This window comes from Xanthomonas sp. NCPPB 1068, assembly GCF_041479385.2.
Lineage (GTDB): Bacteria > Pseudomonadota > Gammaproteobacteria > Xanthomonadales > Xanthomonadaceae > Xanthomonas > Xanthomonas cannabis.
Window position 1 is genome coordinate 2000031 of sequence record NZ_CM192986.1, and the last position, 57671, is coordinate 2057701.

General features: G+C 65.2%; 43 protein-coding genes, 3 tRNA genes and 1 pseudogene (2 of these 47 cut by a window edge). 28 read left to right on the plus strand and 19 right to left on the minus strand.

The annotated features are described in order from the left end of the window. On the plus strand, positions 1-511 hold the 3' end of the coding sequence (locus tag ACCQ12_RS08655) for a methyl-accepting chemotaxis protein (RefSeq protein WP_260178116.1). It extends 1433 nt beyond the left edge of the window; 511 of the gene's 1944 nt are visible here — the last part of the coding sequence; its start codon lies off the left edge, out of view; it ends in the stop codon at positions 509-511. Positions 512-697: 186 nt separating this feature from the next. Here the strand turns inward: ACCQ12_RS08655 and ACCQ12_RS08660 are convergent, their stop codons facing one another. After that, a complete protein-coding gene (locus ACCQ12_RS08660; protein ID WP_039563828.1) occupies positions 698-1399 on the minus strand; it encodes a pirin family protein in 702 nt (233 codons plus the stop codon). A 136-nt stretch (positions 1400-1535) separates the two neighbouring features. Here ACCQ12_RS08660 and ACCQ12_RS08665 point away from each other — a divergent pair, with 136 nt between their 5' ends. Together ACCQ12_RS08665 and ACCQ12_RS08670 are read left to right on the plus strand one after the other, a co-directional pair. Continuing rightward, positions 1536-2480, plus strand: coding sequence for a LysR substrate-binding domain-containing protein (locus ACCQ12_RS08665; protein WP_372383388.1), 945 nt, complete (start codon positions 1536-1538; stop codon positions 2478-2480). A gap of 44 nt (positions 2481-2524) precedes the next feature. Beyond that, positions 2525-3517 carry a DedA family protein/thiosulfate sulfurtransferase GlpE gene (locus ACCQ12_RS08670; protein WP_047694125.1) on the plus strand — a complete coding sequence of 331 codons (993 nt, stop codon included), beginning with the start codon at positions 2525-2527 and terminating at the stop codon, positions 3515-3517. A gap of 245 nt (positions 3518-3762) precedes the next feature. Here ACCQ12_RS08670 and ACCQ12_RS08675 read toward each other — a convergent pair. The 9 genes from ACCQ12_RS08675 to ACCQ12_RS08715 all read right to left on the minus strand — a co-directional run bounded on the left by ACCQ12_RS08675 (position 3763) and on the right by ACCQ12_RS08715 (position 9313). Then, positions 3763-3839, minus strand: a tRNA-Arg gene (locus ACCQ12_RS08675). Between the two features lie 93 nt (positions 3840-3932). After that, a tRNA-Arg gene (locus tag ACCQ12_RS08680) sits at positions 3933-4009 on the minus strand. Positions 4010-4049: 40 nt separating this feature from the next. Then, on the minus strand, positions 4050-4949 hold the full coding sequence (locus ACCQ12_RS08685) for an alpha/beta hydrolase family protein (RefSeq protein ID WP_372383389.1): 900 nt from the start codon (positions 4947-4949) through the stop codon (positions 4050-4052). Then, entirely contained in the window at positions 4946-5755 is an 810-nt protein-coding gene (thiD, locus tag ACCQ12_RS08690) for a bifunctional hydroxymethylpyrimidine kinase/phosphomethylpyrimidine kinase (RefSeq protein ID WP_372383390.1), read from the minus strand. Before thiD ends, ACCQ12_RS08685 begins: the two co-directional genes overlap by 4 nt. Before the next feature lie 83 nt (positions 5756-5838). After that, the gene (locus ACCQ12_RS08695; protein WP_372383391.1) at positions 5839-6324 is read right to left on the minus strand and encodes a hypothetical protein; all 486 of its coding nucleotides are present in this window, start codon (positions 6322-6324) and stop codon (positions 5839-5841) included. Beyond that, positions 6324-7721 carry a PhoH family protein gene (locus ACCQ12_RS08700; protein WP_104580138.1) on the minus strand — a complete coding sequence of 466 codons (1398 nt, stop codon included), beginning with the start codon at positions 7719-7721 and terminating at the stop codon, positions 6324-6326. Before ACCQ12_RS08700 ends, ACCQ12_RS08695 begins: the two co-directional genes overlap by 1 nt. Before the next feature lie 82 nt (positions 7722-7803). Next, a complete protein-coding gene (locus ACCQ12_RS08705; RefSeq protein ID WP_179455181.1) occupies positions 7804-8286 on the minus strand; it encodes a peroxiredoxin in 483 nt (160 codons plus the stop codon). Positions 8287-8323: 37 nt separating this feature from the next. After that, entirely contained in the window at positions 8324-8674 is a 351-nt protein-coding gene (locus tag ACCQ12_RS08710) for a ribonuclease E inhibitor RraB (RefSeq protein WP_104580140.1), read from the minus strand. Positions 8675-8686: 12 nt separating this feature from the next. Next, entirely contained in the window at positions 8687-9313 is a 627-nt protein-coding gene (locus tag ACCQ12_RS08715) for a glycine cleavage system transcriptional repressor (protein ID WP_081419256.1), read from the minus strand. A gap of 92 nt (positions 9314-9405) precedes the next feature. On the opposite strand from ACCQ12_RS08715, the gene dapA reads away from it, so the two are divergent. Both dapA and ACCQ12_RS08725 read left to right on the plus strand, forming a co-directional pair. Further along, positions 9406-10314, plus strand: a complete 909-nt coding sequence (dapA, locus tag ACCQ12_RS08720; RefSeq protein WP_166752786.1) for a 4-hydroxy-tetrahydrodipicolinate synthase — start codon at positions 9406-9408, stop codon at positions 10312-10314. Positions 10315-10330: 16 nt separating this feature from the next. Further along, a complete protein-coding gene (locus tag ACCQ12_RS08725; RefSeq protein ID WP_047694141.1) occupies positions 10331-10849 on the plus strand; it encodes a hypothetical protein in 519 nt (172 codons plus the stop codon). 113 nt (positions 10850-10962) lie between these two features. On the opposite strand, the gene fdxA is transcribed toward ACCQ12_RS08725, so the two are convergent. From fdxA to ACCQ12_RS08750, 5 genes are all read right to left on the minus strand, one after another. Next, the gene (gene fdxA / locus ACCQ12_RS08730) at positions 10963-11286 is read right to left on the minus strand and encodes a ferredoxin FdxA (protein WP_039404267.1); all 324 of its coding nucleotides are present in this window, start codon (positions 11284-11286) and stop codon (positions 10963-10965) included. A gap of 397 nt (positions 11287-11683) precedes the next feature. Further along, positions 11684-12562, minus strand: a complete 879-nt coding sequence (locus tag ACCQ12_RS08735) for a 2-dehydro-3-deoxygalactonokinase (RefSeq protein ID WP_372383392.1) — start codon at positions 12560-12562, stop codon at positions 11684-11686. Next, entirely contained in the window at positions 12559-13470 is a 912-nt protein-coding gene (locus tag ACCQ12_RS08740; RefSeq protein WP_372383393.1) for an SMP-30/gluconolactonase/LRE family protein, read from the minus strand. The genes ACCQ12_RS08735 and ACCQ12_RS08740 overlap by 4 nt, the downstream gene beginning before the upstream one ends. Next, positions 13464-14612 carry a galactonate dehydratase gene (gene dgoD, locus ACCQ12_RS08745; protein WP_039404273.1) on the minus strand — a complete coding sequence of 383 codons (1149 nt, stop codon included), beginning with the start codon at positions 14610-14612 and terminating at the stop codon, positions 13464-13466. Before dgoD ends, ACCQ12_RS08740 begins: the two co-directional genes overlap by 7 nt. Continuing rightward, entirely contained in the window at positions 14609-15241 is a 633-nt protein-coding gene (locus ACCQ12_RS08750; RefSeq protein ID WP_179455185.1) for a 2-dehydro-3-deoxy-6-phosphogalactonate aldolase, read from the minus strand. The genes dgoD and ACCQ12_RS08750 overlap by 4 nt, the downstream gene beginning before the upstream one ends. Before the next feature lie 415 nt (positions 15242-15656). Here ACCQ12_RS08750 and ACCQ12_RS08755 point away from each other — a divergent pair, with 415 nt between their 5' ends. From ACCQ12_RS08755 to ACCQ12_RS08810, 12 genes are all read left to right on the plus strand, one after another. After that, complete coding sequence (locus ACCQ12_RS08755; RefSeq protein ID WP_104611326.1) at positions 15657-16628, plus strand: LysR family transcriptional regulator; 972 nt, start codon at positions 15657-15659, stop codon at positions 16626-16628. 256 nt (positions 16629-16884) lie between these two features. Beyond that, positions 16885-19818: a TonB-dependent receptor gene (locus ACCQ12_RS08760; RefSeq protein ID WP_372383394.1), complete on the plus strand. Its 2934-nt coding sequence runs from the start codon at positions 16885-16887 to the stop codon at positions 19816-19818. A 333-nt stretch (positions 19819-20151) separates the two neighbouring features. Further along, positions 20152-22875, plus strand: coding sequence for a TonB-dependent receptor (locus tag ACCQ12_RS08765; RefSeq protein ID WP_372383395.1), 2724 nt, complete (start codon positions 20152-20154; stop codon positions 22873-22875). 111 nt (positions 22876-22986) lie between these two features. Then, positions 22987-25245: a sialidase family protein gene (locus ACCQ12_RS08770; RefSeq protein ID WP_372383396.1), complete on the plus strand. Its 2259-nt coding sequence runs from the start codon at positions 22987-22989 to the stop codon at positions 25243-25245. A gap of 106 nt (positions 25246-25351) precedes the next feature. Further along, a complete protein-coding gene (locus ACCQ12_RS08775) occupies positions 25352-27268 on the plus strand; it encodes a sialate O-acetylesterase (RefSeq protein ID WP_372383397.1) in 1917 nt (638 codons plus the stop codon). Positions 27269-27279: 11 nt separating this feature from the next. Continuing rightward, positions 27280-29022, plus strand: coding sequence for a GH35 family beta-galactosidase GalD (galD, locus tag ACCQ12_RS08780; RefSeq protein WP_372383398.1), 1743 nt, complete (start codon positions 27280-27282; stop codon positions 29020-29022). 191 nt (positions 29023-29213) lie between these two features. Then, a complete protein-coding gene (locus ACCQ12_RS08785) occupies positions 29214-32117 on the plus strand; it encodes a TIM-barrel domain-containing protein (RefSeq protein ID WP_104580152.1) in 2904 nt (967 codons plus the stop codon). Positions 32118-32208: 91 nt separating this feature from the next. Then, complete coding sequence (locus ACCQ12_RS08790; protein WP_372383582.1) at positions 32209-34581, plus strand: glycoside hydrolase family 95 protein; 2373 nt, start codon at positions 32209-32211, stop codon at positions 34579-34581. Continuing rightward, on the plus strand, positions 34578-36071 hold the full coding sequence (gene xylB / locus ACCQ12_RS08795) for a xylulokinase (RefSeq protein WP_166743055.1): 1494 nt from the start codon (positions 34578-34580) through the stop codon (positions 36069-36071). The genes ACCQ12_RS08790 and xylB overlap by 4 nt, the downstream gene beginning before the upstream one ends. A 50-nt stretch (positions 36072-36121) precedes the next feature. Beyond that, positions 36122-37459 (plus strand): xylose isomerase, encoded by a 1338-nt coding sequence (gene xylA / locus ACCQ12_RS08800; RefSeq protein WP_372383399.1) that lies wholly within the window; start codon positions 36122-36124, stop codon positions 37457-37459. An 87-nt stretch (positions 37460-37546) separates the two neighbouring features. Beyond that, positions 37547-38974: a sugar porter family MFS transporter gene (locus ACCQ12_RS08805; protein ID WP_372383400.1), complete on the plus strand. Its 1428-nt coding sequence runs from the start codon at positions 37547-37549 to the stop codon at positions 38972-38974. A gap of 400 nt (positions 38975-39374) precedes the next feature. Next, complete coding sequence (locus ACCQ12_RS08810; RefSeq protein WP_372383401.1) at positions 39375-40922, plus strand: MASE1 domain-containing protein; 1548 nt, start codon at positions 39375-39377, stop codon at positions 40920-40922. Here ACCQ12_RS08810 and ACCQ12_RS08815 read toward each other — a convergent pair. Further along, on the minus strand, positions 40867-41337 hold the full coding sequence (locus ACCQ12_RS08815; protein ID WP_372383402.1) for a hypothetical protein: 471 nt from the start codon (positions 41335-41337) through the stop codon (positions 40867-40869). The genes ACCQ12_RS08810 and ACCQ12_RS08815 overlap by 56 nt on opposite strands. A 219-nt stretch (positions 41338-41556) precedes the next feature. After that, a pseudogene (locus ACCQ12_RS08820) lies at positions 41557-41780 on the minus strand (hypothetical protein). 225 nt (positions 41781-42005) lie between these two features. Here ACCQ12_RS08820 and ACCQ12_RS08825 point away from each other — a divergent pair. Both ACCQ12_RS08825 and folE2 read left to right on the plus strand, forming a co-directional pair. Continuing rightward, positions 42006-43163, plus strand: coding sequence for an N-acetylmuramoyl-L-alanine amidase (locus ACCQ12_RS08825; RefSeq protein WP_372383403.1), 1158 nt, complete (start codon positions 42006-42008; stop codon positions 43161-43163). Positions 43164-43200: 37 nt separating this feature from the next. Continuing rightward, positions 43201-44106, plus strand: a complete 906-nt coding sequence (gene folE2 / locus ACCQ12_RS08830; protein WP_372383583.1) for a GTP cyclohydrolase FolE2 — start codon at positions 43201-43203, stop codon at positions 44104-44106. A 513-nt stretch (positions 44107-44619) separates the two neighbouring features. Here folE2 and ACCQ12_RS08835 read toward each other — a convergent pair. Further along, a tRNA-Glu gene (locus tag ACCQ12_RS08835) sits at positions 44620-44694 on the minus strand. 49 nt (positions 44695-44743) lie between these two features. Between ACCQ12_RS08835 and pcnB the strand changes: the two genes are divergently transcribed. The 8 genes from pcnB (at position 44744) to ACCQ12_RS08875 (ending at position 51627) form a co-directional block, all read left to right on the plus strand. Beyond that, complete coding sequence (gene pcnB, locus ACCQ12_RS08840; protein WP_166750507.1) at positions 44744-46111, plus strand: polynucleotide adenylyltransferase PcnB; 1368 nt, start codon at positions 44744-44746, stop codon at positions 46109-46111. A 3-nt stretch (positions 46112-46114) separates the two neighbouring features. Next, the gene (folK, locus tag ACCQ12_RS08845) at positions 46115-46600 is read left to right on the plus strand and encodes a 2-amino-4-hydroxy-6-hydroxymethyldihydropteridine diphosphokinase (RefSeq protein WP_372383404.1); all 486 of its coding nucleotides are present in this window, start codon (positions 46115-46117) and stop codon (positions 46598-46600) included. 35 nt (positions 46601-46635) lie between these two features. Beyond that, a complete protein-coding gene (gene panB / locus ACCQ12_RS08850; RefSeq protein ID WP_047696111.1) occupies positions 46636-47451 on the plus strand; it encodes a 3-methyl-2-oxobutanoate hydroxymethyltransferase in 816 nt (271 codons plus the stop codon). Next, the gene (panC, locus tag ACCQ12_RS08855; RefSeq protein WP_166743050.1) at positions 47448-48290 is read left to right on the plus strand and encodes a pantoate--beta-alanine ligase; all 843 of its coding nucleotides are present in this window, start codon (positions 47448-47450) and stop codon (positions 48288-48290) included. Before panB ends, panC begins: the two co-directional genes overlap by 4 nt. Before the next feature lie 176 nt (positions 48291-48466). Further along, a complete protein-coding gene (gene panD, locus ACCQ12_RS08860; protein WP_003481969.1) occupies positions 48467-48847 on the plus strand; it encodes an aspartate 1-decarboxylase in 381 nt (126 codons plus the stop codon). After that, positions 48844-50358 carry a glucose-6-phosphate isomerase gene (pgi, locus tag ACCQ12_RS08865; protein ID WP_184442410.1) on the plus strand — a complete coding sequence of 505 codons (1515 nt, stop codon included), beginning with the start codon at positions 48844-48846 and terminating at the stop codon, positions 50356-50358. Before panD ends, pgi begins: the two co-directional genes overlap by 4 nt. Before the next feature lie 294 nt (positions 50359-50652). After that, on the plus strand, positions 50653-50997 hold the full coding sequence (locus tag ACCQ12_RS08870; protein ID WP_047696105.1) for a type II toxin-antitoxin system prevent-host-death family antitoxin: 345 nt from the start codon (positions 50653-50655) through the stop codon (positions 50995-50997). 3 nt (positions 50998-51000) lie between these two features. Further along, positions 51001-51627 (plus strand): ATPase, encoded by a 627-nt coding sequence (locus tag ACCQ12_RS08875; RefSeq protein WP_372383405.1) that lies wholly within the window; start codon positions 51001-51003, stop codon positions 51625-51627. A gap of 1076 nt (positions 51628-52703) precedes the next feature. Here the strand turns inward: ACCQ12_RS08875 and ACCQ12_RS08880 are convergent. Further along, entirely contained in the window at positions 52704-54659 is a 1956-nt protein-coding gene (locus tag ACCQ12_RS08880) for a PhoX family protein (RefSeq protein ID WP_372383406.1), read from the minus strand. A 433-nt stretch (positions 54660-55092) separates the two neighbouring features. Between ACCQ12_RS08880 and ACCQ12_RS08885 the strand changes: the two genes are divergently transcribed. Further along, a protein-coding gene (locus ACCQ12_RS08885; protein ID WP_047696100.1) for a glycoside hydrolase family 3 protein crosses the window boundary here: on the plus strand, positions 55093-57671 show its 5' portion. 37 nt of this gene lie beyond the right edge of the window; 2579 of the gene's 2616 nt are visible here — the first part of the coding sequence; its start codon is at positions 55093-55095; the stop codon falls past the right edge of the window.

The window sequence follows — 57671 nt, forward strand, 5'->3', positions numbered from 1 at the left end:
GGTCATCGACGGCATCGCCTTCCAGACCAATATCCTGGCGCTCAATGCCGCTGTGGAAGCGGCGCGGGCGGGCGAGCAGGGCCGTGGCTTTGCCGTGGTGGCGACCGAAGTGCGCAGTCTGGCGCAGCGCTGCAGCGTTTCGGCCAAGGAAATCCGCTCGCTGATCGACAACGCGACCGACCAGGTCGGTGATGGCTCGCGCCTGGCCGAACAGGCTGGTGTCGTGATGCAGGATGTGGTGACCTCGGTGCTGCGCGTCACCGCGACCGTGGAGCAGATCGCGTCGGCCAGCCAGGAGCAGGCGCAGGACATTTCGACTGCCAACACGGCGCTGCAATCGATCGGCGTGCAGGCGCGCGACCAGGCACAGATGGTCGATGATCTGGCGCGATCGGCGCGCGTGCTGGAAGCCGATGCCGACGCGTTGTTCGCGCTGGTCAATGGTGACGACCCCGGCGCTGCAGCAGCCGGCGCACCGGCCGCTGCGGACATGAAGCCGCAGGCGGCCTAGGCACAAGGCGGTACATGGAGGCATCAGCGCGGCATGATGTCTGCCAGGGGCGTCAGACGTGGATGACAGGGCGAGCACACCCGCATACGACACAAAGCCCGCAGAAGCGGGCTTTGTGTTTTGACGTGTGCCCCCGTCCGCTGCAGGCCGCGCAAGCCTGCGCGTGCCGCAGTGGCGTATCGGCACTTACTTGGGTAGATCGAAGACCAGCACTTCTGCATCGCGGGCATCGGCCAGCACGATCTCCGGCTCACCGATGATCTGCACCGCATCGCCGGCCGACAACGCCTGCCCATTGATGCTCAGGCTGCCGCGCGCCACCTGCACGTAGCCGATGCGTCCTTCGGCCAGCGGTTGTTGCAGGCGTGCGTCGCCGTCCAGGATCGAGGCATACAGGCGTGCATCCTGGTGCAAACGGAGCGAACCGTCTTCGCCGCCGGGCGAGGCAATCAGGCGCAGCTGGTTACGCTTGCTGTCGGCATCGAAGTGCTTTTCTTCGTAGCTCGGTTCGATGCCGTTGCGCTCGGGCATCACCCAGATCTGCAGGAAGTGCACCGGCTCGCTGGACGAGTGATTGAACTCGCTATGGGTCACGCCGCTGCCTGCGCTCATGCGCTGCACGTCGCCGTAGTGCAGCACCGAACCGGTGCCCATGCTGTCCTTGTGCTCCAGCGCGCCGCCCAGGACGTAGGAAATGATCTCCATGTCGCGGTGGGCGTGGGTGCCGAAGCCTTCGCCCGGGACCACCTTGTCTTCGTTGATCACCCGCAGCGGGCCGATGCCCATATGGCGCGGATCGTGGTAGCTGGCAAAGGAGAAGGTATGGCGCGAGGACAGCCAGCCGTGTTCGGCGCGGCCACGGGTTTCGCTCTTACGGACATTCAACATGATGCTGCTCCTTGAAAGATTCGAATTGGCGTTGGGGGCTGAATCGCTGTCCCAGCGGCTTGATGCGTAGTCTCTGCCTGTACGTGCGGGAGAAAAAGCGAGTAGATTTGGTCGCTATCATCGAAAAAATCGAACAATGAAAATCAGCCTCGAGGCCTTGCAGATCCTGGATGCGATCGACCGCCGTGGTTCCTTTGCCGCAGCGGCCAAGGTGTTGTTCAAGGTGCCCTCGACCATCTCCTACACGGTGTCCAAGCTGGAAGAGGACCTGGGAGTGCAGCTGTTCGAGCGGGTCGGCCCCAAGGCGACGCCGACGCAGGCCGGACGCGAGCTATTGCGCGAAGGGCGGCACCTGTTGCGCGCCGCGCAGGAGCTGGAGGTGCGGGTGCGGCGGGTAGCCTCGGGTTGGGAGTCGGATTTCGCGATCGGGCTGGATGCGGTCCTGCCGGCGGCGTTGTTGCAACCGCAGATCCTGGACTTCTACACGGTGGCCGACAGCACCCGGCTGCGCGTGCTCAGCGAGTCGCTGTCCGGCAGTTGGGAGGCCTTGCTGGACCGGCGTGTGGACCTGATCGTGGCGGCCGGCGAGGGGCCGAGCGGGGGCGGCTATGTCGCCGAGCCGATCGGCACCTTGCGCTTCGTGTTCGCGGTGGCGGCCACGCATCCTCTGGCGGGCGCGCAACGACTGGACGTGGCCGAGCTGGCCGAGCATCGGGCGATTGCCGTGGCGGACTCGGCGCGGCGTCTGCTGCCGCGCACCGTCGGCCTGTTGTCTGGGCGCGATGTGCTGACCGTGCCGGACATGCACACCAAGCTGCTGCTGCAGCTTGGCGGCGCCGGCTACGGTTTCCTGCCCGAGCCGTACGCACGTGGCGCGCTGCACGACGGCCTGCTGGTCGAGGTGCCCGTGGAAACCCCCAAAGCCGACGAGACGTTCTACCTGGCGTGGCGGCCGGGCGAGGAAGGCGAAGCGCTGGGGTGGTGGCGGCGTGCCCTGCGTCGGGACCACTTGTTCGCGCACTGGTTGCAGGCGCTCGCCGAAACGTATCGTTTCGTTGTTGCCAGGCAGCCGGTGGCATGACCAAGAGCGGATAATGGCCGCTCGCCGTCGCGCAGGGTCCCCGCATGCAAGGCTTGATCGAACAGTACGGATTGGCGCTGGTGTTCGCCAACGTACTGGCATTGTCGCTCGGGCTGCCGGTACCGGCGTTACCGACACTGGTGCTGGTTGGGGCCGGTTACGCGCTGCGCGGTGGTAGCGATGCGTGGCTGGCCGGTCTGGCGGCGTGGGGCGTGTCGGTGCTGGCCAGCCTGCTGGGCGATCTGGCCTGGTATTTGGCCGGCCGTCGTTTCGGTAACCGCACCTTGCAGTCGCTGTGCCGGTTGTCGCTGTCACGCGATACCTGCATGAAGCAGACCGAGCGGTTTTTCTCGCGCTGGGGTGTACGGGTGCTGGCGGTGGCCAAGTTCGTGCCGGGCCTGTCGATGGTGTCGGTGCCCATGGCCGGCGCGATGCGGGTACGGCCCGGCGCCTTCCTGCGCTACGACGCGTTCGGTGCCTCGCTGTGGGCCCTGGTCGGGCTGGGCCTGGGGGCCGTGTTCGCCGATCAGGTGCAGGATGTGCTCGGCTTCCTGTCGGAGCTGGGCTCCGGAGCCGTGGCGGTGCTCGTAGCGCTGTTGGCGGGCTACGTCGGCTGGCGCTGGTGGCGCCGCCACAGCCTGCTGCGGTCGCTGGACCATGCGCGCATCGCGGTGGACGAGCTGGTGCCGTTGCTGGATGGCGATGAAAGCCTGCGGCCCACCGTGCTGGATATCCGGGCACCGGGGTATCGCGACCTGCAGCCCTACACGATCCCTGGCGCGGTATTTGCCGACGAGCGTCAGCTTGCGCAGATCCTGGCCAGCGTGCCGCGCGAGCGCAGCGTGGTGATTTATTGCGCATGCCCGGACGAAGTGTCTGCGGCCTGGTTGGCGGGGCGGATGCGTGAGCGTGGCTATCGCGATGTGCGCCCGCTGCGCGGCGGACTGGATGCATGGCGCGACGCCGGCCATCCGGTGACCTCGTTGTTGCCGGTCGTGGTGGTGGGCGACGCGGAAGCGGTGCGCGCCACGGCTTGATCGTCGTGTGCAGGCGTTCGACGTGCGCGGTGAAAGCCGCTCGCGTCGGCAGCGCGAACGTTCGCACTGCACGGCGATGCGCGCGGCCATCCATGTCCCGGGTGTTGAACGCAACGGCGATCTTGTCCTGGTTTCCAGCGTCATGCCGCGGCTCGCCCTTGCGTGGTTGCAATACCGGACGTGCAGGGCAGGGAGCAAACGACAGGCAAAAAAAAGACCAGCAAGCTGGTCGTTTTCTTCAAGATTGGTGCGCCCGGAGAGATTCGAACTCCCGACCGCCTGGTTCGTAGCCAGGTACTCTATCCAACTGAGCTACGGGCGCATATCTTGTTTTGACTTGCCATCCGCTGCAACACAGCTGGACGTTCAACTGAAAAGACAGCGGTTCAATGCTGTCTTTTGTGGTTCCTGAAGATGGTGCGCCCGGAGAGATTCGAACTCCCGACCGCCTGGTTCGTAGCCAGGTACTCTATCCAACTGAGCTACGGGCGCCTCGTCAGGAGCGGAATTATGCGGATGCCTGACGTACTCGTCAATCCCTTTGTGAACTTCGATTGCCGTTGACCTCGACACCAAGGCTGCCAACGAGCGCGGCAGCCACTGCAGCGGGCGCCTTCATCCATGCGAAGTGATCGCTGCGCACGCCCAGCTGCGCATCCTGCAGGTGCTGCAGCCGGGCATGTGCCTGCGGCATCTTGCCCAGCAGTGCGTGCAACGCCGCCGGCGGACCGAAGTTGTCGCGTGCGAAGGTTAGTGCAGTGATCGGAGTGGTCAATGCACCCAGTGCATGTTCCAGATCCCAGGTCGCGCCGGCGGCGCGATAGCGGTTGCTGCGGCCCACCTGTGCCCAGTCGGCGATCAGGCCGCGCGCTTCGGTCCCGCCGAAGCCAAGCCTGCGCCCATGCAGCACGCCTTGCAGCTTTGCCAGCCACGGCAGGGCGCGAAACGCCAACGGCAGGCCATAGCGCATGGGACGCGGGAAGTAGCGCCAGTAGGGCGAGCCGCTGGCCACCAACCACAGCTGTGCGAGCGGTGAGGCATGCGTCGCCGGCGTGAGCCGCAGCGCGGCGTGGCAGCAGGCCAGTTGGCCGCCCAGGCTATGGCCGCCCAGGATGCGTGGAAGTTGCGGGTCGTGCCGATCCAGCAAGGCGTGGCTGGCCGGAAGATCCTCGGCCAGCAGCGTGCGGTAACCCCAATCGTGCTCGCGCGACGGGCGCAGGCTGCTGCTGCCATTGCCACGCCATTCGTGCAGATACACCGCGATGCCGGCCGATGCGAGCACCTGCGCGAACGGTTGATAATGCCGCGCCGCCACGCCCAAGGCCGGCAGCCATAGCAGCGCGGCCAGTGGCTGTGCCGGCGCGTAGCGCATTACCTGCCAGCGGTGCCCGTCGGCGGCGCTCGCGCTCATGGTGGTGCTGTGTACGCTCATGCGCCGTGCGCAGCGCCGAAGTGGTCGAGCACCAGCACATCGCTGTGCCCGGGGCGTTGGCCGAGGTGGATTGCGCGTGCCACGTAGTCGATGGCCGCTTCGCAGGCATTGAGGAGCGACAGGCCCTGGCACAGTTGCGCGGCGATCGCGGCCGACAGACTGCAGCCGGTGCCATGTGCGTCGACCTGCACACGTGGATGCACGAAGGCATCCTGGGTGACGCCGTCATCGAAGCGATCGAACACACGTGCGCCTTCGTGCAGATGGCCGCCCTTGAGCAGCACCGCGTTGGCGCCCAGGTCGAGCAGTGCGGCGGTGGCGTGTTCGGCGGCATCGGCGTCGTCGATGCGGCGGCCGGTCAATAGCTCCGCTTCGGGCGTGTTGGGGGTGACCAGCGTGGCCAGCGGCAGCAGACGGGTGCGCAAGGCGTCCAGCGCGGCGTCTTCAAGCAGGCGCGCACCGCTGGTGGACACCATCACCGGATCGAGCACCACGAATGGTGGGCGATGCCGTTCGAGCAGGTCGGCCACGCAATGGATGACGTCGGCATTGGCCAGCATGCCGAGCTTGACGGCCTGGATCTGGAAATCGGCAAAGCAGGCATCCGCCTGCGCCTGCAGAAACGGCAGCGGCGGGATGTGCACGGCGGTGACGGCGCGGGTATGTTGCGCAGTCAAGGCGGCGATCGCCGATAACCCGTGCACGCGATGCGCCGCGAAGGTCTTGAGATCGGCCTGGATGCCGGCACCACCGCCGGAATCGGAGCCGGCGATGGTCAATGCGGACAGCGTGCTGGGCGTGGTCATGCGCCGATTCTGCACGGTCCGATTGCAGCTGTGCAGAACCGGTGTCTGAACGCTGCCTGCGCCTGCCAGCGCTTACCGCAGGATCACGGCGGTGCCCCGTTCACCGCGATCTGCGAGAACGCGCCGATCTGCGGGTCGTACAACGCGCCCCAGAACATGTTGCCGCCATCGCAGCCCTGGATCGCCTCGGTAGCCGGTTTCATCTGCGGCGTGTTCGGCAGCTTGAAGGCGTTGATGTAGATCAGCTGCTGGCCCCCGATCACCACACCCACGTACTGGCGGTCGAACTCGCGCGGCTCGGCGATGGTGGGCGTCAACGCGTCCTGCCGGGATTCGAGCTGTTCGATCTGCTGATGGTTCGGTGCCCAGTAGCCGGTGATCTGGCCCGGATGACGCGCCGGGCTGTCGCGCGAGCAGGTCTGCAGCACCTGCTCGGCCACGCCTTGGCGCGTGATGATCCACGACTGCCCGTTCTTGAGATTGGTCGGCACGCTGGATGGTCCCTGCGTGGTGGCGCAGCCGGCCAGCGCGAGCACGGCCAGCGCCAACGCGCCGCGAAATGCGCGCATCACAACACCTCCGAGGCGAAGTCGGCCAGGCGCGAGCGCTCGCCACGCCGTAGCGTGATGTGCGCGCTGTGCGGCCAGGCCTTGAAGCGATCCACCGCGTAGGTCAGACCCGAGGTCGTTTCGGTGAGGTAGGGCGTGTCGATCTGTTCGACGTTGCCCAGGCACACGATCTTGGTACCGGGGCCGGCACGGGTGATCAGCGTCTTCATCTGCTTCGGCGTGAGGTTCTGCGCCTCGTCCAGGATCAGGTACCGCGACAGGAAGGTACGGCCGCGCATGAAGTTCATCGAACGGATCTTGATGCGGCTTGCCAGCAGGTCGTTGGTGGCGGCACGCCCCCATGCGCCGCCTTCCTGGTTGTGCGTGAGCACTTCCAGGTTGTCGGTCAGCGCGCCCATCCACGGCGTCATCTTTTCTTCTTCGGTACCGGGCAAAAAGCCGATGTCTTCGCCCACGCTGACGGTGGCGCGGGTCATGATGATTTCGCGATAACGCTGCTGGTCCATGGTCTGCGCCAGGCCGGCGGCGAGCGCGAGCAGGGTCTTGCCGGTGCCGGCGGTGCCGAGCAGGGTGACGAAATCGATCTCCGGGTCCATCAAGGCATTGAGCGCGAAATTCTGCTCGCGGTTGCGCGCCACGATGCCCCACACCGCATGCTGGCCGCTACGGAAGTCGTCCACCAGGCACAGCGTGGCCTTGCCGCCGCCGACCTTGGCCACACGCAGTTCCACTTCATCTTCGCCAGGCAGGTACAGGTACTGGTTGGGGTACCAGTCTTCGTCCTCGGCCAGCACGATCTCGTAGTGCGTGCGGCCGCGTTCGTTCCAGCTGCGCAGGTCTTCGTTGTGCTTCTGCCAGAAGTCTTCCGGCAGCTCGATGGCGCCGGTGAACAGCAGGCTGAAATCGTCCAGCGCGCGGTCGTTCTGATAGTCCTCCGCCACCAGGCCGCTGATGTAGGCCTTGATGCGCAGGTTGATGTCCTTGGACACCAGAATGACCGGCACATCCGGATGTTCTTCGCGCAGCGCCAGCACCGAGGCCAGGATCTTGTTGTCCGGCAGCATGGCGCCGAAGGTGCGGCCCGGGTCGATCGGTTTGATCTGGAAAAACAGACGGCCGATCGCGGCCTGGCCCTTGAGCTGGATGCCCTGCGGGTGGCTGAGCAGGATGCCGGCCTGGATCTGCTCGGCGTTGGTATTTTCCAGCAATTCGTCCAGGAACCGGCTGACCTGCCGCGCATTGCGGCTGACTTCGGAGGTGCCCTTCTTGGCGTTGTCGAGCTCCTCGATCACCTGCATCGGCAGGAACACATCGTGTTCTTCGAACTTGAACAGCGCGGTGGGATCGTGCATCAGCACGTTGGTGTCCAGCACGTAGATGCGCTTGCCTCGGGTCATTGGGTCTTCCAAGTGATGGAGCAGGGGCGAGCCATCACGCCTGCAGGTGCAGGGTGATGGAGGACGCGGGAGGCGAGGGGTGTCACTGTTTGGCGTGCGTCTTCACTGCAGTCAGCACGGCCTCGGCATGGCCGGCGACCTTGACCTTGCGCCAGGCCTGCACGACATGCCCCTCGGGCGACAGCAGGAAGGTGCTGCGCTCGATGCCGAGCACCTGTTTGCCGTACATGTTCTTTTCCTTGATCACGTCGAAGGCGCGGCACAGCGCTTCATCGCTGTCGCTGATCAACGGGAAGGTGAAGCCTTGCTTGGCGCAGAAGTTGTCGTGCGACTTCACCGAATCGCGCGAGACGCCGAACACCACGGCGCCGGCTTTTTTGAACTGCGGCAGCAGCGCGTTGAAGTCCAGGCCTTCGGTGGTGCAGCCGGGGGTGCTGTCCTTCGGGTAGAAGTACAGCACCAGCCACTTGCCGGCATAGTCGCGCAGGCTGGCCTGGGCGCTGCCGGAGAGCGACAGCGGCAGGTCGAAGGTTGCGGCGGGCAGTTGCAGTACGGCGTCGGTCATCGTTGCTCAGCCTCAGCGGGAGGGGCGTGCGGCGCGGTCAGGCCGGGCCGACATCCATCCCATCATAAGCAGCCACATGGAAACGTTTGGCGAGTGCGTCGAACTGCGCATTGCGCTGATTCAGCGACTCGATGGTGTGGTGCTCTTTCTTGTCCACATGCAGGAAATACGACTCCTCGTCGTCGCCATCGTCTTCGTCGCGTTCGCCGAGAAAGATATCGATGACGCGGTAGCCATCCTGGGTCAATTGCTCGGCGAGTTTCTGCAGCGGTTCCTGCGCCGGATCGGCAAAAAAATATTCCCAGCGCAGCGGGCCATCGAGGTTCCAGTCGGTCTCGGAGCGGATGTGGTCGAACATCTGTTTCAGCGCGTATTGGGCGATGGCCATGGTGCGTCTGCCTTAGAACTTCATCGGGTCCATGATCGCGTCGAGATTGAGGTGATCACAGAATTCCAGGAAATCATCGCGCAATGCGGCGATGTGCATGTTGGCCGGCACCCCGATCGTCACCTGCGCAGAGAACATCTCCGCACCGGTCTGCATGGCGCGGTAGCGCGTGCTCTGCAGGTTTTCGATGGTGATGCCCTGGCGGTCGAAGAAGTCGGCCAGCTGAAACAGGATGCCGGGCTTGTCGGCGGCGATCACTTCGACGATGTAGGGCAGCAGGTTGGACTGGGTCTGCTTGGGGCCGGTGCGGTACCACACCAGCTTGAGGCCTTCCTCGCGTTCGAGCCGGGTCAGCATCGCTTCGAGCTTGGCGACCGAATCCCAGGAGCCGGTGGCCAGTGCAGTGACCGAGACATCGCGCCCCACCGTGGCCAGACGGGCGTCCACGAGATTGCAGCCGCTGTCGGCGATGCGGCGGGTGACGGGCAACAGGGGGGACTCCGGATGCGTCGTGTAGGCGTTGATCAGGAGGTGGTTTTCGGTCGGCAAAGGCCGGGGTGTCGAGTCGGTCAAAGGGGCTTCCGGCATTGCATCAGGCTGAATGGCCGCCCGGGCAGGCGCCCTGGCGGTGACCAGCATACTTGCCCGTGGTTTCGCGCCGCAAGTAACATGCGGGTGGTCTCAACCCGCGCCCGCGCGGGCCTTCCCTGTCACGTAAGAGCAGCAGAATCTTGTCCCTTTCCGGCATCATCACCGCGCTGGCGACCCCTTTCGGTCCGGATGGCGCACTCGACCTGGATGCCTGGCGGCGGCTGCTGGAGCAGCAGCTGCACGGTGGCGTGCAGGGAATCGTGGTCGCCGGCTCCACCGGCGAAGCCGCCGCGCTGAGCGACGACGAATACGACACGCTGCTGCGCGCCGCGGTGGCGCAGGTGGCCGGCCGGGTACCGGTGCTCGCCGGCACCGGGCTGTCCGGTACGGCAAAGACCATTGCGCAGACACGCCGCGCCGCCGCGCTGGGCGCGCAATACGCGTTGGTGGTCACGCCGCCGTACGTGCGTCCGACCCAGGCCGGGCTGAAAGCACACTTCCTGGCGGTGGCCGACAACGGCGGCTTGCCGGTGGTGCTGTACAACGTGCCTGGCCGCACCGGCTGTGACCTGCTGCCGGAGACGGTGGCCGAGCTGGTCGGGCACCCCAACATCGTCGGCATCAAGGAGGCCCGTAGCGAGCCCGAGCGCATTGCCGCACTGGTGGCACTGCGCAGCGATAGCTTCGTGGTGCTCAGCGGCGATGACGGCAGCGCGGCGCACGCGATGCTGTCCGGCGCCGCGGGGCTGGTGTCGGTGGCATCCAATGCCTTGCCGGCAGCCTACCGTCGCCTGTGCGATCTGGCCCGCGATGGCCAGCGCGAGGCCGCCACCGCCTGGGATGCGCGCCTGAGCGAATATCACAGCTTCTGCGGGATTGAATCCAATCCCATCCCGGTCAAGGCGTTGCTGCAGCGCGCCGGGATCGGGCACGGCCTGCGTTTGCCGCTGCTGCCACTCTCCGCGGCGCACCAGCCTGCCGCCGACCGCCTTGCCGCCGACGCCATTGCGTTGGAAGCGCTTTCCAGCCGCGAAATGCTCGCGGCCTGACCCAGGAGATCTATCGATGCGTCATTCCGTTTCCCCCGTCCGCGTGCTGTCGCTCGCGTTGCTGGCGACCGCCACCGTCGCTGCCACGAGCGGTTGCAGCTGGTTTCACAAAGGCGCGCGCGGCGACTATGCGCTGGCCCCGGAAGCCCGGCCGCTGGAAGTGCCGCCGGATCTGAACCTGCCCGACACCTCGGGTGCGATGAAGGTGCCGACCCTGGCCTCCACCACGCAACAGAACACCAACACGCCGCCGTCGGCGAGCGCCAACAGCGGTTTCACCGTGGCTGGGGAGCGCGATGAGGTGTTCGCCAAGGTCGGCACGGCGCTGGCCGAGATTCCGGGCCTGACCATCGCCAGCAAGGCGCAGATGCTGGGTTCCTACGATGTGAGCTACGAAGGCTCCAGCTTCCTGGTGCGCGTGGTCAAGGTCGATGCGGGCAGCTACGTCTCGGCAGTTGATCCGCGCGGCATGCCGGCCACGGCAGCGGCACCGGTGGCGGTGATCAGCTCGCTCAAGAGTAAGCTTGGCGGCTGAGGCCGGTTCAGTTGGTTGGATAGCAAAACGGGCGCCCCTGGCGCCCGTTTTGCGTTATGCGGTGTCGGGTTGCGGCTGCGCCGTGGGCGCGGCGGCGCATCTGATTGCGGCGATCAGCGCTGCAGCAGCGGCAGCTTGTTCGGCTTGCCATCCCATTCGGCCGCATCGGGAAGCGGTTCCTGACGCACGGTCAGCACCGGCCAGGCCTTGGCCAGCTCGGCATTGAGCGCGACGAAGGCTTCCTGACCTGCTGGCACGTCGTCTTCCGGGTAGATCGCATTGGCCGGACACTCGGGCTCGCACAGAGTGCAGTCGATGCACTCGTCCGGATCGATCACCAGAAAGTTCGGGCCGACGTGGAAGCAATCCACCGGGCAGACCTCGACGCAGTCGGTGTATTTGCACTTGATGCAGTTTTCGGTGACAACAAAAGGCATGGTGGAATCCGGCGTTTAACCTGCCAATTCTAAAGCAGTCGGGGGACGGGTGTGGAGTGAATGATCTTTGGGGTAGTGTGCGATTTTTGCTGCGGCAGCTGCGTACCGTCCTGCGCAAGTAGTGCCTGTCGCTTAGTCAGGTTGGCTGACGGCGGTGCTCGCTTTGTTTGGGTGAGTTCGTCGAGTTGGCTGTCTGCCGCGTACCCTCACCCCAACCCCTCTCCCGCAGGGAGAGGGGCTTTAGTTCCTTCTCCCTTCGGGAGAAGGTGGCGCGCAGCGCCGGATGAGGGCACGGGCGAGGCTTCGTGGCAACTGAAAAGCACGGTGGCTACCTCCGTACCCTCACCCCAACCCCTCTCCCGGAGGAGAGGGGCTTCTTGCTCCTGCGTTTTTTCGGTCAGACCAGTCCGCGCTGCCTGGCCAGCGCGAACAACCCTGCCGCTGCCAGGTCTTCCGGATGCAGCTGGCTTTGGACGCCCAGATGCTGCAGCGCCAGGGCATACCGCTGGGCCAGCGCCGGGCTGCCAACCAGATGCACGATGGCGTGATCGCCGCGGTGCTCACGCAGTTCGTGGCCGATCAACAGGCCCGAGAGGTAGGACGGCAGTGCCGCAGAGGACAGGCGTTCGAACAGGCCGAGCGTGCGGGTGCCGAACAGGTGATGGCTGAGGCCGCCAGCGTCGGCGCTGCGGTCGACACCTTGCAGGAATGCAGTGGCGTCCAGTTCGGCGTGATCGTCGTCCATCAGCTTGCCGAGGATGCTGTGTTGACGCAGCACGGCATACAGCTCGCCGGTCATGACGGTGGCGAACCCGGTCAGCTGGCCGTTGGCGATCCGCGCCCACTTGCTGTGCGTGCCGGGCAGGCAGGCGACATGCTCACCGTCGCCAAGTGCGGCGACCAGGCCGACCAGCTGGGTTTCTTCGCCACGCATCACGTCCGGCACGCCGTCGTGTTCGCCGGTGCTCACGCCCGGCACGAACCACAGCGTGTGGCCGGGCAGCAGGTCGTCTTCGCTGCGCATCGCCTGGGCGAGCGCGGCGGTGCCGGCCGGGCAGGGCAGATAGGGTTGTTCGACCCAGCCGTTGCGGCTGCCGATCATGCCCGACAGCAGCAGCGGACCGTCCCAGCCGGCGATCAACCTGGTGAGTACCTCGGCGAAGCGGCCCTGGCAGGCCAGGATGCCGTCGCTGCCGCGGCGTTGCTCCAGCACGGCGCCGGTGGCGTCGAGCAGATAGGCGCGCAGGCTGCTGGTGCCCCAATCGACGGCGATCATGCGCTGGCCACCCGGCTCTCGGGCAGGCCGGCGATGGCGACATCGCAGACGAACAGGCCGCCGGCGTCGGGCATGCGCGCGAGTTCATCGGCGCTGTGGTCCAGGCGCGAAGAGATCACGTGCAGGCGGTCCAGCGCCGCGCCGCCGAACGCGCCGCAGGTGGGGTGCTTGATCGGCAGGTGCACGACCCGGTCAACACTCCCGTCGGGGCGGTAGCGCACCACGCGGCAGGCACGCCATTGCGCGTTCCACAGGTGGCCTTCGCTGTCGATGATGGAGCCATCCGGCTCGGCGTCGTCGCGATCCAGGGTGGCGAACACGCGCGTGTTGCTGGTCTGCGCGGTCTCCGCGTCGTAATCGCAGCACAGGATCTGCGGGCGCACGGAGTCGCAGTAGTACAGCGTGCGGCCGTCCAGGCTGAAGCAGATCGAGTTGGGGATCGACACGCCCGGCAACGGCAGCGCACGCAAGCCGTGCCGCAGCGAAAACTGATAGAACGCACCACGTGCGGCCTTGCTGTCGTGTTCGTCCATGGTGCCGAACACCAGATTGCCATGCCGGTCGACGCGGCCATCGTTGCTGCGCGTGAGCGGGGTGTCGGCTTCGATATCGGCCAGTTTTTCGAATGGCAGCAGGTCGGCGTCGGTGTTGTCCGGATCGACCACGCCAATCGCCTTGGCCAAGGCGACCAGCACGCGGCCGTCGTCCATCAGGCCCAGGCAGCCCGGGCGATCGGGCAGCGTCCAGTAGCGCGATTGCGCCGTGGCCGGATGATGCCGCCACAGGCGCTTTTCAACGATGTCGACCCAGTACAGCGCCTGGCGCTGCTCGCACCACAGCACGCCTTCGCCATGCGTGCAGCGGCTATCGACCGCCAGTACCGCGGTGTGCTCGGGCGTGCTCACCATTCGGCGATGCTGCCATCGGCATGGCGCCACACCGGGTTGCGCCAGTCCGGCGGGTTTTCGTTTGCGCGCTTGAGCATGTCTTCGTCGATCTCCACACCGAGCCCGGGCTTGGGCAGGGCGGCGATACTGCCATCGACACACTGAAAATCGTCTTTATTGATGACGTAATCGAGCAGGTCGGCGCCTTCGTTGTAATGGATGCCGATGCTCTGTTCCTGCAGTACCGCGTTGTGCGAGACGAAGTCCACGTGCAGGCACGCAGCCAGCGCGATCGGGCCGAGCGGGCAGTGCGGGGCGAAGCCGACATCGTAGGCTTCGGCCATCGCGGCGATCTTGACGCATTCGGTGATGCCGCCGGCATGCGAAAGATCGGGCTGCACCATGCCGATACCGCCGGCACACAGCACGTTCTTGAATTCGAAGCGCGAGAACATGCGCTCGCCGGCCGCCAGCGGAATCGAGGTGCTCGCGGCCAGGCGCGGGTAGTACTCGGCCTGTTCGGCCAGTACCGGCTCTTCGACGAACAGCGGCTTGAACGGTTCCAGCTCGCGAAGCAGCGCCTTGGCCATCGGCGCGCCGACGCGGCCGTGGAAGTCGATACCGAAGTCGATGGTGTTGCCGAAGGCTTCGCGGATTTCGGCCACCTTGACCACTGCTGCATCGACCGCGCGGGCGCTGTCGATCAGCTTCATTTCTTCGGTGCCGTTGAACTTGAAGGTGTCAAAACCCAGTGCGCGGTAGTCGGTGATCTGCTGGATGATGGCGCCGGGGCGGTCGCCGCCGACCCAGCGATAGGTCTTCATGCGGTCGCGCACCAGCCCGCCCAGCAGCTCGTACACCGGTACGCCCAGCGCCTTGCCCTTGATGTCCCACAACGCCTGGTCGATGCCGGCGATGGCGCTCATCAGGATGGCGCCGCCGCGATAGAAGCCGGCGCGGTACATGGTCTGCCACAGGTCATTGATGCGCGCCGGGTCCTTGCCGACGACATAGCCGGCCAGTTCGTGCACGGCAGCTTCCACCGAGCGCGCGCGGCCTTCGATGACCGGCTCGCCCCAACCGGTGATGCCCTCGTCGGTTTCGACCTTGAGGAACAGCCAGCGTGGTGCGGCGTGGTAGGTGGTGAGGCGGGTGATCTTCATCCTTGCAGTTCCTGGTAGGCCTGCACGAAGGCGCGTGCATGCGTCTGGGTTGTTTCGAGCGATTGCGCGGGTTTGTACAGTTCGCCGCCGATGCCGGCGCCGGCCGCGCCCTGGGCGATGAAGCCGGCCAGGGTCTGCGGGCTGACGCCGCCGACCACGTAGACCGGGATGTGCTTGGGCAGCACCGAGCGCAATGCGCGCACATGCGCGGCGCCATAGGTGGCTGCCGGGAACAGCTTGAGAATGGTGGCGCCCGCATCGATGGCGTCGAACGCCTCGCTGGCGGTGGCGAAGCCGGCCACCACGGTCAGCCCGCGCGACACCGCATGCCGGATCAGCGACGGGCGCGTGTTGGGAGTGACGATGAAGCGCGCGCCGATCTCTGCCAGGGTGTCGACGTCTTCATTGCGCAGCACGGTGCCGGCACCGATCCAGGCGCGCTCGCCATAGGTCTGCTGGGCCAGCGCGATGCTCTGTTCCCAGCGCGGCGAATTGAGCGGGATCTCGATCGCGTCGAAGCCGGCGTCGATCAGCGCGCCGACGTGGGCTAGCGTTTCTTCCGGCGTGATGCCGCGCAGGATGGCGACCAGGGGCAGGGCGAACAGGCTGGCGGTGGTATCTGAGGTCATGCGGTTACTCGCGATAGAGCGGAAAGCGGCCATTGGCGACCCGGTGGCCGGCAACGTCGGGGGAACTTGCGCACTGCGCGCGGCAACTAGCCGTCGCCGCTGCGCAATGCAGCAGAAAAACGCAGGGCGGGGAAGAGACGCCGCAACGCGCCGGAGGCGGCGTGGCGCGCGCAGCACGCCTGGAGCTACGGCCCGCAAGTGGCCGGCAAGATGCCGTCATCGTCGTCCACCTCCGCGGTCATGGCGTGCGTGTTGCCACCTTGTCGAAGATGGGTCACGTCTGTTCTGGCCGCGCCCGGGAGGTAGGGGCTCCTGCTGCGGCGAGCGCTAGCCTCGCGCGGGGAGATATGTGCTGCAAATGAAATTTTCGGCATATTCTATTCCTCCGACGAATACACGGCCGCAACCGCACCTCATGGCAAATTCCGGTACCCCCTGGTTCAACGCAGCCCGGCTCAAGACGCGCCAACTCCTGCTGCTGCTGCATCTGCACGAACAACGCTCGGTGCTGCGTGCGGCCGAGGCCGCCAGCATGACCCAGCCGGCCGCCTCCAAGCTGCTGGCGGAAATGGAGGACATGCTGGGGGTGAAACTGTTCGAGCGGCATGCCCGCGGTGTCGAACCGACCTGGTACGGCCATGTGCTGATCCGGCGCGCCCGCGCGGCGATGTCCGAGATCGGCCGGGCGCAGGAAGAGATCGCCGCGTTGCGTGCCGGCCGCATGGGCCAGGCCTCGATCGGAACCGTGGTCAATCCGGGAACCAATCTGGTGCCGCAGGCCATTGCCGAGGTGAAGCGCGAGTTCCCGGACATCCTGGTGCGGGTGGAGATGGACTACAGCCGCCCGCTGGTGGCCAAGTTGCTGGATGGGCAACTGGACATCGTGATCGGGCGCATCCTCGGCCCGGAGGGCGTGGGCGAACTGGAGTTCGAGCCGCTGGCCGACGAGCCGCATTCGGTGATCGCGCGGGCCGGCCACCCGCTGGCCAGCCGGGTCGGCCTGCAGCATGCCGATCTGGTGCGGCATGGCTGGATCCTGCCGCCGGCCGACAGCGTGCTGCGCGCACGCCTGGATTCGATGTTCATGGAGCACGGCGTGCAGACGCCGACCAATGCCATCGAGACCTCGTCACTTCCGGTCACCTCGACCCTGCTACGTGGCACCGACATGCTGACGGCCTTGCCGGTGGAGTCGGTGGCGCCGCTGATCCAGGCCAAATTGTTGACCGTGCTGCCGATCGAACTGGGCGTGCGGATGGAATCGTTCGGCATCATCCGTCGGCGCGATTACATCCTCCCGCCGGGTGCCGAACGCATCCTGCAGGCGTTGCGCACCACGGCGCGACGGCTGTATCCGGGATTGCGCGGGCCAGAATCCCTTAGCTAACAAGCTCTTCCATTTGTATTCCACGGAGTAATACCAGCCTGTGAATTTTTCATTGGCTGGCGCTAGACCGCGCGCCTATATCTGTGCGTCAGATCGCACGCTGAAGCGCACGTGAAGTCGGGCAGGTGATCGGCGGCAAAGCCGCCATGCAGCGAAAGCGGGACTGGCCTCGGCGCCGGTCCCGATACGATCACGCGGGGCGTCTTGCGTCGCGACAACCAGTCTTCAGTCGTCTTGCGTCCTGGGAGGGATTCAGATGTCCAAGTTTTCAAGCCATGCCTCGGCAGGCACGGGCGTGCGCGCGTGCCGTACCCCACGTTTGCGTCATTCGGCCATGGCCGTCAGCATCGGGCTGCTGCTCGCTGCGCCGGTATACGCCCAGCAGGCGCCGGCGGCCAGGGGCGCGCCTTCAGGCACCGCCGGTGCCAGCGCGGTGGACCTGGACACGGTGGAAGTGCGCGGCGTGCGCGCCAGCCTGATCAAGTCGCAGGTGATCAAGCGCGATTCCACCCAGATCGTGGATTCGGTCAGCGCCGAAGACATCGGCGCGCTGCCCGACCGCAGCGTCACCGAAACCCTGCAGCGCGTCAGCGGCGTGACCATCGACCACTTCGCCGCGCGCAGCGACCCGGATCACTTCTCCGCCGAAGGCAGTGGCGTGATGATCCGCGGCCTGACCCAGGTGCGTGGCGAGCTCAATGGACGCGACATCTTCAGCGCCGCCAGCGGCCGTGGCCTGAGTTTCGAAGACGTGCCGGCCGAGCTGATGGCCGGCGTGGATGTCTACAAGAATCCGTCGGCCGAAATCATCGAGGGCGGCCTGGGCGGCACGGTCAACCTGCGCACGCGCATGCCGTTCGACAACCCGGGCCGGATCGTCGGCGGCAACGTCGACGTCAACTGGGGCGACATGAGCAAGAAGTACAAGCCGTCGGCCTCGTTCCTGTTCAGCGATCGCTGGGACACCGGCGTCGGCGAAATGGGCTTCATGATCGATATCGCCCATTCGGAACTGGCGACCCGCTCGGACGGCATCCAGGTCGAGCCGTACGTGCGTCGTACCGACGATGCGGTGCTGGCCGGCAGCGGGCGCAGCGAGGTGTTCGTGCCGGGCGGGGTGAACTGGCGCCAGCTGGATTTCGAGCGCAAGCGCGACGGCATCGCCGCAGCCTTCCAGTGGAAGCCCAGTGACCAGACCGAGATCTACGCGCAGTACCTGCGTTCGCGCTACGACATGAACTGGCAGGAGCGCGCCGCGTTCTTCAACGACAGCAACAACAGCATCAGCCCGGCACCGGGCACCACCTTCCAGTACGACCAGGACGGCGTGTTCCAGCGCGGCTCGCCGGTGTCCAACTCCTGGCGCGGCCTGCTGACCGGCGATGGCGTTCGCTTCAATACCGACAACCGCTATTCCGAGCAGCGCACCACCACCTCGGACCTGTCGGTGGGCTTCAGCCATTACTTCAACGACAACCTCCAGATCAAGGGCGACGTGCAGCTGGTGCAGTCGGAGAACGACCAGCTCGACTTCACGGTATTCAGCGCGACCTATCTGCCGGGGCTGACCTATGACGTGTCGGGCAAGTATCCGACCGTGCAGATCGCCAACCAGGGTTTCACCCAGGACCCGTCCAATTATTTCTGGGCGGCGGCGATGGATCACCTGGGGCATAACCGCGGGCGCCAGCTGTCCACCCGCGTGGACCTGGAATACACCTTCCAGGACAGCAGCTGGCTGCGCTTTGCGCGCTTCGGCATGCGTGCCACCGACCGCAATCAGATCAACAAGAACTCCGGCTACAACTGGGGCGTGCTGTCGGACAACTGGGCAGCCATCCCCGGCAGCGCCAATGGCCTGGCCAACATGTCGCAGTACCTGCCCAACGAGTCGTCGCTGTTCACCTTCTCCGACTTCTTCCGCGGCGGGGTGAACGTGCCGACCACGCTGGTGGTGCCCAATGGCGGGCTGGTCAAGAACTACCGTCGCGCCTCGCAACTGCTGCAGCAGCAGATCGTGGCCCTGCGCGGCTTTGGCTGGGCACCGGACACCTACCAGCCGCAGGACACCAACCGCCAGTTCGAGCGCACCCAGGCCGCCTACGCGGCGCTGTACTTCGGTAACGACGAGGCCTGGGGCGTGCCGGTGGACGGCAATATCGGTGTGCGCATCGTGCAGACCAAGACCCAGGCCGAAGGCTTCGGCCAGTTCCAGGACCTGTCGGGCCTGAACGTCTCGCCCGAGCTGCAGGCCCGCTACACCGGGCAGTACTTCGACAACAACTCGCAGGGCAGCTACACCAACGTGCTGCCGAGCCTGAACATGCGTTTCCGTTTCACCGACAGCCTGCAGTGGCGTATCGCCGCCTCCAAGGCGATGGCGCGCCCGGACTACACCCAGCTGCAGCCGTACGTGCTGCTCAACGTGGAGACCGACGACGCCGGCAATGCGACCAACTTCGTCGGTACCGCAGGCAATCCGACCCTCAAGCCGATGACCGCCAACCAGTTCGACACCGCACTGGAGTGGTATTTCGACAACAGCGACATGCTGTACACCACGCTGTTCTACAAGAAGGTCAAGGACTACTTCTCCACCCAGACCCGCAGCGAGACCTACGATAACCGGCAGTGGCTGGTGACCCGGCCCTACAACACCGACGAAGGCACCATCCGCGGCGCCGAAGTGGGCTATACGCAGTTCTTCGACGAACTGCCGGGCTGGATGAGCGGATTCGGCATCAATGCCAACTTCACCTTCGTCGACAGCAAGGGCGGCGCCAACACCGCCATCGACCCGTACACCCGCACCACGGTGGAAGGCGTGGAGCTGCCGCTGGAAGGCCTGTCGCGGCGCAGCTACAACCTGGCCGGCATCTACGAGAAGGGCCCGCTGTCGCTGCGGCTGGCCTACAACTGGCGCTCGCGCTACCTGCTGACCACCAGCGACGCGGCCACCCGGTTGCCGACCTGGGCCGACGACTATGGCCAGCTGGATGGCTCGTTCTTCTACCGCTTCAACGAACACCTGCAATTGGGGATCCAGGCCAACAACCTGACCAATACCGAGACCAAGGTGTTGATGGGGCCCACCTCCTACGAGGGCGGCGAGGTGGATACGCGGCTGTACACCCGCAGCCAGTTCGTCAACGACCGGCGCTACTCGCTGGTGCTGCGCATGAACTGGTAAGTGCGCACGGTCACGGCCCGACTGTGCAGCGTTCTGCACGGTCGGGCCCGTCAGGTATGCATCCGCAGGTTCGGGCCGTGATGCCGGACCTGCCGGGTTTTCCGGTGTTGCTATAGTTTTAACGAATAGCTTTCCAGGAATATTTCATTGGTGTGGCATGACGGCCGCGCCCTATGCTCCCGCCGCAGCCGCAGGTCCGCCCGCCAGGGCAAACCGCGCATCCGCCTACCCGGTGTCCCGGGCGCAGATACGGGCCAGCAACAACGACGGGCAGGGCGTTCGCGCACCGGCCCGCTAAAAACAAGCAGTACATGCGTCCTGGGAGGGAGCACCATGTCAGTGCAACATCGCCACATTCCGGCAGGCCGGGCTGTGGGTCAGCGTTCGATCCGTGATTTCCGCCGCTCCGTGATGGCCATCAGTGTGGCCACCTTGTTGAGCGCGCAGGCCTATGCGCAGGATGCGACCACCACTGCCGCACCGGCATCGGATGCGACCACCCAGCAGCTGGACACGGTGCAGGTCACCGGTACCCGCAGCAGCGTCACCAAGGCGCAGCTGGTCAAGCAGAACGCCGAGCAGATCGTCGATTCCATCGTTGCCGAAGACATCGGCAAGCTGCCCGACAACAACGTCGCCGAAGCGCTGCAGCGCATCTCCGGCATCCAGATTTCGCGCAACTACGGCGAAGGCAGCTCGATCGCCATCCGCGGCCTGACCCAGGTGCGCACCGAGCTCAATGGCCGCGACATCTTCACCGCCAACGACGGCCGTGGCCTGAGCTTCGAAGACGTGTCGGCCGAGTTGCTCGGCGGCGTCAACGTGTACAAGAACCCGTCGGCCGACATGATCGAAGGCGGCCTGGGCGGCACCGTCGATCTGCGTACGCGCCTGCCGTTCGACTATGAAGGCCGCAAGATCGCCGGCAGCGTCCAGTACAACTATTACGACTTGGCCGACGACGGCAAGCCGGCGTTCTCGGGCCTGTTCAGCGACCGCTGGCAGACCGGCATCGGCGAGATCGGCATCCTGGTGAACTACTCGCAGCAGAAGAGCCCGTTCCGTCAGGACACCATCTCGATCGAGCCGTGGTACACCCAGACCGACCTGCCTGGCTACGAAGGGCAGGGCGTGTCGGTGCCGCACGGCGCCGGCATCAACACCACCGTCGGTGAGCGCGAGCGCAAGACCGGCGCGTTTGCCATGCAGTGGCGCCCGAACGATTCGGTGGAGGTCTACACGCAGGTGCTGCGTTCGGACTACGACTTCAGCTGGCACGATTATTCGTTCTTCGCGTTGACCGGCGCCAACAACATGCAGGGCTTGCCCGGCATCCAGGTCAACAGCCGCAACGAGTTCGTCAATGGCTCGTTCCAGAATGTGCCGACCGAATCCAATACCAGCCTGACCGAGCGTCACTCGGTGACCACCGATTACTCGCTGGGCGCCAAGTGGACGGTCAACGAAAAGCTGACCCTGAGCACCGACTTCCAGTACGTCGATGCCACCACCAAGGGCACGCGCTACATCATCGCCACCGGGCAGGACACCAGCCCGCAGTTCAATGTCGATTTCCGTGGCGATCTGCCGCGCCTGTCGGTGACCGACGCCAGCGGCGCGGAAGGCTACCTGGCCGACGTCAACAACTACGACGGCTGGCGCTGGCACCTGGACAACAAGGACGACAACACCGGCACCGAGTTTGCCTGGCGTTCGGACATGGATCTGGCGTTCGACAGCGACTTCGTGCGCAGCTTCAAGGCCGGTGTGCGTTATACCGACCGCGATGCCGAGACCAAGGGCAACGTGTGGCGCTTCATGTGCATCAACGATTGCTCGGGCACGCCGTTCTCGCAGTTCCCCAGCATCGGTCTGGTGGCCAACCCCATCACCGACTTCTTCCGTGGTGAGAGCAGCACCTTCGGTCGCACGCTGACCGCGTCGGATGCAGCGGTGGCCAATTACGAGCAGAGCCTGGCCACCTTTGGTGCCAGCCCGCTGGAATTTGCCCCGAACAACATCAACACCCAGAACGAGAAGACCTACGCGGCGTACGGCGTGTTGCGCTTCGGCGTGGATGGCGACATCCCGTTCGACGGCAACATCGGCGTTCGCGTGGTGCGGACCGAAGTCGGCTCGCGCGGCGTGCGCACCGGTACCGATGCCGAAGGCGGCGGTCTGATTCCGGTGGATGCACAGCAGACCTACACCGACGTGCTGCCGAGCTTGAACCTGCGCTGGATGCTGAGCGATCAGCTGCAGTGGCGTTTTGCGGCATCGCGCGGCATTTCGCGCCCGACCTTCGACCGCCTGAATCCGAACCTCAGCCTGAGCACCGGCACCTCGTCCAGCGGCGCCTCGACCTTCACCGGCACTGCGGGCAACCCGAGCCTGGAAGCGGTCAAGGCCGACCAGTTCGACACCGCGCTGGAGTGGTACTTCGGCCAGGGCTCGATGATGTACGGCACCCTGTTCTACAAGAAGGTGGAAGGCTTCATCGCCAACGCCGTCTTCAACGAGGTGTACGACGGACAGGTGTGGCAGATCACCCGCCCGGTCAACGGCGATGCCGGCAAGATCCGTGGTGCTGAGCTGGGCTATACGCAGTTCTTCGACTTCCTGCCGGGCTGGCTGAGCGGCTTCGGCCTGCAGACCAACTACACCTATGTCGACAGCGAGGCGCCGAGCCCCACTGCCACCGACACCAACGGCCAGGCGCTGACCGTGCCGCTGGAAGGCCTGTCCAAGAACAGCTACAACGCGATCCTCAGCTACGAAAACAAGCGCTTCCAGGGCCGTGTGGCCTACAACTGGCGCAGCGACTGGCTGGTGACCACTGCGGGCAACGGCACCGGCAACCTGCCGGTCTACAACAAGGGCTTCGGCCAGCTGGATGCCTCGCTGCGTTTCAACATCAATGATGTGTGGTCGATTTCGCTGGATGGCGTGAATCTGCTCGATACCCGTCGCGAAAGCTACCTGGGTAACGAGTCGCGCTACCGCGACTTCGTGATCAACGACCGTCGGTATGGCCTGACGTTGCGGGCCAGCCTGTAGAACGCGCCGTAGGAAGTGCGTCTCCGGTCCGGCGAGCTGTGCAGGCAGCTCGTTGGACCGGTGTTTTTCCTATCGATGGCCACGCCATCGATCGCGAGGGGAGCCGGAGGAATGATCGCCGTGATCGATCCGCCTACTAAGCGCCGCCTTTTCGCAGCACACGCGTGGCTGACTGCTGTTTGCCTGACGCTGGTGTTGCTCTTCATGACGTCCACCGTGGCTGCGGCCGAGCCCGCCACGCCAGGACCCTATCAGTGGCGTAGCGTCGCCATCGGCGGTGGCGGCTTTGTCACCGGCGTGCTGTTTCATCCTGCCGAGCGCGATCTTGCCTATGCCCGTACCGATGTCGGTGGTGCATACCGCTGGGATGCGCAGGCGCAGCAGTGGGTGGCGCTGACCGACTGGTTGGGCGCCGACGACTGGAACCTGATGGGGATCGATGCCTTCGCCATCGATCCTGCCAACCCCGAGGCCATCTACCTGGCTGCCGGGACCTACATGCACGAGCGTGCCGGCAATGCAGCCGTGCTGCGCTCGTTCGACCGCGGCCGCAGCTTCGCGCGCGCCGATCTGCCGTTCAAGCTCGGCGGCAATCAACTGGGGCGCGCCAACGGCGAGCGGCTGGCGGTGGACCCGCACGATGGCCGTGTGCTGTTGCTGGGCTCGCGCGATGCCGGCCTGTGGCGCAGCACCGATCGCGGCGCGCACTGGGCGCGGGTGGAGGGATTTCCGGCCGAGGCATTGGCCGGCGCCACGGCGCGCAACCATGTCGGACGCGAACAGGCGGTGGGGATCGCCTTTGTGGTGTTCGACGCCGCCAGCGGCCGCGCCGGTGCTCCCACGCCGCGGATCTACGTCGGCGTGTCCACCGCGCAGACCAGTCTGTATGTTTCCGAGGATGCCGGCTGCAGCTGGTCGGCAGTGCCCGGGCAACCGCAGGGGCTGCGTCCCAGCCATATGGAAGGCGGCCGCGACGGGCACTGGTATCTGAGCTATGGCGATCAGCCTGGCCCGGATTTGATGGCCGGTGGTGCACTATGGAAATACACCCCCGCGCAGGCGCGCTGGAGCGAGATCAGCCCGATCGCGCAACCGGCCAATGGCGACGGCTTCGGCTGGGGCGCGGTGGCGGTGGATCCGCAACAACCGCAGGTGCTGCTGGCCAGCACCTTCCGTCGCCGCACGCCGCGCGATGAGCTGTTTCGCAGTATCGATGGCGGCAAGCACTGGACGCCGCTGTTGGCCGATGCGGTGTTCGATCACAGCGCCGCGCCATGGACCTCGCATGCGCGTCCGCACTGGATGGGCGCGTTGGCCGTCGATCCGTTCGACAGCAACCACGCCCTGTTCGTCACCGGTTACGGCATCTGGGCCTCGCGCAACCTGCAGGACTTCGCCAGTACGCAGCAGCCACTGCAGTGGTGGTTCCAGGACCGCGGGCTGGAAGAAACCGTGCCGCTGGATCTGCTCAGCCCGACGGCCGGTGCCCATCTGCTCAGCGCGCTCGGCGATATCGATGGATTTCGCCACGACGACCTGGACAGCGCGCAGCTGCAATACGCAGGCCCGCGTCTGACCAATGGCGAAAGCATCGACGCCGCCGGACAGGTTCCGATGACGGTGGTGCGCAGCGGCACGGTGCGCGACCGTCGCAACAACGAGATCCGCGCGCTGGTCTCGCGCGACGGTGGCGCGCACTGGGAGGCGTTCGCCAGTGAACCGCCGGCCGGGCAGGGCGCAGGCACCATCGCGATTGCGGCAGACGCCTCGCAGGTGATCTGGGCGCCGCAGGGCGGCGGCAACTGGCGCACGGCCACGATGGGCAAGCAGTGGCAGCGCGTGCAGGGGCTGCCGGACACTGCGGTCGTGGCGGCCGACCGCGTCGATGCGCAGCGCTGGTATGCCGTCGACACCGCCAGCGGGGGCCTGTATGCAAGTACCGATGGCGGGGCCAGCTTCCGTAACACCGGGCAGCAGGTCGGCAATCCGGCACGCGATGAGCGCGCCCGCCCGCAACTGCGGCCCGATCCATGGCGTGCCGGCGTGGTGTATCTGGCCAGCCCGTCGCTGGGCGTGATGCGGTGGCAGGACGGACGCCTGCAGACCCTGTCCAGGCCCGACGAAGCGCGCTCGCTGGGCATCGGCAAGCCGCTGCGTGACGGTGCGCCGCCGGCGCTCTACCTGGCCGGCCGCGTGGACGGCGTGGATGGCGTGTTCCGTTCCGACGACGAAGGCGCGCATTGGCTGCGCATCAACGACGACGCGCACCGCTTCGGCAAGCCCTATAGCGTCACCGGCGACCCACGACGTCCCGGTCGGGTGTATTTCGCCACCGGTGGGCGTGGCATCTTCTACGGCGACCCACGATGAGCGCTGCATGCCTGCGCGCGTCATCGCGCTGTCGTACCGTGACTGGCTTCATCCCCCGCCGAACCGTTGCGCGCCGACCGGCCGCGCCGACCCTGGAGATCACCGCATGACCGTTCCTTTCGTCCGCCGCGCATGCCTGCTGGGTCTGGCCCTGGCCAGCCCGCTCGCGCTGGCCCAGCCGACGCTGCCCTTGCTGTTTGCCGATGGCGCGGTGTTGCAGCGCGACCAGCCGATGCCGGTGTGGGGATGGGCGACGCCGAAGGCGACCATCACCGTCAGCTTCGACGGCAAGCGCGCCACCGCCAAGGCCGATGCGACCGGGCAGTGGAAGGTCCGGCTGCCCGCGCACACTGCCGGTGGCCCCTACGTGCTGCGTGTGCAGGGCGACGGTGGCGACGTGCAGGTGCGCGATGTGCTGGTGGGCGACGTGTGGCTGGCCAGCGGGCAATCGAACATGGAATGGCCGCTTGCCCAGGCAAGCGATGGCGCACAGGCGGTGGCCGCGGCCAACGACCCGCAGCTACGCCATTTCAAGGTGCCCAAGTCGTGGTCGGTGCAGCCGGAAGCACGCCTGACCGGCGGCGACTGGAAGGCGGCCACGCCGGCCAATGCCGGTGAGTTCACTGCGGTTGGCTACTTCTTCGCCAAGGAGCTGCGTGCCAGCACCGGCGTGCCGATCGGCATCGTCAACAGCACCTGGGGCGGCAGTGCCATCGAAGCATGGATGGATGCCGCGTCGCTTGGTTTGAATGCCGACCAGAACCAGGGCGCGATCGAGGCGATCAAGCAACGCGACGCCGCCGCGCAGGCCGCCACCGGCAAGCGCATCGCGCGCTGGCCCAAGGTCGATGGCGACATGCCGCAGTGGCGCGAATCTGATTTCGACGACAGCGACTGGGACAGCATCCCGACCACCCAGCAATGGGAAGCCAGCGGCTATGACGGCATGGACGGCATCGCCTGGTATCGCACCACGGTGACCCTGAGCGCTGCCGAGGCCAAGGCCGGCATAGCGCTGGGCGTGGGCCAGATCGACGACTCGGACATCACCTACGTCAACGGCCAGCAGGTCGGTACCACCGAGAAGCAGTGGAACCTGCCGCGCGTCTACCGCGTGCCGGCATCCGCATTGCATGCCGGCGTCAACCACATCGCGGTGCGCGTGGAAGACCTCAGCGGCGGTGGCGGCATGCATGGCCCCGATGAACAGCGCTTCGTGCAGACCAACGCGGGCGCCAAACGCGCGTTGAGCGGCTGGAAATTCCGACCCGCCGCGGTGCGGGTGTCCTTGACCGACAACAAGAACCAGCTGCCCACGCTGCTGTACAACCAGATGATCCACCCGCTGCAGCCGTTCCCGGTCAAGGGCGTGATCTGGTACCAGGGGGAGACCAATGCCACCGACAGCGGCGCGGTGAAGTACCGCGAGCAGTTCGCCGCGATGATCCAGCAGTGGCGCGCCGAGCGTGGCGACAAGACGCTGCCGTTCTTGTGGGTGCAGCTGGCCAACTTCAAGGCCGGCGGCGATAAGGGCGAGCTGAGCCCGTGGGCCCTGCTGCGCGAGTCGCAGTCCAAGACCTTGGCGCTGCCGGCGACCGGGCAGGCGGTGATCATCGATATCGGCAACCCCACCGACATCCATCCCACCAACAAGCGCGATGTGGGGCATCGCCTGGCGCTGGCCGCGCGGCATGTGGCCTATGGCCAGACGCTGGTGTACAGCGCGCCGGTATTCAAGCGGGCGAGCTTCGACGGCGGCAAGGCGGTGCTGAGTTTCGACCTGCAGGGCAGTGCGTTGCAGGTGCGCGGCGGCGGTGCAGTGCAGGGCTTTCGCATTGCCGGCGCCGATCAGCGCTTCCATCCGGCCACTGCGCAGATCGACGGCGACCACGTGACCGTGCGCAGCGATGCGGTGCCTGCACCGGTGGCGGTGCGCTACGGCTGGAGCGAGAACCCCGACGACGCCAACCTGGTCAATCGCGACGCCCTTCCTGTTTCCCCCTTCCGCACCGATACCTGGTGACACGGAGTCTTATGTCCATGCATTCCCCCGTTACGCGTGTGATCTCTTCTTCCACTGCACGCCGTTGTCTGCGTCCGCTGCTGCTGTCTGCGTTGACGCTGGCGCTGGCGGCCTGTCAGTCCGGCGAGCAGGACACCAGCGCAAAGTCCGGCGCCGCCACACCGGCCGCCAACACCGCCGCCGCGCCGGCAGGCGGCGCAGCAGCGCCGGCCACGCAGACGCCGATGCCGCAGTTCGTCAGCAAGGACGGCAAGCATGCGTTGATGGTCGACGGCGCGCCGTTTTTGATCCTCGGCGCGCAGGTCAACAACTCCAGCAACTATCCCGGGGTGATGGACAAGGTGTGGCCGGCGATCCAGGTGCTGGGCCCCAACACCGTGCAGGTGCCGATCGCCTGGGAACAGGTGGAGCCGGAAGAAGGCAAGTTCGATTTCTCCTTCGTCGATACGCTGCTCACCCAGGCGCGCGAGCACAAGGTGCGCCTGGTACTGCTGTGGTTTGCAACCTGGAAGAACAACGGCCCGCAATACGCGCCGCATTGGGTCAAGACCGACAACCAGCGTTTCCCGCGCGTGGTGACGCGCGAAGGCAAGTCGATCGGCTCGCTGTCGCCGCATGCGCAGGCCACCCTGGATGCCGATCGCAAGGCGTTCGTCGCCTTCATGCAGCATCTGAAGAAAGTTGACCCGCAACACACCGTGATCATGATCCAGCCGGAGAACGAGGCGGGCACCTATGGCAGCGTGCGCGACTTCTCGCCGATGGCGCAGAAGCTGTTCGACGGCCCGGTGCCGGAGGAGCTGCTCAAGCGCCTGAACAAGCAGCCCGGCAGCTGGGCGCAGGTATTCGGTGCCGATGCCGATGAGTTCTTCCATGCCTGGTCGATCGGCCGTTACATCGACCAGGTGACCGAAGCCGGCAAGGCCGAATATCCGTTGCCGATGTACGTCAACGCCGCGCTGCGTGGCCCGTTCAATCCGGGCCAGCCCGGCCAGTACGCCAGCGGTGGCCCCACCGACAACGTGCTGGATGTGTGGAAGGCCGCCGGCCCGCATATCGACCTGCTGGCGCCGGACATCTACATGCCCGAATACCGCATGTACACCACGGTGCTGGAGCGTTACGCGCGGCCGGACAATGCCTTGTTCGTCGCCGAAACCGGCAACCGCCCCGAGTACGCGCGCTACCTGTTCCCGACGCTGGGCCATGACGGCATCGGCTGGTCGGCGTTCGGCATGGATTACACGCGCTATTCCAACTACCCGTTGGGTGCCAAGCACGTCAACGAAGAAACCCTGGCGCCGTTCGCGCTGGGCTTTGACCTGGTCAAGCGCGGCATGCGTCCGTTCGCCAAGGCCGCGTCGGAAGGCAAGCTGCACGGCACCGCCGAAGAACCCGGCCAGGCCGTGCAGGAGCTCAAGCTCAACGACCGCTGGAGCGCCACCATCACTTACGGTGTGCCGCAGTTCTGGTTCAAGGGCGAGCCGCCGGGCAACCCGGAGCCGATCGGTGCTGCGCTGATCGCCGAGCTGGGCCCGGACGAGTTCCTGGTCACCGGCTACCACGCGCGCGTCACCCTGCACCCGGCCAGCGAAGCGACCGCCAACATGATTTACGACCGCGTCGAAGAGGGCGTCTACGAAGGCACGGACTGGAAGTTCGAGCGCAACTGGAATGGCGACCAGACCGATTACGGCGTCAATTTCTCCAGCGCGCCGCAACTGCTCAAGATCAAGCTCGCCACCTTCAAGTAAGCGTGGGTGGCACCCGCTGCGCCGGCCTCATGCCGGCGTAGCAGATGCGACCGACGCGGCATGGTGCACCGATGCACCTGGCCGCTACCACGCCCACCGGACGACTGCCTGCAACGCGGTTGACCACACCATCATCAAGACCACGCAGCGCTGCCCCTCGCAGCCTGTTTCGCAATTCAAAGGGAGTGACCATGCAAACCACCATCCGTTCCGCCGGCACCGTGCCTGCCAACCGGCGTACACCGCTGGCCCACTGCCTGGCGTTGTCGCTGGCCCTGCTGGCCAATGCCGCGCATGCGCAGGAAGTCCGCAAGGCCGCCGATGGCGTCACCGTGGTGCCGAGCGCCAAGGGCGCTGCACCGGTGCGCCTGCAGGTGGTCGATAGCGGCATCATCCGTGTCAGCGCGGACCCGGACGGCGACTTCGCCCGTAGCCCCAGCCTGATGCGCGTGCCGGTGCAGGGCGACACCGCCTTCCAGGTAGCCGAGCAGGGCGACAACGTGCAGCTGAAGACCGGCAAGGTCACCGCCACCGTCTCCACCGTCGATGGCCATGTCAGCTTTGCCGATGCCAACGGCAAGCCGGTGCTGTCGGAAGTGGCCGGCGGGCGCAGCTTTGCCCCGCTGAAGGTGGAAGGCAAGCAGTACCTGAGCGTGCGTCAGCGCTTCCAGTCGCCTGATGACGAAGCGCTGTACGGCTTCGGCCAGCACCAGCAGGGCTGGATGAACCAGAAGGGCCGCAACGTCGAGTTGCAGCAGAACAACCTCGACATGGCGGTGCCGTACCTGGTCTCCAGCCGCAACTACGGCCTGCTGTGGGACAACAACTCGATCAGCCGCCTGGGCGACCCGCGTGGCCTGCAGCCGCTGTCCCAGACGCTCAAGTTGTACGACGCCAAGGGCAAGCCGGGCGGCCTGACCGCGCGCTACGCGATCGATGGCAAGCAGGTGCTGGAGCGCCGCGAAAGCGAGGTGAACTACCAATACCTCAGCAACCTGGCCAAGTTCCCCAAGAAGGCGATGTCCAAGGACAAGAACAGCCGCATGCAGGTCACCTGGGAGGGCGAGATCGAAGCGCTCACCGCTGGCGAGCACACGTTCTCGCTGTACCTGAGCGAGTACGGCAAGGTCTATGTGGACGGCAAGCTGGTCATCGATCGCTGGCGCCAGAACTGGAACCCGTGGAATCACGAGTTCACCCTCGACCTGGAGCCGGGCACGCGCCACTCCGTCAAGGTCGAATGGGACATGATCGACCCCAGCTACATCGCATTGCTGCATCGCGACCCGCTGCCCGCGACCGAGGCGAAAGACCTGTCGCTGTGGTCCGAAGCCGGCCAGATGATCGATTATTACTTCGTGTCCGCCGATTCGTACGACCAGGCCGTGGCCGGCTATCGCGAGCTCACCGGCAAGTCGGTGATGCTGCCCAAGTGGGCCTATGGGTTCTGGCAGAGCCGTGAGCGCTACAAGAGCCAGGACGAGCTGGTCGGCGCGGTGGCCGAATACCGCAAGCGCAAGCTGTCGCTGGACAACATCGTGCTCGACTGGTCGTACTGGCCGGAAAACGCCTGGGGCTCGCATGATTTCGACCCCAAGCACTTCCCGGACCCGGATGGGATGGTCAAGGCCGTGCACGACATGCACGCGCAGATCATGATTTCGATCTGGCCCAAGTTCTATCCCACCACCGCCAACTACAAGGAACTGGATGCCGCCGGTTTCATGTTCAAGCGCAACGTGGAAGTGGGCGAGCTGGACTGGATCGGCAAGGGCTACAAGAACTCGTTCTACGATCCGTACTCGGAAAAGGCGCAGGCCATCTACTGGCGCCAGGTCAATGAAAAGCTCAACAGCAAGGGCTTCGATGCCTGGTGGATGGACGCCGACGAGCCGGACGTGCATTCCAACCTGGACATCGCCGAGCGCAAGGCACGCACCACGCCCAATGCGCTGGGCTCGTCCACCGAGTACTTCAACTCCTATCCGCTGCCGCACACCCACGGGGTGTACGTGGGCGATCGTGCGGCCGACGACAAGCGCGTGTTCATCCTCTCGCGCAAGGGCTATGCGGGTACCCAGCGCAATGCGGTGGCGGTGTGGAGCGGCGACATCGTCTCGCGTTGGGACGACATGCGCGAGCAGATTTCCGGTGGCGTGAACATGGCGCTGTCGGGCCTGCCCAACTGGACCTTCGACATCGGTGGTTTTTCGGTGGAGAAGCGCTACGAGAACCAGGACCCGGCGCATCTGCCTGAGTGGCGCGAGCTCAACACGCGCTGGTTCCAGTTCGGTGCGTTCGTGCCGATCTTCCGTTCGCACGGCCAGTTCCCGTACCGCGAAATCTGGAACATCGCCCCGGAAGGCACGCCGTTCTACGAAAGCATGGCGTACTACAACCGCCTGCGTTACGCGTTGCTGCCGTACATCTACAGCCTGGCCGGCGATACCTACCAGCGCGATGGCGTGATCATGCGCGGCATGATGATGGACTTCCCCAACGACGCGAAGGCGCGCGATATCAACGACCAGTACCTGTTCGGCCCGGCATTCCTGGTCGCACCGGTCACCAGCTTCGGCGCCACCTCGCGGCAGGTATATCTGCCGGCCGGCACCAGCTGGCTGGATTTCGCCACCGGCAAGCGCTACGAGGGCGGCCAGAGCATCGAAGCCGCCGCGCCGATCGAACGCATGCCGCTGTTCGTGCGTGCCGGCTCCATCGTGCCGACCGGCCCGGTGCAGGAATACGTGGACCAGATCCCGGATGCGCCGCTCACCGTGGTGGTCTACACCGGCGCCGATGGCCAGTTCTCGCTGTATGAGGACGATGGCAAGGGCTATGGCTACGAGAAGGGCGAGTTCAGCCGCATTCCGCTGGTCTGGAACCAGGCCAAGGGCGAGCTGAGCATCGGCAAGCGCGAAGGCAGCTGGACCGGCATGCAGGCCAAACGCACCATCAACGTGCGCTTCGTCGATGGCCCGCGCGACGACGCCGGCGCACTCGCGCCCAAGACCGACACCACCATCCAGTACGACGGCAAGCCGGTCAGCGTGTTGCAGCGCAAGATTGCGTCCGGCAAAGCGCGTCGTCGATGATCGCAGGCTGTCTTCAGTCGATGAGCAAGCAGATGCCGGAACGCCGCAAGGCAGTCGCGGGCGGTTCCGGTGATGCAGCACGGCGGTGGCCGTGCTGACCCGTCGCGAACTATGCAAGGCAACCGGGGCCGCGCTTGCGGTCCTGGGCGCCGCACCGGTGGCTGCACAGGCGGCACGCGCTGCAACGGCCGGCGCTTTGCCAGCGGTGGCACCCGTCGGTGCCTTGCAGCTGTGGTATCGCGAACCGGCCAGTGAATGGGTGGAGGCCTTGCCGGTGGGCAATGGCCGTCTGGGTGCGATGGTGTGGGGCGGTATCGCCCACGAGCGCCTGCAACTCAACGAAGACACCCTGTATGCGGGCGGCCCCTACGATTCCACCAGCCCGGACGGATTGGCGGCGTTGCCGCAGGTGCGCGCGCTGATCTTCGCCGGGCGCTATGGCCAGGCCGAACAACTGGCCGATGCCAAGCTGCTCTCGCGCCCGCTCAAGCAGATGCCGTATCAACCGCTGGGCGATCTGCTGCTGGATTTCGATCGTGCCGACGGCATCAGCGAGTACCGGCGTCAGCTCGATCTGGACACCGCCGTGGCCACCACCACATTCCGCTCCGGCGGCGCGGTGCACACGCGCGAGGTGTTCGTTTCGGCGCAATCGCAGTGCATCGTGGTGCGTTTGTCGTGCGACCGGCCACGCGGCATTTCCCTGCGCGTGGGCATCGACAGCCCGCAAAGCGGCGAGGTCACCGCGGAGCAGGGCGGTTTGCTGTTCAGTGGCCGCAACGGCAGCTTCGCCGGCATCGAAGGCAAGCTGCGGTTTGCATTGCGGGTATTGCCGCAGGTGAAGGGCGGCACGGTCACCGCGTTGCGCGACCGTCTGCGCATCGAAGCGGCCGATGAAGTGGTGCTGCTGCTCACCGCCGCCACCAGTTACCAACGCTTCGATGCGGTCGATGGCGATCCGCTTGCATTGACCGCAGCAAGTCTGAAAAAAGCAGCCAGGCTGGATTTCCCGGCGCTGTTGCGTGCGCATCTGGCTGATCATCAACGCCTGTTCCGGCGTGTGGCAATCGACCTGGGCAGCAGCGACGCGGCAAGCCTGCCCACCGGCGAACGCGTGCAACGCTTCGCAGGCGGCAACGACCCGGCACTGGCCGCGCTGTATCACCAGTACGGCCGTTACCTGTTGATCTGCAGTTCGCGGCCCGGCACCCAGCCGGCCAACCTGCAGGGTATCTGGAACGACCTGATGCAGCCGCCGTGGGAAAGCAAGTACACCATCAACATCAACACCGAGATGAACTACTGGCCCAGCGAGGCCAACGCGCTGCACGAGTGCGTTGAACCGCTGGAATCCATGCTGTTCGATCTGGCCAAGACCGGCGCGCATACCGCCAAGGCGCTCTATGACGCGCCCGGTTGGGTGGTGCACAACAACACCGATCTGTGGCGCCAGGCCGGCCCCATCGATGGCGCCAAGTGGAGCCTGTGGCCGATGGGCGGGGTATGGTTGCTGCAGCAGCTGTGGGACCGCTGGGATTACGGCCGCGACCGCGCCTATCTGGGCAAGATCTATCCGCTGTTCAAGGGCGCGGCGGAGTTCTTCGTTGCCACCCTGGTGCGCGACCCGCAGACCGGTGCGATGGTCACCAACCCCTCGATCTCGCCGGAAAACCAGCACCCGTTCGGCGCGGCGGTGTGTGCCGGGCCGACCATGGATGCGCAGCTGTTGCGTGACCTGTTCGCGCAGTGCATCGCCATGAGCAAGCTGCTCGACGTGGATGCGGATTTCGCCCGGCAGCTGACCACGCTGCGCGAGCAGTTGCCGCCCAACCGCATCGGCAAGGCCGGCCAATTGCAGGAGTGGCAGCAGGATTGGGACATGCAGGCGCCGGAAATGCAGCACCGGCATGTTTCGCATCTGTATGCTCTGCATCCGTCCAGCCAGATCAACCTGCGCGATACGCCCGAGCTGGCCGCCGCAGCCAGGCGCACGCTGGAAATCCGTGGCGACAACACCACCGGCTGGGGCATCGGCTGGCGCTTGAACCTGTGGGCGCGGCTGGCCGATGGCGAGCATGCGTATCGCATCCTGCAATTGCTGATCTCGCCCGAACGCACCTATCCGAATCTGTTCGACGCGCATCCGCCGTTCCAGATCGACGGCAATTTCGGCGGCACCGCCGGCATCACCGAAATGCTGTTGCAAAGCTGGGGCGGCAGCGTGTTCCTGCTGCCCGCATTGCCCAGCGCCTGGCCGCGCGGCAGCGTGCGCGGCCTGCGTGTGCGCGGCGGTGCCAGCGTCGATCTGGAATGGGACGCCGGTCGCTTGCAGCAGGCACGGGTGCACAGCGATCGTGGCGGGCGTTATCAACTGTCCTACACCGGGCAGACCCTGGACCTGGAACTGGGCGCAGGCCGCACCCAGCAGGTAGGACTCAACAACAACCGATTGGTGAAGCAATGAGCTTGTACGTAGGACTGGACGTGGGCACGCAGAGCGTCAAGCTGGTGGCCTACGACGCGCAGGACCGCGCCGTGGTCGCCACCATCGCAGCGCCGATGGAGCTGATCAGCCGCGACGACGGCACCCGCGAGCAACAGGCGCAGTGGTGGATCGATGGCATCGCGCATTGCTTTGCCCAGCTCGACGGCGAGCAGCGTGCGCGCGTGCGCGGCATTTCCGTCTCCGGCCAGCAGCATGGCTTTGTGCCGGTGGCCGCCGATGGCAGCGTCACCGCACCGGTCAAGCTGTGGTGCGACACCAGCACCGCGCTGGAATGCGACGAGATCATGGATGCGGTCGGCGGCGCGGCAGGCAGTGTCGCAACCGCCGGCAACCCGATCATGGCCGGCTACACCGCCTCCAAGTTGCCGTGGACGCGCAAGCACCGTCCCGAGGCATACGCCGCGATGACCACGGTGATGCTGCCGCACGACTACATCAACTTCTGGCTCACCGGCGAGCGCTTTGCCGAAGTCGGCGATGCCTCCGGCACCGGCTGGCTGGACGTACGCACGCGGCAGTGGTCCGAGCGCATGCTCGGTGCGGTGGATGCGCAGCGCGACCTGCGTGAGGCATTGCCGCCGCTGGTGGAAACCGGCGCGGTCTACCCATTGTCCGATGCCGCGGCCGAGGCGTTGAATTTGCCGGCCGGCGTACGCGTCACCACCGGCGGTGGCGACAACATGATGGCTGCCATCGGCACCGGCAACGTGGTGCCGGGCCGCCTGACCATGAGCCTGGGCACCAGCGGCACCTTGTTCGCCTACGCCGATCACCCGGTGGTGGACGACGAGGCACGCTGGGCCGCGTTCTGCTCGTCCAGCGGCGGCTGGCTGCCGCTGATCTGCACGATGAACTGCACCGTCGCCACCGAAGCGGTGATGCGCATGTTCTCCATCACCCGCGACCAGACCGAAGCGATGATCGCCGACACTGCGCCGGGCGCCGACGGCCTGGTGTTGCTGCCGTTCTTCAACGGCGAGCGCACGCCCAACTTGCCCGATGCACGCGGTTGCCTGTTCGGCATGGACCTGCACAACACCACCGCCGCGCATTTCTATCGCGCCGCGATGGAAGGGGCGACCTATAGCCTGCGCAACGGCTTCGACGCCTTCGTGGCGGCCGGCCTGCAGTTCGACACCATCCTGCTCACCGGCGGCGGCAGCAAGAGCGCGCAGTGGCGGCAGATGGTGGCCGACGTGTTCAACCTGCAGGTCGTGGTGCCGACCCAGCCCGAAGGCGCGGCCTTCGGTGCGGCGCTGCAGGCCCTGTGGGCCTGCGACCGCGACGATGGTGGCGACGCCGCGCTGTCGGACGTGGTGCTGGAGCACCTGCAGGTGGACGATGCGCTTGCCGCGCAGCCCGACCCGCAGCGCGTGGCCCAGTACCAGCAGCACTACCAGACCTTTCTCAAGCACCTGCAGGTCGTCAGCCCGCTCTACGCCGGCTGAGCGACACGCCTTTTTCTACAACTCCCCCAGCAGCAAGGACATCACACCCCATGAGCAACACCGTTTTCATCGGCGCGAAGGAATATTTCCCCGGCATCGGCAAGATCGGCTTCGAAGGCCGCGACTCCGACAACCCGCTCGCGTTCAAGGTCTACGACGCCAACAAGAAGATCGGCGACAAGACCATGGCCGAGCATCTGCGCTTTGCCGTGGCCTACTGGCACAGCTTCTGCGGCAACGGCGCCGATCCGTTCGGCCCGGGTACGCGTGCGTATCCGTGGGATATCGGCAACAGCGTGCTCGACCGTGCCGAAGCCAAGGCCGATGCCGCATTCGAATTCTTCACCAAGCTCGGCGTGCCGTATTACTGCTTCCACGACATCGACCTGTCGCCGGATGCGGACGATATCGGCGAGTACGAAAGCAACCTCAAGCACATGGTGGGCATCGCCAAGCAGCGCCAGGCCGACACCGGCATCAAGCTGCTGTGGGGCACCGCCAACCTGTTCTCGCACCCGCGCTACATGAATGGTGCATCCACCAACCCGGACTTCAACGTGGTGGCGCGTGCCGCCGTGCAGGTCAAGGCCGCGATCGATGCCACGGTGGAGCTGGGCGGCGAAAACTACGTGTTCTGGGGCGGCCGCGAAGGCTATGCCTGCCTGCACAACACCCAGATGAAGCGCGAGCAGGACAACATGGCGCGCTTCCTCACCCTGGCACGCGACTACGGCCGCGCGATCGGCTTCACCGGCAACTTCCTGATCGAGCCCAAGCCCATGGAGCCGATGAAGCACCAGTACGACTTCGACAGCGCCACCGTGATCGGCTTCCTGCGTCAGCATGGCCTTGACCAGGATTTCAAGCTCAATATCGAAGCCAACCACGCCACGCTCTCGGGTCACAGCTTCGAGCACGATCTGCAGGTTGCCAGCGATGCCGGCCTGCTCGGCAGCATCGATGCCAACCGCGGCAATCCGCAGAATGGCTGGGACACCGACCAGTTCCCGACCGATCTGTACGACACCGTCGGCGCGATGCTGGTGGTGCTGCGCCAGGGCGGGCTGGCACCGGGCGGGTTGAATTTCGATGCCAAGGTGCGCCGCGAATCGTCCGACCCGCAGGATCTGTTCCTGGCGCACATCGGTGGCATGGACGCGTTTGCACGTGGTCTTGAGGTTGCCAACGCATTGCTGACGTCTTCGCCGTTGGAAACCTGGCGCGCCGAGCGTTACGCCAGCTTCGACAGCGGCGCCGGTGCCGATTTTGCCAACGGCACCAGCACGCTGGCGGATCTGGCCAAGTACGCCGCCGGCAATGCGCCCAAGCAGATCAGCGGCCGTCAGGAAGCCTACGAAAACCTGATCAATCAGTATCTGACGCGTTGATGTCCCGTGGCCGGCGGCGCACTGCGCGTCGCCGGCCGATGTCGGCCACCCCCGTGGCCGCTCCTTTGCATGCTTCCAGGTGAACCCATGTCCAGTGTCTCCATAAACGGCGCCCCCGATGCCGGTGAGAACACCCGTTTTATCGTCCTGATCAGTTGCGTAGCCACGATCGGCGGATTCTTGTTCGGTTTCGATAGCGGCGTGATCAACGGCACTGTCGATGGCCTGAAGCAGACCTTCAATTCCAGTGCCGCCGAGACCGGTTTCGAAGTCGCCTCGATGCTGCTGGGTTGCGCCATCGGCGCCTTCTTTGCAGGCCGCCTGGCCGACCGCTGGGGCCGCCGCGCGGTCCTGATCATTTCTGCGGCGCTGTTCCTGCTCTCGGCCATCGGCGCCGGCGCCTCGCACAGCTCCGGCTTCTTCATCTTTGCGCGCGTGATGGGCGGCTTTGCCGTCGGCGCGGCGAGTGTCATTTCACCGGCGTATATCGCCGAGGTTGCCTCGGCCCGTTATCGCGGCCGGCTGGCGACGATGCAGCAGATCGCCATCATCAGCGGGCTGTTCTGCGCTTTTCTGAGCAATTACCTGCTGGCCAACGCCGCCGGTGCCTCCACCGAGCCGTTGTGGGCCGGGCAGGCCGCCTGGCGCTGGATGTTCTGGATGCAGGCGGTCCCCTCGATCCTGTTCCTGTTGCTGCTGCTGGTCATCCCCGAAAGCCCGCGCTTCCTGGTGGTCAAGGGCCGCCGTGAGCAGGCGCTGGTAGTGCTCAAGCGCCTGTACGGCAATGCCGCCGCGCAGACCAAGCTGAGCGAGATTTCCGCCTCGATGTCGGCCGACCAGCACAAGCCCAAGTTCTCCGACCTGATCAACAAGACCACCGGCAAGATCCGCCCGATCGTCTGGATCGGTATTGGCCTGGCGGTGTTCCAGCAGTTGGTCGGCATCAACGTGGTGTTCTACTACGGCGCGGTGTTGTGGCAGGCGGTGGGCTTCTCCGAGCAGGACGCGCTGCTGATCAACGTGCTCTCCGGCGGCCTCAGCATCGGCGCCTGCCTGGTCACGGTGATGTTGGTCGACAAGATCGGCCGCAAGCCGCTGCTGTGGATCGGTTCGGCCGGCATGGCCGTGTCGCTGGCGCTGGTGACCTACGCGTTCGCCACCGCTTCGCTGGACGCCAATGGCAAGCTGGCCATGTCCGATGCCATGGGCATGCTCGCGCTGGTGGCCGCCAACGTCTACGTGGTGTTCTTCAACGCCTCGTGGGGTCCGGTGATGTGGGTGATGCTGGGCGAGATGTTCCCCAACCAGATCCGCGGCTCGGGCCTGGCGATCGCCGGTGCCGCGCAGTGGACCTCCAACTTCGCCATCACCGTCAGCTTCCCGATCCTGCTCGGCAGCATTGGCTTGGCCGGCGCCTACGGCATCTACACCGTCGCCGCCTTCATTTCGGTGTTCTTCGTCCTCAAGTATGTCTACGAGACCAAGGGCAAGGAACTGGAACAAATGGAGGGCTGATCGCCTCTGTATGCCGATATCGGCATGGAAAACGAAGAAGGCCGCGCACTGCGCGGCCTTTTTTCTTGGGATGATTTCTTATGGCCAAACGCTATGCACGCTTGCATAAGCCGCATCAGCAAGCCGAACCAGGCAGCAAGGCCTGGTTCGCGTCATCAGCATTGCGCGCTTGTGTTCCTCTCCAATGAATCGTCGGATAGCGCTGCTATCGCTTGCTACCGAGCTCAGCGCGCATCCATGTATGGGGCTAATGCACCAGCAAAGTGCAATGCGCGTCGTTAAACGCACACGCTACGCGCAAGAACGTACACGCCTTTATCGCAATGTGTGCGCCATCGCTATACTCCGTTGAGCAGTTCCCTCCAGACTAGGACGCATCGTGGAACCAAGGAGTGGTGGTATGGCGGTAGCTAAAGACCTTGTCAGAGGCATGCTGATCAGCGTGTGCTACTGCTTGGCGTTTCTGATCCTCTGGCGCTTGTCCATTGATCAGTGGTATCTGCCAGTAGGCCTGCGAGTCGTCACCTTACTTTTTCGACCTTACCGCGAATGGCCGTTTCTGCTCTTGGGTGACGCTGCGGCAATGTTGGCCTTGCGTATTCCGCTTGGTCAGCTGCAAGGGTTCAGCCCGCTATGGTCGTACCTGAGTCCATTTTTGCATGGGCCCTTGGTTGCAGGTGGCGTATTACTGCTTCGCCACCACGTTCCACATATCGTCAAGAGTCAGCATTTGCTTGTTCTCGCAGCACTCGCACTAGGATTTTGGAACGCAGCATGTAGCATGGCGCTGAATGGGGTGCTCGGCGGACCACCGATTTATCCTGTGATTGATCTGCTGCTGCGTTATTGCTCCGGTGGCTACCTTGGAACATTGGTCTTGTTGCTTCCGACGATGTTGTGGGTCAATTGGAACGACGGCCCAGTGCATTCCGGTCTTTCGCGAGATTTTGCCGTTGCTGTCGTTGCCATCCTTGGCCTTTTCTTCAGTGTGGGTATCTCAAGCGATCGATCGATTCGAAATTTTTTAATGGCCGCAATGCTTGTGCCAATGATTGTGCTGACTGTCAGGCAGGGGTGGAGGGGCACTGCATTGGGAGCGTTATTGGCAAGCTTTGGGCTAGAGTTCTCTCTCCCAAGGGTTTATCAGGTCGGACTCTTTGATCAGAATGTTTATAATATCCAACTGCTTTATGCGGTCATAACGACTGCTCTTTTTGTTTTCAATGCTCGCCTACGTGATTTTGCCCGCAGTGGCGCTTCAAATGGCGCAAAGTATGACCCTTTTGTATTTGCTCGTGCAAGCTATTCCAGCGCGGAACGCCTATTGCGTAATCGTGTGCTTGAATATTCTGACATCAATGTGCAAATTAACAGAATGCGCAAAGATGTTGTAACAGACCTTAGGGCGAAGGGGCAGCATGCGGTTGCAATGGAAATTACGCGGGTTGGCGTGCTTGAGTCGCAGTTGCTACAGCAGTATGTGGCTGCTTTGTATCCACTAGAGATCGAAACACATGGTCTCTATCAAGCATTACGTTCGCCTGCGCTTGAGCGCTTCTGTCAATCCCAGTTTGAATTTGTATTCCGTGGAAGTTGTAAAAATCTTTCGTTAGAACTGCAGTTGAGCGCTTATCGCAGTGTGCTGAACTGTGTCGAGATTCTGCCGTCGGCTAGCCGGCATTTCATCCAGGCACGGGCCTGGACAGGCAGAGGTGCTAGAGGGGTTGCGGTGCGCGTTATAGCGGATTCTTCGCCGACTAAGCTGGTTGGGCGCGAATCAGACGATATCGAAGCCGAACTAGTAGCACGCCTGAAAGCGCATGGCGGTGCGCTTCGCCGCCGCCATGCGTTAGTTCTCACATTTCTTGTTGCTGAGTCCGATGCTGTGGAGGTCAGGGGGAGACTATCCACTGTTCCCCAGTTGCTCCACGCCGAGTCAGTACCGTGAAGTTCTTTGTTTTATAAACAAGTCGTGCTTGATCGTGCTGAATTGCATCAAGTGTCGCCGCGTCATTTGAGTGCATGCTTGCAGAAATCCTATTTGCTGAGGGCAATACGACGCGCTCTACATCCTTGCCCATTGGCAGGGTCCAGATGGCGTTGTCTACTCTGGCAACTACTGCACGAACTACGCCGGTTACATCGTTGATCTGCAGATAAGTCACTCCATCACGATGTAGCTCGTATATAGCGAGCGATGGGTCAATGGCGAGGTTCGTGGCCTTGGGGTTGCTATCGCCGAGGCCGGTCATCGCGTGTGCGCCAATGCCGCCACTTGGACAGCATTGAGCCATCGCCGCACCTGAAGCAAAAATTCCGGCGGTTAAGCAAAAACCCGTAAGCCATTTGTTTACGTTCTTCATGATTTGCCTTCCCCCTGCGCGGGGCAACTCCGCCTGCGATTCAGGCCCTTGTACGTTACGTCCTGGCGAAGAAGTTTTGTTGATTGTTTGTCGCAGAAAATCTTGGATTAATACTAGCTAGTAAGGGATGCCATTGATTAGCAGAGCCGCTCAGACGGATTTAACGGTCGTCGGACCTATCTATTTGAGCATGATGCGTTGCGTAGCGATGGTCCCAACTCAGCGGCTCGGTATCAGCTCGCTGTTAGCACGCCCGAACCACCCCATCACCTGCTGGTGATGCGCAGGCCCCCAACGACGCAGAAATTGCTGGGTGTGGTGATCGGCAGGGTCTTAGAACACGGTGAGACGCTAGGCATGAAGGTTGCTGTCAGGGCCTGGGCGCAGTCGATCTGAATGCAGCGACGCCAGGCGTCGTAGGTCTCGGGGATATGGTGGGACATGGGCGGCTTCTGGACGAGGAGATGAACGCGAAGGCGCAGGACGATAGTGACAAGCTTGCCTTTGGCGGATTAATGTTACTTTATAACACCTCATCTTTGCCGCGCAGTCTTGCCTCCCGTGTCCTGCCTTCTTCTATGTTTTAGCTGCCGTCCGGAATCGCACTGCGCTCTGCGCTGCCGTTTGCTGTGGCGGGTCGATTGCCTGAGTTGTGAGCGCAGGGCGTGATGCAGCGTCGGCACCTATTACGGGGTGGAGCTGCTGCCTTGATGCTTGCGCCGACGTTCGGGGCTGCGCAGGGGCTCCCGGCCTTGCGGGGGTGCCGCGTGCAACAGCAGGGCGAGTTGCTTCGCGTGCGGCTGGAGCTGGGCGCGCAGGTGGCCTACCGTAGTTTCAGGTTGTCCGATCCTGAGCGTGTGGTCATCGATCTTTCTGGCGTGTCGCCGCAGTCGCCTCGCATCGATCCGATGCCCGCCGGCGTTGCGGTGACCCGCATACGCAGCGCGCCGCATCTCGATGGTCTGCGCGTCGTGCTGGATCTGCGGCATCCCTGTACGGTCAACGTGCGCCGGGATGGCAGTGCGTTGGTGCTGGAGCTTGCCGCCATGCCCGGTGGCGCGGCCCTGACAGTCAGCGGCGATGTTGCAGCGACAGCGCCCGTAGGCCCGGCCCGCTCGCGCCTGCATCCCTACATCATCGCCATCGATGCCGGCCACGGCGGCAAGGATCCGGGTGCGGTCAGTGCCGATGCGCGTTACGAAAAACATGTCGCCATGGCGGTGGCCGGACGGCTGCACCAGCGCCTGTCTGCCGATGCACGCTACCGGCCCACCATGATCCGCAGCGACGACCGCTTCGTGCCGTTGCATGAGCGCGTCTTGATTGCGCATCGGCACAGCGCGGATCTGTTCGTCTCCATCCATGCCGATGCCGCGCCAACACGCGAAGCGCGTGGCGCCTCGGTGTTTGCGCTCTCGCAGACCGGTGCCAGTTCGGCACTGGCGCGCTGGATCGCCGATAGCGAGAACGCTGCCGACGACATGGGCGACACCGCGCGCCGGCTGCGGGTGCCGAGCAACCCGGTGCTGTCGCAGGTACTGGCCGACCTGTCGCTGAGCGGCACCATCGCCAGCAGCCTTGCATTTGGCACGTTGATGCTGGCGCGCCTGCAGCAGGTGACGCACCTGCACCAAAACCAGGTCGGGCAGGCCGGCTTTGCGGTGCTGAAATCGCCGGATATTCCCTCGTTGCTGGTGGAAACCGGCTTCATGAGCAATCGCGACGATTGCCGGCGCCTGTGTGGCGATACGCATCAGGACGAACTGGCGCAGACGCTGCATGCGGGCATCGACGACTACTTCGCTGCCTTTCCCGGTCGCACCTGAGCCGCGATTGCCACCTTTACCCTTCGACGAGCACCCGATGTCCGCCACGCTTCCCGATGTTGCCGTTACCGAACTCTCCGCCCTGAGTGCGCCCTTGCGCTGGGTGGGCATGCAGGACATCGCCATCCCCGTGCATCTGCAAGCTGGCGGCGCCGGGCTTGCCGCGCGCGCCAGCGTGCAGGTCGATCTGCCGCGGCCCGAGCTCAAGGGCATCCATATGTCGCGGCTGTATCGCCTGCTGGACCTGCATCTGCAGCAGCCGGTGTCGCCGGCCATGCTGTCGCAGCTGCTGCAGGCGCTGGTCGCCAGTCATGCCGATTGCGGAAGCCGCGCGGCGCGGCTGACGCTGCGCTTTGAAATGCTGCTGCGCATGCCGGCCCTGCGCAGCGAAGGGCTGACCGGCTGGCGTGCCTATCCGGTGCACATCGTCGCGCACTTCAGGGCAGGGCACACCACAATCCAGCTACAGGTCGATGTGCTGTACGCGTCCACCTGCCCATGTTCGGCGGCGTTGTCGCGGCAGTTGTTGAGCGATGCGTTCGTGCAACAGCACGCCGGGCGCGACGCGCTGCCGCTGCAGGAGGTTGCGCAATGGCTGCAGGAGCACGGTTCCTACGCCACCCCGCATAGCCAACGCAGCGTGGCGCAGGTGCGCGTTGAGCTGGGCGCGGAGACGCAGCGCTTTGCGATCCGTGAGCTGCTCGATCTCTGCGAGCGGGCGCTGGCAACGCCGGTGCAGGCCGCGGTGCGGCGGACCGACGAGCAGGAATTTGCGCGCTTGAATGGCGCAAACCTGATGTATGTCGAAGACGCAGCGCGACGCCTGCGCAAGGCGCTGGCAGAGCACTATGCGACCTTTCATGTGGCAGTGCGCCATCTGGAAAGCCTGCATGCCCACGACGCCGTCGCCGAAACCGGCAGCGACGACGACTCACTTCTCTAGCTGCCGTGTGAACTGAGACCATGTACTGCAAATTGCCGAGGCGCCGGGCGCTAACGGTGCGCAAATCACATGTCGCGACCGCCCCGGCAAGGCGCGACGAACGCGGCATGCGTGACGCGTTGCTGTTCGACCCGTCTGTGTGTTTTGTGTTGTTGTGGCTGATGTGAGCGACGCGACGGTGACCGATGTGGCGTCTGGCATCTGCAGTGCGAGGCCTGTGAAGCGCGCATGCGCTTGAACCACATTGCGATGGTGGTTGTGGCCGTATCTCATCTAGACCAGCACGGCCGCATGAGGCTCACGTTCAACGCGAGCAATCCGGCAGCGCGGGGCGGCAACCAACCTCGACCACGTGGTTCCCCGGGTCTATATCGTCCGGATCCAGGCATGCGCGCGAACGCCGTCGCTGCCTGCCGCACAGCGGCGCAGCCCACACCCCATGCAGACTGCCTGCATCACAACGCAAAAACCCCGCAATGCGGGGTCTTGGCGTGATCTGCAGCAGGACCAACGTGGTGCTCCCTAGGGGACTCGAACCCCTGTTTTAGCCTTGAGAGGGCCACGTCCTAACCATTAGACGAAGGGAGCGTTTTTGTCGCGTCTTGTGCAGCGCGCTAGTATAGTGAGGTAATAGCCGTTGGGCAATCCTGCAACACAAGACGGAAGCGCCATCATCGAACCCTCAGTTACATCCCCGTTCACGCTGCGCGTCATCCCACGCGATCAGCACACCATTTCGCGCAAGGACATCAGCCCCAACGCGCTGCGCGTGTTGTACCGCCTGCGCGAATCGGGCTTTGGCGCCTATCTGGTCGGCGGCGCGGTCCGCGACCTGCTGGTCGGCGGCCACCCGAAGGATTTCGACGTCGCCACCAGCGCCACGCCGGAAGAGGTCAAGGCGCTGTTTCGCAACTGTCGCCTGATCGGCCGCCGTTTTCGGCTGGCGCATGTGGTGTTTGGCCGCGAGATCATCGAGGTTGCCACCTTCCGCGCCAACGTCGACGACGGCAGCGGCGACCGCGAGCTGGATAACGGCCGCCTGGTGCGCGACAACGTCTACGGCACCATTGAAGACGACGCGATCCGCCGCGACTTCACCTGCAACGCCCTGTACTACGCGATCGAGGATTTTTCGGTGCGTGATTACTGCGGCGGTTTCGAGGATGTGCAGGCACGGCTGATGAAGTTGATCGGCGACCCGGAGCTGCGCTACCAGGAAGACCCGGTGCGCATGCTGCGCGCGGTACGGCTGGCGGCCAAGCTCAACTTCGAGATCGAAGCCAGCACTGCCGAGCCGATCCCGCGCCTGGCCGGTCTGTTGTCCGAGGCAGCGCCGGCGCGCCTGTTCGAAGAGATCCTCAAGCTGTTCCTGTCCGGCCATGGCGTGGCCAGTTTCCAGGGCCTGGAGCGTTACGGCCTGCTCGGCGCGCTGTTTCCGGAAAGCGCGGCGGCATTGAAGTCCAACCGCAGCGGCGCGTTGCGCGCCATGGTGCTGGAAGGCCTGCGCAATACCGACGCGCGCGTTGCCAACGACGAGCCGGTGTCGCCGGCATTCCTGTTCGCGCTGTTGCTGTGGCCGGCGTTCTGCCGCACCTTGATGGGGCTGCAGGCGCAGGGCGTGCAACCGGAAGATGCGCAGCGCCGTGCCGCCGACCGCGTCACCTTGCATCAGTTGGAGCGCGTGGCATTGCCGCGCCGGTTCTCGCTGCCGATGCAGGAAATCTGGTTGTTGCAGACGCGCTTCTCCTCGCGTCAGCGCAAGCGCGTGTTCCGCACCCTGTCGCATCCGCGCTTCCGCGCGGCCTTCGATTTCCTGGTGCTGCGTCAATTTGCATCGCCCGATCATGCTGCCGACGTCGAGTTCTGGCGCGAGGCGCAGAAGTCCTCCGGCCAGGAGCTGGTGGATGCGATCGAATCGGCGCAGTCCGACCACGAGGGCGAAGAGGGCGCGCCACGCAAGCGTCGTCGCCGTCGCCGCCGCCCCGGCGCCCCGGCAGGCGAATAAGCCATGCAGAACGCCTTTGTCGGCCTGGGTGCCAACCTGGGCCCGGCCGAGGCCAGCGTGCGCGCGGCCATTGCCGCGCTGGACGCGCTGCCGCAGACCACCCTGGTGGCCGCCTCGCGTCTGTACCGCACGCCCGCCTGGGGCCGCGAAGACCAGCCGGACTTCATCAACGCCGTCGCGCGGCTGCGCACCGATCTTGCGCCACTGCCGCTGCTGGAGGCCTTGCTCGGCATCGAACAGGCCTTCGGCCGTGAGCGTCGGGCCGGCGAGCGCTGGGGGCCGCGCACGCTGGATCTGGACCTGCTGCTGTATGCCGATCAGGTGATCAACCTGCCACGCCTGCAGGTGCCGCACCCGCATTTGCACGTGCGCGGCTTTGCGTTGCTGCCGCTGGCCGAGCTGGCGCCGGACGCCATCATTCCAGGCCATGGAACAGTGCGGCACGCCCTGCAAGCCATCGATCGCTGCGGGCTGGAGCCGATTGGGTAGATAATGGCCGGCTTATCACCCCACGTAATGAGTTCATGAGCAGCCATAGCGACAGCAAGCCCTGGACCGTGCCCGCCCTGGCCGAGGCCAAGCGGGCGGGTCGAAAACTGGTCATGTTGACCGCCTACGACGCCGGCTTTGCGCGCACCTTCGATGCCAACGGCGTGGACCTGATCCTGGTCGGCGACTCGCTGGGCATGGTGGTACAGGGGCACGATTCCACCTTGCCGGTGACCACCGCCGACATGGTCTACCACACCGCCTCGGTGGCGCGGGCGCTGCAGCAGGCCTTGCTGGTGGCCGACCTGTCGTTCCAGGCCGATGCCACGCCGGCACGCGCGCTCGATGCCGCCACGCAGCTGCTGCAGGCCGGTGCGGAAATGGTCAAGATCGAAGGCGCCGGGCACAAGCTCGAGGTCATCCGTTACCTGGTCGAGCGCGAAATCCCGGTGTGTTCGCACCTGGGGCTGACCCCGCAGTCGGTGCTGCGGTTCGGTGGCTACAAGGTGCAGGGCCGCGGCGAAGCCGGCGAGCAGCTGCGCCGCGATGCACAGGCGGTGGTCGAGGCCGGCGCCAGCCTGGTGGTGCTGGAGTGCGTGCCCACGCCGATCGCCGCACAGATCAGTGCCGAACTCAGCGTGCCCACCATCGGCATTGGCGCGGGCCCCGGCTGCGACGGCCAGGTGCTGGTGATGCACGACATGCTGGGCCTGGACAGCGGCCACCGCCGGCCGAAGTTCGTCAAGGATTTCCTGGCTGAAGGCGGCTCGGTTGCCGGCGCAGTGCGCGCCTACGCGCAGGCCGTGCGCGATGGCAGCTTCCCCGATGCAGAGCACGCGTACGCCGCATGATCCAGACCCTGACCGATCTTTCCGCGTTGCGCGCCCTGGTCACCGGCTGGAAGCGCGAAGGCCTGCGCGTGGCGTTGGTGCCCACCATGGGCAACCTGCATGCCGGGCATTACTCGCTGGTGATGCTGGCGCGGCAGTACGCCGACCGCGTGGTGTCCAGCGTGTTCGTCAACCCGACCCAGTTTGGCCCCAACGAAGACTTCGCGCGCTACCCGCGCACACCCGAGGCCGACCTGCGCGGCCTGGAAGATGCCGGGTGCGACGCGTTGTGGCTGCCGGACGTGGAGACCATGTATCCACTCGGCACCGCGCTGGCGACGCCGGTCCATGCGCCCGGCGTCAGCGACGTGCTGGAAGGCGTGTGCCGTCCGGGGCATTTCGATGGGGTCTGCACGGTGGTGGCGCGGCTGTTCAATCAGGTGCAGCCAGACGTGGCGGCCTTCGGCAAGAAGGATTACCAGCAGCTGGCGGTGATCCGGCAGATGGCGGCCGACCTGGCGTTTCCGATCGAGATTCTGGGTGGCAGCATCGTGCGCGAGGCCGACGGCCTGGCGATGAGTTCGCGCAACCAGTATCTGTCGGCGGACGATCGCCCGATCGCGGCGCAGATCCGCAAGGTGCTGCTGCAGATGCGCGACAGCTACGCGGCAGGCACGCCGCGTGCGCAGGTCGAACAGGCAGCGAGTCAGGCGCTGGAGCAGGCGGGGTTCCGTGTCGACTACGCGGTGGTGCGGTTGCCCGACCTGAACGAGCCGGGCGAGAGCCATGCCGGTGCCCGCGTGGCGCTGGTCGCCGCGCGGCTGGGCACGACGCGTCTGATCGACAATCTGGAATTCTGAGCCGCCGCATCGCGCCGAACAGCCGGATCGACGCCGGCGCCGGGCATGCGCGACCCGCATGCGGGCGCTGGCGTCGCGGCCGGCCTGAAGCCCTCACGACCGGGCGTGCGGCAAACCGGTGGGCGCTGACGCTTTCCGCTAAAATGCCGGCTTTCCTTTCGTTGTTGCCTGCGTCCATGCACCTGTCCCTGCTCAAAGCCAAGATCCACCGCGCCACCGTCACCCACTCCGAGCTCAACTACGAAGGCTCGATCGCCATCGACGGCCTGCTGCTGGAAGCGACCGGCATCCGCGAGTTCGAACAGGTGCATATCTGGGACGTCACCAACGGTGCGCGTTTCAGCACCTATGCCATCCGCGCCGAAGACGGCAGCGGCATCATGTCGCTCAACGGTGGCGCTGCGCGTCACGTGCAGGTGGGCGATCTGATCATCGTGGCGGCGTTCGCCAGCATGAGCGAAGACGAAGCCAAGACCTTCAAGCCCAATCTGGTATACGTGAACGCGCACAACGCGATCTCCCACACCAACCACAGCATCCCCACCCAGGCCGCATGACACAGACCAACGGATTCGACGCGCTCCACGCCCACGCCCAGCGCCTGCGCGGCGCTGCCATCCCCGCATTGCTTGACGCCGAGCCGGAACGGCCGACGCAGTACGCCAGGCAAGTCGGTCCGTTGTATTTCAATTTCGCGCGCCAGAAGTACGACCGCGCCGCGCTCGACGCGTTGTTCGCCATCGCGCGCGAGCGCGATCTGGCCGGTGCGTTCCAGCGCCTGTTCCGTGGCGAGCAGGTCAATGTCACCGAACAGCGCGCCGCATTGCATACCGCGTTGCGCGGTGATTTGACCGACGCGCCGGTTGCCTCCGAGGCGTATGCCACCGCTGCGCAAGTGCGCCAGCGCATGGGCGAGCTGATCCAGCAGCTGGAAGCCACCGAGGTCACCGACATCGTCAGCGTCGGCATCGGTGGTTCCGACCTGGGCCCGCGCCTGGTGGCCGATGCACTGCGCCCGGTCACCGGTGCGCGTTTCCGCGTGCATTTCGTGTCCAACGTCGACGGCGCGGCGATGCAGCGCACCTTGGCGACGCTGGACCCGGCACGCACCGCCGGCATCCTGATTTCCAAGACCTTCGGCACTCAGGAAACCCTGCTCAACGGCGGCATCCTGCATGCCTGGCTCGGTGGCAGCGAGCGCCTGTATGCGGTGAGCGCCAACCCCGAGCGCGCCGCCAAGGCCTTCGATATCGCACCCGGCCGCGTGCTGCCGATGTGGGATTGGGTGGGCGGGCGTTATTCGCTGTGGTCGGCGGTCGGTTTCCCGATTGCACTGGCGATTGGCTTTGAGCGTTTCGAACAATTGCTGGAAGGTGCCGCGCAGTTCGATGCGCACGTGCTCAACACGCCGCTGGAAGAAAACGTCGCGGTGCTGCACGGGCTGACTGCGGTGTGGAACCGCAACCTGCTCGGTAGCGCCACGCACGCAGTCATGACCTACGACCAGCGCCTGGCACTGCTGCCGGCGTATCTGCAGCAGCTGGTGATGGAGAGCCTGGGCAAGCGGGTCAAACTCGACGGCTCGGCGGTGGATAGCGACACCGTGGCGGTGTGGTGGGGCGGTGCGGGCACCGATGTGCAGCACAGCTTCTTCCAGGCGCTGCACCAGGGCACCAGCGTGGTGCCGGCCGATTTCATCGGCACCGTGCACAACGACGACCCGTATGCGGAAAACCATGTCGCACTGATGGCCAACGTGCTGGCGCAGACCGAGGCGCTGGCCAATGGCCAGGACAGCAGCGACCCACACCGCAGCTACCCGGGCGGCCGCCCGAGCACGGTGATCCTGCTCGACGCGCTCACCCCGCAGGCGCTGGGCGCGCTGATCTCGATGTACGAGCACAGCGTGTACGTGCAGTCGGTGATGTGGGGCATCAACGCGTTCGACCAGTTCGGCGTGGAGCTGGGCAAGCAGCTGGCGAGCCAGTTGCTGCCGGCGCTGAAAGGCGAGGCGGCCGAGGTGGCCGACCCGGTGACGCGCGAGCTGCTGGGCAAGCTGCGCGGCTGAGCCTGGCGCAGCGTGCGTGACAAGGAACGGGGCCTGCGGGCCCCGTTTCCGTTTGGAGCAGCCCAACGAAACGAGTGCGCTCACCCCAGGCGGGCGAGGCCGACGCTTGGCGCGGCATGGACCACTCGTGCGTCTGGCTCCGAGGGCCGTCGGCGTCCATCTGACAACTGTCTGCTGCATATCAATCAGCCGTACTTGGTTCGGCACCTTTTTTTACCGTGTCTAAAATGGACAAATTTCCCAAAATGGACGTTTTGGCGTAGGCTGACGTCACCCACATCGCAGGACCGCCCCATGTCCCGTCATCAGGACTTGCCCGAGCTTGAAAAAGCGCCAGCGGCCGACATCAAGATCAAGGGTTGGCCCAGCCTGATGCGCAAGGTGCGCACCCACGGCGCGGTGGTCATCACCAATCACAACCACCCCGAAGCGGTGGTGGTGGATGCCGAGGAATACCGGCATCTTGTGCGGCAGGCCAGCGCGCTTGCCGATGCGGCCACGCGCGCGCAGTCGCTGCAGGCCTTGCAGGCCAAATTCGACGCGCATCTTGCCGCGGTCACCGATGGCGCGGTGCTGGCCCAGGTGATCGCCAAGCCCGCACGCCGCGGCCGCAAGATCGCCTTGGGCCCGTCGCTCTGATCGATGGGAGATATCCTGGTACTGGCTGGCGTCAACGGCGCCGGCAAAAGTTCATTGCTGGGCACCTTGCTGCAGGAAGATGGCGCCAGCTGGTTCAACCCGGATGCCTTCACCCGGCAACTGGTGGAGCAGGGCTGGACACTGGAAGAGGCCAATGCCCAAGCTTGGCAGGAAGGTGTGCGACGGCTGCGCCAGGCGATGGCCGACGGCAGCGATTTCGCGTTCGAAACAACGTTGGGTGCCACCACCATTCCGCGCCTGCTGCGCGAGGCCTGTGCGCAACACACGGTGGCGGTCTGGTTCTGCGGGTTGGCAACGGTGGACCTGCACGTCCAGCGCGTGGCGGCACGGGTCGCTGCCGGCGGCCATGCCATTCCCGAGCACAAGATTCGCGAGCGTTACGACACATCGCGTGCCAACCTGATCGCATTGCTGCCGCATCTGGCGGTGCTGCATGTCTACGACAACAGCGCGCCGGCCGACGCGGCGGGTCAGGCGGCGCCGATGCTGGTGCTGGAACTGGACCGCGGCGGCCTGCACTACCCGCAAACATCTGCAGAATTGGCGCAGGTGCCCGATTGGGCCAAGCCCATCGTGATGGCGGCATTGGAGACGCGCCGCGTGTCTTGAACTGCACATCCGGTCTGGCCTGCGTGAGTCGCCTGCCTGATTCGCACCGCATTGGAAACAAGATCGGCTAGTAAAACGACGTCATGCCGACCTATCGCAGACCGGGTGTGCATCGCTTTAACCAGAACGGCCAGCCAATTGTCTGTGCGGTGTCCAACTTCCGGGAGGCACTTCATGGACGGGTACACGGTGTGTCCCGTGAGCGGTGAGGGCACCGCGCCCTCGGCCGGACTTGAAGATCGTCAAGCGCTCGCGATACGCACGATGCAGGCCTCGCTACCTGATTGCTCAATCCTGGCAGATCAGGCGGAGAGCGGATCATCTGCGCCTTTGCTGCAGGGCCCTTGCCCGCCCACCATCGCGGGACACGCCGTGAATCCGTCCCTGGAGGCTCTGGCGCGGCATCCATGCCGCTCAAGGTCCCGCGACGGTGAGCGGGCAAGGACCATTCAAGTTGGTCGGTGCACAGAGCTCTCAATCAAATAGTCGGCAAACTGTCCGGTGCGCTGATTCGTTCTTCAAGAAGCCACCAGCCAACGGTCTGGTGCGGTGTCCTTACCGATTGCGGGACCGTTGGCGGCATGGATGCCGCCACCGAGCCCCCATGGACGGGTTAACGGCGTGTCCCGCGAGCGGTGAGGGCGCCGCGCCCTCGACCGAGGCTGCGCGTTTGCTGCAGGGTCCTTGCCCGCTCACCATCGCGGGACACGCCGTGAATCCGTCCCTGGAGGCTCTGGCGCGGCATCCATGCCGCTCAAGGTCCCGCGACGGTGAGCGGGCAAGGACCAGTCAAGTTGGTCGGTGCGCACAGCTTTCAATAAAACAGCCGGCAAACTGTCTGCTGCGCTGATTCCGTTCTTCAATGAAGTCACCAGCAAATGTCTGGTGCGTTGATTTCGTTCTTCAATAGAGCTACCAGCCAACCGTCTGGTGAGGGCACCGCGCACTCCACGCTGCGCGATGGCCATACATCAGCGCGCCCTCATGCAAGCGACTGTCGCGCAGTCGATGTGACCGACGAACGAAGATGCCGCCCGCAGCACGTTGCCTGCGCTGCGAGCGACGACACCCTGCGCTCACGCCTTGCCCAGCTGCACGGCCACCGGGTCGCCGGTGAGATAGCCCACCGCGGCGCCGAAGCGATTTTTGTAGTTGGCGCGGATCAGCGGGTCCAGCACCGGCTTGACGGTGTCGTGCAGCGGGCTTTCCCAATCGCCGGGATGCTGGAAATTGCTCATCACGTAGGTCCAACCGTGGATCTCGTCAACCGCGTGCAGACCGGTCGATTCCGCGCCCGCCGGCACCGACAGCACCCGCGTCAGCGCGCCGCTGTCCACGTTGTAGGCCCACAGGAAATTGTTGACGTGCAGGCTGCTGTCTTCGCCGATGAACAAGGTGCGCAGCGATTCGGAGAACTTGAGGTTGTCCGGGTTGGCCAGGCGCTCGGGGTCGGCAAGATTGCCGAGCGCGTCGGGCGTGGCCAGATCGTGGCCGGTGAGCGCGGCCGGGGCGGCCATGTCGATCGGCACCCAGTCGCTGTGGATCGGTGCGCCGTGACTGTCGCGTTGGCCGCCGCGCAGGTTCAAGGCGTACACCGCGCCAGCATCCGGGCCTTCCACCTTCACGTCGCCCGAGCCGTTGCGCATGCTGGTGACGATGTAGGACATGGCCATGTAGGCGACCTTGTCCTTGGCATTGACCGTGGTGCCTTCGAGCTTGGTGAAGCCCAGGCTGCCGCCGGCCAGCGCGGCATAGCGATGGGTTTCCAGATAGGTGGCGGCCTTTTCCATGCCTGGTTTGATGCGGATCCAGTTGAAGGTGCCGTTGAACGGGATCTTGGTGAACGATGCATCGCCCGGGTCGCTCAGATGCACGTCGAGGATGTCGGCAGCGGTGAGGCGGTCGGCCATGGCCTGGACCTCGGCACTGGTGGCGTGGCCCAGCTTGATCCAGCGCAGCGTGGCCGCGCCCGGGCCGATGCCCGAGGTCTGCTGCCACTTGCCGACGTACAAGGTGCCGGCCGACAGGTCGGCCTTACGATCGGCAATGAACATGAAAAGACCGCCGTTGGTGGCGTCGTCGCCCATCAGCACGGTGCGCTGGTCGGGCATCACCTGCACCAGCTCGTGCGAGATGCGGCCCAGGCAATAGTGCTTGCGCACGCTCCCCGTTCCGTCCGGGTGCACGGTGATTTCGGGTAGATGGCCGTAGTGATACGGATTGGCCTTTTCCGGGTCGCCATACAGATGCGTGCTGTAGCTGCGGAACTGGGTATTGCCGGCCAGCGCGGTGGCGTCGGGCTCGTACTCTTCGCTGGACAGATGGGTGTTCCACGGCGACAGGCTGGCGCCGCAGGTGGTCCACAGCCCGTGCACCGGCGCGGTGTCGACGTTGTGGTACTTCACCAGCGACAGCTTGCCGGTGGCCGGGTCCTGGTCCAGCGTCAGTACGGCGATCGGTGCTGGCAGGTGGCGGTTGGTGTCGTTGCCGGCCTGGTCGCGGGTGGTGTATTCGAACTGCACCACCGCAAACACGTGGTTGCCCTTGACGCCGGGCACCTTGGCATCGGGCAGGGTCAGCAGCGAGGAGCCGTCCGGGCAATCAGAGAAGAACGGCCGCTCGGCACCGGGCTTGGAGCGGTCGATGATGGGGCGGTGCTGGATGTCGTAGTAACCGCCGGCCAGCACGGTGCCGCCCTTGCCATCGGGCACCTGATCGCCGGTGACGAAGAACGGGTGATATGCCAATGCGTAGCGCTGGGTGCTGCCGTCGCTGCGCGCCACGGTGAGTGCCGAGCCGACCGTGGTGGTGGCCATCGCCGCCGGGTTGGCCAGGCTGGGCGCGGGCATGCCGTGGAAGGTGGCCGAGACCAGCCGGGTCGGGGTTTCCGATGGTCGTAACGGGCGCGCGGCCAGTGCGGCGCTGCCAAGTTGCTGGAACGCGGCGGCGCTGACATTGCCGAGCGGCAACAGGGGAACGGCCGCCAGCAATTGCATGATGCGACGGCGGGAGGGATCGGGGGAGGCGGACATCGAAACTCCAGGCAAAGGCAACGATCAACGATGGCGATGGCACATCGGCAAGCCGGTCACGCTAGGCCGGCGGTATGACAGTTGTTTGACGGCGAGCTCACCCGTTGGCGTGCGTTCGGACGCGCCCGCACAAGCGATCGCTGCAGCAGGCCAGCATAGGCGGCGGCTGCGCACTGCCAGGACCTGCGGGTGGTGCATTGCAGCAAAGTGCAGCTGCGCGGAATGCCAAGCGCGGCAGCGGATTCGGCAGTTTTCCGTGGTTTCACAGGTGCTGCCGGTATTCCAACGCTATAGCCCCGGTCAATAAGTTGACCGTCATTTGGCATATGGGAGCGCGTTGTTGACAGGGTAGGGGAATCACGCAAGCGTACGCCGCCTAATGGCCTGCGGCGCAACGCATCGCCGTGGGAGAACCACCCTGGAGACCCGGATCTTGGACAAGCTGCTTCGTCGTACCGCCGCGCCCGTCGCGCGGCGTGCCCTCTCTCTGGCAACCGCTGCGGCGGTGCTGATGCTGGCCGCCTGCCAAGGCAAGGACACCACCGCTGCCGAGGCGAGCAAGACCGCCCCGGCCACCGCGCCTGCGGAGTCTTCGACCACCATCCATCCGGACCAGTGGCCCTCGCCGAAGTGGCCATTCGCGCAGGACGCGGCGCTGGAGCAGCGCATCACCGACGTGATGGCCAAGATGAGCGTGGAAGAAAAGGTCGCCCAGACCGTCCAGGGCGACATCGCCAGCCTGACCCCGGACGACGTGCGCAAGTACCGTATCGGCTCGGTGCTGGCCGGCGGCAATTCCGACCCGGGCGGCAAGTACAACGCCAGCCCGGCGGAATGGCTGAAGCTGGCCGACGCGTTCTATGAAGCGTCGATGGACACCTCCAAGGGCGGCAATGCGATTCCGATCATCTTCGGCATCGATGCGGTGCACGGCCAGAGCAACATCGTCGGCGCCACGCTGTTTCCGCACAACATTGGCTTAGGGGCCACGCGCAACCCCGACCTGATCAAGAAGATCGGCGAGGTCACCGCTGCCGAAACCCGCGTCACCGGCATGGAGTGGACCTTCGCGCCCACCGTGGCAGTGCCGCAGGACGACCGTTGGGGCCGCAGCTACGAAGGCTATTCCGAGTCGCCGGATGTGGTGGCCAGCTTCGCCGGCAAGATGGTCGAAGGCGTGCAGGGCACCCCGGGTACGCCGCAGTTCCTGGACGGCAGCCACGTGATTTCCTCGGTGAAGCATTTCGTTGGCGACGGCGGCACCACCGACGGCAAGGACCAGGGCGACACCAAGGTGTCCGAAGCCACCATGCGCGACATCCACGCCGCCGGTTACCCGCCGGCGATCGCGGCCGGTGCGCAGACGGTGATGGCCTCGTTCAACAGCTTCAACGGCGAGAAGATGCACGGCAACAAGGTCATGCTGACCGACGTGCTGAAGGGCCGCATGAACTTCGGCGGCTTCGTGGTCGGCGACTGGAACGGCCAGGGCCAGGTCAAGGGCTGCACCAACGACAACTGCCCGGCCTCGTTCATTGCCGGCGTCGACATGGCGATGGCCGCAGATAGCTGGAAGGGTATCTACGAAACCGAACTGGCAGCAGTGAAGTCCGGCCAGATCTCGGCCGAGCGCCTGGACGATGCGGTGCGCCGCATCCTGCGCGTCAAGCTGCGTCTGGGCCTGTTCGAGGCCGGCAAGCCGTCCAAGCGTCCGCTCGGTGGCAAGTACGAATTGCTGGGCGCACCGGAACACCGCGCCATCGCCCGCCAGGCGGTGCGCGAATCGTTGGTACTGCTGAAGAACCAGGCCGGCATCCTGCCGCTGGATCCCAAAAAGCGCGTGCTGGTCCTGGGCGATGGTGCCAACGACATGGGCAAGCAGTCCGGTGGCTGGACGCTGAACTGGCAGGGCACCGGCACCAAGCGCAGCGACTACCCCAACGGCAACACCATCTGGGAAGGCCTGGACAAGCAGATCAAGGCGGCCGGCGGCAGCGCCGAGCTGGCCGTGGACGGCGCCTACAAGACCAAGCCCGACGTGGCGGTGGTGGTGTTCGGTGAAAACCCGTACGCCGAGTTCCAGGGCGATATCGCCACCCTGCTGTACAAGCCGGGCGACGAGAGCGAGCTGGCGCTGATCAAGAAGCTCAAGGCCGAAGGCATCCCGGTGGTGGCGGTGTTCCTGAGCGGCCGTCCGCTGTGGATGAACCAGTACATCAACGCCTCCGACGCGTTCGTGGCTGCGTGGTTGCCGGGTTCGGAAGGCGAAGGCATTGCCGATGTGCTGCTGCGCAAGGCAGATGGCAGCGTGCAGAACGACTTCAAGGGCAAGCTGAGCTTCTCCTGGCCCAAGAACGCGATGCAGTTCGCCAACAACGTCGGCCAGAAGGACTACGACCCGCAGTTCAAGTTCGGCTTCGGCCTGACCTACGCCGACAAGGGTGACCTGGCGGCGCTGCCGGAAGAATCGGGCGTGTCCGGCGAGCAGTCGGTGGGCGGGGTGTACTTCGTGCGCGGCAAGCCGGCACTGGGGATTGCCATGCAGCTGTCCAATGCGGGCCAGGCCAACATGCCGGCGACCACCTTGCCGGTGGGCCTGTCCGACGGCAGCCTGAAGATGAGCGCGGTCGATCACAAGGCGCAGGAAGATGCACGCCGCCTGGTGTGGTCCGGCGACAAGGCCGCCAGCGTGCTGCTGGTGTCCGGCAAGCCGGTGGATGTGTCGCGTGAGAGCAACGGCGACGTGCAGCTGCAGCTGACCGTGCGCCGCGACAGCGCCGTGACCGCGCCGGTGTGGCTGGGCGTGGGCTGCGGCGACAAGTGCGGTGGCCGGGTCGATGCACAGAAGACCCTGGCCGCACTGCCGCAGGGTCAGTGGAAGGTGGTGGGGGTTCCGCTCAAGTGCTTCGCCGTGGCCGGTGCCGACGTGACCAAGCTGACCCAGGTGGCCAGCATCGAAAGCGCTGCGGCACTGAACCTGTCGGTGTCCAGGGTGGCGTTGGGCGCGCTCAA

Excerpts from the sequence above, each read along its gene's own strand:
- ACCQ12_RS08660 (WP_039563828.1), bottom strand. The coding sequence starts at position 1,399 with ATGTTGAATGTCCGTAAGAGCGAAACCCGTGGCCGCGCCGAACACGGC.
- ACCQ12_RS08665 (WP_372383388.1), top strand. The coding sequence starts at position 1,536 with ATGAAAATCAGCCTCGAGGCCTTGCAGATCCTGGATGCGATCGACCGC.
- ACCQ12_RS08670 (WP_047694125.1), top strand. The coding sequence starts at position 2,525 with ATGCAAGGCTTGATCGAACAGTACGGATTGGCGCTGGTGTTCGCCAAC.
- ACCQ12_RS08685 (WP_372383389.1), bottom strand. The coding sequence starts at position 4,949 with ATGAGCGTACACAGCACCACCATGAGCGCGAGCGCCGCCGACGGGCAC.
- thiD (WP_372383390.1), bottom strand. The coding sequence starts at position 5,755 with ATGACCACGCCCAGCACGCTGTCCGCATTGACCATCGCCGGCTCCGAT.
- ACCQ12_RS08695 (WP_372383391.1), bottom strand. The coding sequence starts at position 6,324 with ATGCGCGCATTTCGCGGCGCGTTGGCGCTGGCCGTGCTCGCGCTGGCC.
- ACCQ12_RS08700 (WP_104580138.1), bottom strand. The coding sequence starts at position 7,721 with ATGACCCGAGGCAAGCGCATCTACGTGCTGGACACCAACGTGCTGATG.
- ACCQ12_RS08705 (WP_179455181.1), bottom strand. The coding sequence starts at position 8,286 with ATGACCGACGCCGTACTGCAACTGCCCGCCGCAACCTTCGACCTGCCG.
- ACCQ12_RS08710 (WP_104580140.1), bottom strand. The coding sequence starts at position 8,674 with ATGGCCATCGCCCAATACGCGCTGAAACAGATGTTCGACCACATCCGC.
- ACCQ12_RS08715 (WP_081419256.1), bottom strand. The coding sequence starts at position 9,313 with ATGCTGGTCACCGCCAGGGCGCCTGCCCGGGCGGCCATTCAGCCTGAT.
- ACCQ12_RS08725 (WP_047694141.1), top strand. The coding sequence starts at position 10,331 with ATGCGTCATTCCGTTTCCCCCGTCCGCGTGCTGTCGCTCGCGTTGCTG.
- fdxA (WP_039404267.1), bottom strand. The coding sequence starts at position 11,286 with ATGCCTTTTGTTGTCACCGAAAACTGCATCAAGTGCAAATACACCGAC.
- ACCQ12_RS08735 (WP_372383392.1), bottom strand. The coding sequence starts at position 12,562 with ATGATCGCCGTCGATTGGGGCACCAGCAGCCTGCGCGCCTATCTGCTC.
- ACCQ12_RS08740 (WP_372383393.1), bottom strand. The coding sequence starts at position 13,470 with ATGGTGAGCACGCCCGAGCACACCGCGGTACTGGCGGTCGATAGCCGC.
- dgoD (WP_039404273.1), bottom strand. The coding sequence starts at position 14,612 with ATGAAGATCACCCGCCTCACCACCTACCACGCCGCACCACGCTGGCTG.
- ACCQ12_RS08750 (WP_179455185.1), bottom strand. The coding sequence starts at position 15,241 with ATGACCTCAGATACCACCGCCAGCCTGTTCGCCCTGCCCCTGGTCGCC.
- ACCQ12_RS08755 (WP_104611326.1), top strand. The coding sequence starts at position 15,657 with ATGGCAAATTCCGGTACCCCCTGGTTCAACGCAGCCCGGCTCAAGACG.
- ACCQ12_RS08760 (WP_372383394.1), top strand. The coding sequence starts at position 16,885 with ATGTCCAAGTTTTCAAGCCATGCCTCGGCAGGCACGGGCGTGCGCGCG.
- ACCQ12_RS08765 (WP_372383395.1), top strand. The coding sequence starts at position 20,152 with ATGTCAGTGCAACATCGCCACATTCCGGCAGGCCGGGCTGTGGGTCAG.
- ACCQ12_RS08770 (WP_372383396.1), top strand. The coding sequence starts at position 22,987 with ATGATCGCCGTGATCGATCCGCCTACTAAGCGCCGCCTTTTCGCAGCA.
- ACCQ12_RS08775 (WP_372383397.1), top strand. The coding sequence starts at position 25,352 with ATGACCGTTCCTTTCGTCCGCCGCGCATGCCTGCTGGGTCTGGCCCTG.
- galD (WP_372383398.1), top strand. The coding sequence starts at position 27,280 with ATGTCCATGCATTCCCCCGTTACGCGTGTGATCTCTTCTTCCACTGCA.
- ACCQ12_RS08785 (WP_104580152.1), top strand. The coding sequence starts at position 29,214 with ATGCAAACCACCATCCGTTCCGCCGGCACCGTGCCTGCCAACCGGCGT.
- xylB (WP_166743055.1), top strand. The coding sequence starts at position 34,578 with ATGAGCTTGTACGTAGGACTGGACGTGGGCACGCAGAGCGTCAAGCTG.
- xylA (WP_372383399.1), top strand. The coding sequence starts at position 36,122 with ATGAGCAACACCGTTTTCATCGGCGCGAAGGAATATTTCCCCGGCATC.
- ACCQ12_RS08805 (WP_372383400.1), top strand. The coding sequence starts at position 37,547 with ATGTCCAGTGTCTCCATAAACGGCGCCCCCGATGCCGGTGAGAACACC.
- ACCQ12_RS08810 (WP_372383401.1), top strand. The coding sequence starts at position 39,375 with ATGGCGGTAGCTAAAGACCTTGTCAGAGGCATGCTGATCAGCGTGTGC.
- ACCQ12_RS08815 (WP_372383402.1), bottom strand. The coding sequence starts at position 41,337 with ATGAAGAACGTAAACAAATGGCTTACGGGTTTTTGCTTAACCGCCGGA.
- ACCQ12_RS08825 (WP_372383403.1), top strand. The coding sequence starts at position 42,006 with ATGCAGCGTCGGCACCTATTACGGGGTGGAGCTGCTGCCTTGATGCTT.
- folE2 (WP_372383583.1), top strand. The coding sequence starts at position 43,201 with ATGTCCGCCACGCTTCCCGATGTTGCCGTTACCGAACTCTCCGCCCTG.
- folK (WP_372383404.1), top strand. The coding sequence starts at position 46,115 with ATGCAGAACGCCTTTGTCGGCCTGGGTGCCAACCTGGGCCCGGCCGAG.
- panB (WP_047696111.1), top strand. The coding sequence starts at position 46,636 with ATGAGCAGCCATAGCGACAGCAAGCCCTGGACCGTGCCCGCCCTGGCC.
- panC (WP_166743050.1), top strand. The coding sequence starts at position 47,448 with ATGATCCAGACCCTGACCGATCTTTCCGCGTTGCGCGCCCTGGTCACC.
- panD (WP_003481969.1), top strand. The coding sequence starts at position 48,467 with ATGCACCTGTCCCTGCTCAAAGCCAAGATCCACCGCGCCACCGTCACC.
- pgi (WP_184442410.1), top strand. The coding sequence starts at position 48,844 with ATGACACAGACCAACGGATTCGACGCGCTCCACGCCCACGCCCAGCGC.
- ACCQ12_RS08870 (WP_047696105.1), top strand. The coding sequence starts at position 50,653 with ATGTCCCGTCATCAGGACTTGCCCGAGCTTGAAAAAGCGCCAGCGGCC.
- ACCQ12_RS08875 (WP_372383405.1), top strand. The coding sequence starts at position 51,001 with ATGGGAGATATCCTGGTACTGGCTGGCGTCAACGGCGCCGGCAAAAGT.
- ACCQ12_RS08880 (WP_372383406.1), bottom strand. The coding sequence starts at position 54,659 with ATGTCCGCCTCCCCCGATCCCTCCCGCCGTCGCATCATGCAATTGCTG.